This is a genomic window from Dorea sp. AM10-31 (genome assembly GCF_003435815.1).
In the GTDB taxonomy this organism is placed as follows: Bacteria; Bacillota; Clostridia; order Lachnospirales; family Lachnospiraceae; genus Dorea_D; species Dorea_D hominis.
Genome location: NZ_QTUV01000001.1, coordinates 495,882 through 553,552, shown reverse-complemented (window position 1 = coordinate 553,552; position 57,671 = coordinate 495,882). Strand labels below are relative to the sequence as shown.

The window sequence follows — 57,671 nt, the reverse complement described above, 5'->3', positions numbered from 1 at the left end:
GTAAGATCTTGTCTGTTCATGGTCCCATTTGTCTCCTTTTTTATAAATTCCGTTCCATTATAGCACTTACAGAGAAAAAAGTAAAAGAAAAAAGAAAAGCCAGGCATTAGAGTAATGCCTGGTTCTTCTTAATGGTATCTTCAATAATCTTCTGACAGTTCTGTGAGAGCTGTTTTTTCTGTTCACGGTCCAGATCTTTTGCATAGATCGGCTTGCCATATTCGATGATGACGTGGGTCTTCTTAATGCGCGGGAACTGTTTCTCGAAAATCGAGATTGTGTTATTCATGCTGATCGGTATGATTGGACAACCACTTTTCTCAGCAATTTTAAAAGAGCCGCTGTGGAATGGAAGAACACTTAATTCTTCGCCGGTATTTCTCGTACCTTCTGGGAAAATGCAGATGGAGATTCCGCTTTTTACGTATTCAATTGCTTTGAGGATGGTCTTTAGTCCCTCTTTCGGGTTGTCACGGTCAAGGAAGAGGCAATAAAGGCGCTTCATCCATGTGCGGAGCAGAGGATAGCTCATCATTTCCTTTTTGGCAATGTATCCGGTGCGGCGTTTGCATCGGGAGTAAGTCAGAAGAATGTCAAAATAACTTCTGTGATTGCCAATGAAAAGTACCGGCTCATCCGGGATCCTTTCTTCGCCGATTACAGTGATCTCAGTTCCTGCAATCTTAAGCATAAATCGGAATGCAGCCTGCACCATGCGCAGACATTGATAATCGGCAGCTTCCTGATTAAATTTGCTGATGATCCATTCGATACCCAGTACCGGGATTCCGAGGATCAGATATAAAAATAAAGTAATGACTACCAAAATAAATCTAAACATTTGTATATCCTTTCTTTGCCTGGGGCGCTTAATCAAAGCGTCCATATAATAAGGTAAGTTCACGAAGGGTATCTGCGTATTCCGGTTTCAGATCTTGTGCACGGAAACGCCAGCTCCAGTTGCCGGCGGCTTTTCCCGGCGTATTCATGCGTCCTTCATCTCCGCAGAATAAAAGATCCTGCAGCGGATAGATCGCATAAGTGGCAATGCTGGAAAGCGCTGCCTTTATCAGCCCATAACCGATATTCTTCTCATCGGTTGTTCCGGTGTAAGCACAGACTTTTTTGCGGCAATGTTCCGGTAATGTCTCGTACCAGGAAAGAGTTGTAGCATTGTCGTGTGTTCCGGTGTAGCAGACGCAGACCGGAGATTCAAAACGGTGTGGCAGGTATGCATTTTCATCGGTAGAATCAAAAGCAAACTGCAGAACCTTCATGCCCGGGAATCCGAAATGTTCACGAAGCGCATTTACCTCATCCGTAATGATACCGAGATCTTCTGCAATGATCGGCAGATCGTCGCCGAGTGCCTGGGAGATCGCATCAAAGAGATCCCAGCCCGGCACCTTCGCCCAGTGTCCGTTGACGGCAGTCGGTTCGCCGTAAGGGACAGACCAGCATGCGTCAAAGCCACGGAAATGGTCGATACGCAGGATGTCCAGATTCTTAAGCTGTGTGCGGATACGCGAGATCCACCAGGAGAAATCGCTGTTCTTATGTGCATCCCATGCATAGAGCGGATTGCCCCAGAGCTGCCCGGCTGCAGAAAAATAATCCGGCGGAACTCCCGCAACAGAGAGCGGATACCCTTTCTCGTCCAGGTAGAATAGTTCTTTATTTGCCCAGACATCTGCACTGTCCATGGATACGAAGATCGGGATATCGCCGATGATCTGGATGCCTTTCTCATTTGCATATGCTTTCAGTCTGCCCCATTCTGTGAAGAAGATAAACTGCAGAAATTTGTAATATACGGCTTCTTTCTGCAAAAGCTGTTTTAATTCCTCTTTGTATTCCGGGGATGGGCTGCGGTACATATCCGGCCAGTCCAGCCAGCTTCTTCCGTCATTGGCGTCTTTGCAGGCGAGGAAAAGCGCATAATCCTCCAGCCAGGAAGCTTCCTCCTGACAGAAGCGTGCGAAATCCTGCTTTAACGGATCGCCCTCGTCTCTTTCGTAAAAACGGTTGTATGCAAGGCGGAAAATGCTGTGTTTCCACGGAATGACCGTTCCGTAGTCTACCTGTGCGCTGTCTCCGGCAGGTGCATCTTTCAGTTCATGGTCGAATAAAAGTCCCAGCTCTTTCAAATGATCCGGGCTTATAAGAAGCGGCTGCCCGGCGAAGGCAGAGAAACTCTGATACGGAGAATCTCCGAAACCTGTATGTGTTAGTGGAAGGATTTGCCAGAGTTTCTGTCCGGCGGCTTCCAGAAAATCAACAAAACGGTATGCCGTATGTCCAAGATCTCCGATCCCATATGGAGAAGGAAGTGATGTCGGATGCAGAAGAACACCCGCCTGTCGTCTGTATTGTTTCATAATTAAGTACTCCTTAGTCTGTTTCAATAAAATTCAACTGTTTGTGTGAATGTACAAAAGCACATTTTTATGGCAACACTTTTATAAGTATACACTAAAATTGGTATTTTTCATAGGTTCACTGTGTATGATATTAAAGAGAAATTGCAGGGTGAGTGTATGCGGAAGTGGTTGTTGTGTGCAGGACTTGTTCTCTGTTTGTGGATATTGTGTGGCTGTTCGATCCGGAAAGTGGATGACACGCAGAAAAGAAAAGCCGTATATGAAAATGTCCGGAGAGAGGAAATACCGGAAGAATGTAAGAAATGGATTGAGGAAAAGAAACAGGAACCATTTACCCTGACATACGAAGATCAGGGCAGTCTGTATCTGTTCTGCGGGTATGGAAGAAAAAAGCAGGACGGTTACCGGGTGAAGGTTGTAAAGATAGAAGAAACTTCCAATACAATTTTCTTTCAGACAGAACTTGTCGGTCCGAAAAGAGGAACCGTAAGAAAAAAGAAGGAGACCTATCCGTACTGTGTGGTGAAAATGAAAGCAGGCGGGAAGATGGTGGTATTTGAATGATACCAGGGGTTCAGGTCTGCAGCCATATGCGCAGTACGGAACAATCCGTGGGTATCATAAATATATGATGGATATTTTTATGGTGCAACAGCAAATAACAGGAAAGTGAGGTTGTCAAAATGGAGCAAAAAGATTATGAAACTCTGACATGCGAGACGCAGGAATTTAGGGGATACAGCCAGGGAAAAACGATTGTAGATCAGTTTTATGTGGATCAGGACTATAACGTGCCGGATGCCAAAAGTGATGTGCAGCGTGTGATCCTGAATGAAGGTACATTGCGCATCGAAGAGCAGAAAATTGTGGACAATTACATACGGATCAGCGGAAAGATACAGTTTCGCATGCTTTATGTGACGGATGACTCTGAGAAACGGCTGTCATCTCTGGAAGGAAGATTTCCATTTGAGGAGCTGATTTATGCAGAGAAAGTGCCGGAGGGCAGTTTGTTTATCAAGAGTTCACAGACGGAACTTACCGTAACGGTGATCCATTCAAGAAAGCTCGGAATCAAAGCACTCGTAGAATTACAGGTTTGTTCGGAACAGCAGAAAGAAGAACATCTGACAAGCGATATTTACAGAGAAGGAAGACGGGGGGAAGAAGGCAGCGAATACGCAGATGGACTGTGCAGAAAGAAGAGACAGGAGACACTTCTGAAAATGCATACGATGAAGCGTGATACATACCGGATCAAAGAAGAAGTACAGATTGGCGGGACAAAAGAAAATATCGGCACATTACTGTGGACCGAAGTCACTCCGGGAAAACTGGACACAAGGATTGGGGAGGAAGTACTTCTACTGCAGGGTGAAATGCTTGTGTTCTGTTTTTATGAATCGCCGGATGGAAGGCTGGACTGGATAGAGCAGACGGTGGCATATGAAGGAAAGATTCCGTGTTATGGAGCAAAAGATTCCATGTATCACCAATTGTATCCGGTATTTACAGATGTGGCAGTGGAATCGCGCATGGACGAGGAAGGAGAAGTAAGAATTCTTGGCGTGGAAGCAACGCTGGATATGCGGCTGATCGTCTATGAAGAAGTAGAAATGGATGTGCTGGAGGATGCCTATGCGTTGGATGGTGAGTGTGAGATCAAATATAAGGACTGTCCGTGCGAAAAATTACTGATGCAGAATCATACCAAATGTAAAGTGACAGAGAAGCTGACACTTCCGGAGATTAAAGAAGATATTTTACAGATTTGCCACAGCACAGGAAGAGTGGAAGTGGAGAGTACACAGATTACAGAGAAAGGAATCGAAGTGGAAGGTGTATTGCATATCCAGTTTCTTTATATCAAATCAGACGATGAAATCCCGTTTGATGTATGGCAGGGAATGGTTCCGTTTACTGCATTTCTGGAAAGTAATGAGACGAATGATCGGATGCAGGTGGATCTGACGTGGTGCATCGAACAGTTAAATGTCGGACTGCTTGGAAATGCAGAAGTAGAAGTAAAAGCAGTACTTGCATTTCACGGATTCCTGAAAGAAGAAGTGAAAATACGCTGCCCGCAGGAAATGATCTGCCTCCCGTTTGATGCAGAAAAACTGGAAAAACAGCCGGGAATCGTAGGCTACATCGTAAAAGAAGGAGATACGCTCTGGGATCTCGCAAAGCGTTACGGCACAACCGGAGAGAGGATTCTCGAGATGAATGACTGTGAAAAGAATGGACTGAAATCTGGGGATAAAATATTGATTTTTAAGGAAAGTTTAAGTATACTGTAGGTAAATTGTATACAAGATACAAGGTATAGGGTAAAAAGTACAAGGAGAACAAAAGATGGACAGATTAGAACTGAAAGCACTTGGAAAAATTAATCTTGGTCTGGATGTGCTGGGAAGACGGGAGAATGGCTACCATGACGTGCGTATGGTTATGCAGACCGTTTATCTCTATGACCGTATTATTATGAAGAAGAGTAAGACACCGGGGATCAGACTTGAGACGAATCTCTATTATCTTCCGGTAAATGAGAATAATCTGGCTTATCAGGCTGCACAGATGCTGATGGACGAATTTCATATAGAAGAAGGTGTTTCCATACAATTGGATAAACACATTCCGGTGGCAGCAGGCATGGCAGGCGGAAGCTCAAATGCGGCAGCAGTTCTTTTTGGAATGAACCGGATGTTTTCACTTGGCCTGAGTCAGAAAGAACTGATGGAACGAGGTGTTAAGCTCGGTGCAGATGTTCCGTACTGTATTATGCGCGGAACCGTGCTGGCAGAAGGAATCGGAGAGATTCTGACGCCATTATCCCCGATGCCGAAATGCTATGTTCTTATTGCAAAACCGGCAATAAGTGTATCGACGAAGATGGTCTATGAGAAACTGGATTCTCACGAAATCGAAGATCATCCGGATATCGACGGTATTTTAGCAGGATTAAAAGCCGGAGATCTGAAGAAAGTTGCAGGCAGCATGGGCAATGTACTGGAGCGTGTAACTGTGGATGCTTATCCGGTGATCGACCAGATTAAGAAAATGATGATAAAAGAGGGCGCGCTGAACGCTATGATGAGCGGAAGCGGACCGACTGTATTTGGAATCTTTGAAGAGAAAGCAACGGCAAGAAAAGCTGCCGATGCGATCCGGGATGCGAGACTGACAAAACAGGTTTATGTGACGAATATACACAATGCAAGGAGAAAAAGATGAAAGAACCGAAATTTAATGTGACAATGAATGAATATCTGCCTCTGCGTGATGTTGTATTTAATACATTAAGACAGGCAATTCTGCGCGGAGAGCTGAAACCGGGCGAGCGTCTGATGGAGATCCAGCTCGCAAATAAGCTTGGCGTCAGCCGTACACCGATCCGTGAGGCGCTTAGAAAGCTGGAGCTGGAAGGTCTGGTAAATATGGTGCCGCGAAAAGGTGCCGAAGTTGCAGACATTACAGAGAAGAGTCTGCGCGATGTACTGGAAGTAAGAAAAGCGCTGGAAGAATTATCCGTACAGCTTGCGTGTGAGAAGATCACAGAGGAAGAGATCGAGGAACTGAAACGGGTAGCAGAGCGATTTAAAGATACACTGAATGATCAGGATGTAACAAAGATCGCGGAAGCGGATGTGGCATTTCACGATGTTATTTATACGGCAACAGATAATCAGAAGCTGATTCTGCTGCTTAACAATCTGCGTGAGCAGATGTATCGTTACCGGGTGGAATATCTGAAAAAAGAAGAAGCATATCCGCAGCTTATCGCAGAGCATGAAGAACTGATCGATAATATTTCAAAGAGAAATAAAGAAGAAGCAACCCGCATCATGTGCGAACATATCGACAATCAGGTTGCAACCGTGATCAATGTTATTCACACAAAAAAAGTTTAAAAGGATTTGAAAATATTTGTATAAATTCCTGTGAAATGTGAAGACTCCCAATAAAAGAAAGGAGTACATAGAACAGGTGAGATATATAAATATAAAAACTTATAGAATTCAGAAGGCAGTCTGTGTTATACTGAGCGTCTGCGCCGCATGTCTTTTATTTTATGTGTTGTGTGACTGTGAAGAAATCAGGGCGCAGAGAGCAATTGATAAGACGCAGGAAAAACTTGCAAAAGAAGTATTGAGATTTCATGTTCTGGCGAACAGCGACAGCAATGAGGACCAAAAAGTGAAAAGGCAGGTCCGGGATGCCGTGCTTGTATACGGAAGCCGGTTACTGAAAAGCGATAGAAATAAAGATACATCTGCAGATGCTGACAGCATGGAACAGGAAGTATCAAGAGCAGAGACAGAGCGACTTGTGAGGGAGTATTTGCCGGAATTTGAGCAGGAAGTAAACCGGGTGCTTAAAAAAGCGGGTGTAAATTACCGTGCGAAGGCAGTGCTGGCAGATGTCTATTTCCCGGAGAAATACTATGGAAATATCTGCTTCCCGAAGGGATGGTACCGGGCATTAGAGATAAGACTTGGGAAAGCCACAGGGCATAACTGGTGGTGTGTGTTGTATCCAAGCATGTGTTTTACAGAGGCGGTCTGTGTGACACCGGATGAAAAAGGCAGAGAGAACTTAAGAGAAATGCTGGATGCAGATGCGTATGAACTGGTGACGAAGCCGGAAAAGTTTCGGTTAAAAAGCTATTTTTTCGGTGAGAAGCTGAACCGGTGGCTGGCAGACAGATAGAGGAGGAAATGTCATGACAGAGTTTCTGATTAGACATTTTGTAGAAAATTATGAAGATGTGGAAAAGGTGTCTGTGCGGACAGCATATGGAGTGCTGGCGAGTGTCACGGGCATCTTTTGCAATCTTTTTTTATTCGGACTGAAATGGTGTATTGGATTTTTCCTGCACAGTATTTCCATTATGGCAGATGCATTTAATAACCTGTCGGATGCAGGTTCATCCATCATCAGTCTGGTTGGAGTGAAGATTGCAGAGAGACCGGCAGATGAAGAGCATCCGTTCGGACATGGAAGAGTGGAATATATTGCGGCGCTGGTCGTCGCATTTCTTGTGCTGGAAGTCGGATTTACATTTTTTAAAGATGCCATTTCTAAAATAAGACATCCACAGGAAATGCGATTCCAGTTATTTTCGGTAGTCGTATTGATCTTGTCCGTTGCGGTCAAGTTGTGGATGAGCTATTTTAATAAGAAATTGGGAAAAAGGATAGATTCCAAAGTGATGATGGCGGTGTCGGCAGATGCGATCGGCGATGTCATTACGACATCGGCAACGATATTTTCAGTTGTATTTTTAAAGCTGACCGGGTATAATATCGACGGATTTATAGGTCTGGGTGTATCCCTTGTCGTTATGTGGGCAGGTGTCGGTATCGCAAAAGATACGCTGGAGCCATTGATCGGTCAGGCAGTAGATCCGAAAGTCTATTTACAGATTACGAATTTTGTGGAAAAATATGACGGTGTAGTTGGCAGCCACGATTTGATCGTACATAATTACGGACCGGCAAAGAGTATGGCATCAATCCATGCGGAAGTGCCGAATAATGTGGATATTGAAGAATCCCATGCCGTCATTGACCGGATTGAGCGAGAAGCCATGGAGAAGATGGGACTTTTCCTTGTGATCCATATGGATCCGGTTGAGACAGAAGATAAAAAAGTGCTGGCGATCAAAAAAGATGCCGAAGAGATTATAAAAGAGATGGACAAGCGTGTCAGCATCCATGATTTCAGGGTAGTAGGAGGTAGGGATCATAAGAACCTGATCTTTGATATGGTGATTCCTTACGAATATGATAAAGAGAAACAAAATGACTTAAGAGAAGAGTTTGCTCGCAGACTCCGGGAAAAAAATGACCGGTATCATGCGGTGATCACAATGGAAAGGAGCTATGTGGCAAGTGCAGCAGAATAATCATTATACATTTGACAGCAAGGTGCGGTTTAGCGAAGTCGATCATACCGGCCGTATTACCTTACCGGGGATTATCAACTATTTCCAGGACTGCAGTACATTCCAGTCGGAAAGTATCGGACTTGGCGTGGACTATTTTGCGGAACATAACAGAGCCTGGGTACTAACTTACTGGCAGGTCGTGATCGAAGAATATCCGCGGCTTGCACAGGAGATTAATATAGCGACATGGGCGACAGAATTTAAAAGCATGTTGGGAAAGCGTAATTTCTGCATGACAGATGCAGAAGGAAAGAAACTTGCATATGCCAATTCTGTCTGGGCATATATGAATATGAAAAAAGGACGCCCGGTGCGGCCGTCCGCAGAAGAAGTAGAGCCGTACGGAAGCGGAGAGCCACTGGAGATGGATTATCAGCCAAGGAAGATAAAACTTCCGGAGAGTGCGGTGAAAAAAGAGCCGTTTGCAGTGCGAAAATATCATATCGATACGAACGAACATGTGAATAACTGTCAGTATGTACAGATGGCAATGGAATATATCGAACATACCGGGGATATCAGGCAGGTTCGTGTAGAATATAAAAATTCGGCAGTGTATGGAGATATTATTGTGCCGAAAGTGGCAGCAGAGGAAACAAGAACGGTAGTGGAGCTTTGTGATGAGTCGGATCGGATCTTTGCGACCGTTGAATTCAGCTAATAGGAGAAAAAGATGAATTTACAGAATGAATTAGGAAAAAGAAGAAGTTTAATGGTAGTAAAAATCGTAGATTTCGGTGTATATCTCGGAACAAAAGATGAGAAGGTTCTGCTTCCGAAGAAAGAAGTGCCTGCTGGTATTGAAGTCGGAGATCCGATCGAAGTATTCTTATACAAAGATTCATCCGACCGTATCATTGCAACCACCCGCATACCAAAGCTGATGATGGGAGAAGTGAAGGTACTGGAAGTCGCTGACACAGCGAGAATCGGTGCATTTCTGGACTGGGGTCTGGAAAAAGACCTCCTGCTTCCGTTCCGCGAGCAGACAGCAAAAGTCTCCAAGAAAGACAAAGTATTAGTCGCTCTGTATGTGGACAAGAGCGGAAGACTGTGCGCAACGATGAAAGTGTATGATAAGCTCCGCACAGATGCGCCATACGAGAAAGACGCAGAAGTGAAAGGACGCATTTACGAGATCAGTGATAACTTTGGCGCGTTTGTCGCAGTAGATGATAAATATTCTGCGCTGATCCCGAAGAGAGAAGCGTACGGCAATCTGAAAGTCGGCATGGAAGTCGAGTGTCGCGTAACAAAAGTGCACGAAGACGGAAAACTAGATCTAAGTGTCAGAAAGAAAGCGTTTGAGCAGATGGATGATGATGCAGTCATGATTCTGGACTATGTAGAAAAAAATGGTGGAAGTATTCCATTTACTGACAAATCTGATCCTGAAAAAATCAAGGAAACTTTTGGAATTAGTAAAAATGCATTCAAAAGAGCAGTTGGCAGATTATTTAAAGAGCATAAGATACAAATTAAGGAGAATGGAATTGAACTTTCGAAAAAATAGGTTCTTGAAATCCTAAAAAAATAAGGTATAATTAGTAGCGTGAGAAAAAGAAAAGAGCTTATCAAGCGTGAATAATGGAAGGAGAGCAATAGAATGAAAGTACAGAATATCAAAGACATCGACGCATTTTTTAAGACAGTTGACGATTGTTCAGGAAGAGTTGAATTAGTAACAGGAGAAGGAGACAGACTGAACCTGAAATCTAAATTATCTCAGTATGTTTCTATGGCAAACATCTTCTCCGGCGGAGAGATCCCGGAGCTTGAGATCATCGCTTATGAGCCGGAAGATACAGACAGACTGATCAAATTCATGATGAACAACTAATTAGAATCAGGTCGCAAAGAGATATGAGAAGGCAGATGGCAGGATATGCTATCTGCCTTCTTGCGTGTATAGGCTTCAGAGAAAGCTGACGTTACAACGTGCACTAATGTTATGCAGATTATGATTATGAAAAATTTAGTTCGGGATAACAAAAAACGCTATCATGGGTGGAAATGTGGTATAATATTCGAGATACCAGGGGCAAAAGCCTGAAACCACGATGTGCAGGCACATGAGTGGTTTTATGAAACAATTCGTATGGTATCTTAACAAAATGAAGAAATATAAGAATACATAAATTATAAAATAAAAAGGAGTCGGAATAGATTATGAGTTTTGCGCATCTGCATGTCCATACGGAGTTCAGTCTGCTGGATGGTTCCAATAAAATCAAAGAATGTGTTTCCAGAGTGAAGGAACTGGGAATGAACAGTGTGGCGATCACGGATCATGGAGTTATGTTCGGCGTGATCGATTTTTATCGTGCGGCAAAGGCAGCAGGGGTCAAGCCAATCCTTGGATGTGAAGTGTATGTTGCGCCCGGCTCCCGTTTTGATAAAGAGGCAGTTGGCAATAATGATGACAGATATTATCATCTCGTACTTCTGGCAGAAAATGAGACCGGTTATTACAACTTAATGAAGATCGTATCCAGAGGATTTACAGAAGGCTACTATTATAAACCGCGTGTCGATATGGAACTATTGGAGCAATACCATGAAGGAATCATTGCCTTGAGTGCTTGCCTTGCAGGGGAAGTGCAGAAGAATATTCTCCGGGGAATGTATGGTGAGGCAAAGGCTGCAGCGTGCCGGTACAAAGATATTTTCGGAGAAGGAAATTTCTTTCTGGAACTGCAGGATCATGGAATGGAGGAGCAGAAACTGGTAAACCAGTCGCTGCTTCGTATGTCGCAGGAGACAGGAATTGAACTGGTGGCAACGAATGATATCCACTATACTTACGCAGACGATGTGAAGCCACATGACATCCTGCTCTGTATCCAGACTGGCAAGAAGTTGGCAGATGAAGACCGTATGCGTTATGAAGGCGGGCAGTATTACATCAAGTCCGAAGAAGAGATGCGAAAATTATTTCCATATGCACAGGAAGCAATTGATAATACACAGAAGATTGCGGACCGTTGCAATGTGGAGATTGTATTTGGTGAGAAGAAGCTGCCGAAATATGATGTGCCGGATGGTTTTACTTCCTGGGAGTATTTGAATAAATTATGTTATGAAGGACTGGAAAGACGGTATCCGGGAGACGATCCGAAGATCCGTGAACGTCTGGAATACGAGCTTAGCGTTATTAAACGTATGGGGTATGTAGATTATTTCTTGATTGTATGGGATTTTATCAAATATGCAAGAGACCACGGCATCAGTGTAGGACCGGGACGAGGTTCGGCAGCCGGAAGTATTGTATCCTACTGTCTAGGTATTACAAGTATTGATCCGCTCCGGTATCAGCTCCTGTTTGAGCGTTTTCTGAATCCGGAACGTGTATCTATGCCGGATATTGACGTGGACTTTTGCTTTGAACGAAGACAGGAAGTCATTGATTATGTTGTGCGGAAATATGGAACTGACCGGGTGGTGCAGATCGTAACGTTCGGTACAATGGCGGCGCGCGGCGTTATCCGCGATGTAGGGCGTGTTATGGACCTTCCGTATGCATTTGTAGATGGAATCGCCAAAATGATCCCGAAAGAACTGAATATTACACTGGGGAAAGCATTACAGTCCAGTCCGGATTTCAAAAAAGCTTACGATAACGATCCGCAGGTAAAAGAGCTGATCGATATGTCCATGCGTCTGGAAGGACTTCCGAGACATACATCCATGCATGCAGCCGGTGTCGTGATCAGTCAGAAAGCAGTAGAAGAATACGTTCCGCTTTCGGTAGGTTCGGATGGTTCGGTTGTCACACAGTTTACAATGACAACGCTGGAAGAGCTGGGACTTCTGAAAATGGATTTCCTCGGTCTCCGGACGCTGACTGTTATTCAGGATGCAGTGCGCCTGGCAGAAAAGAGTTCCGGTAAAGAGATTGACATCAATGCGATTGATTATAACGATAAAAAAGTACTGGATTACGTCGGAAGCGGCGAGACAGATGGTATATTCCAGTTGGAAAGTGGCGGTATGAAAGGGTTCATGAAGGAACTGAAACCACAGAATCTGGAAGACATTATCGCCGGTATCTCGCTGTACCGTCCGGGACCGATGGACTTCATTCCACAGTATATTAAGGGAAAGAACCATCCAGAGTCGATCACTTACGACTGCCCGCAGCTGGAGCCGATCCTTGCGCCGACTTACGGTTGTATCGTATATCAGGAACAGGTTATGCAGATCGTACGTGATCTTGCCGGATTTACACTGGGACGAAGCGATCTTCTGCGCCGTGCCATGTCCAAGAAAAAGGGGGACGTGATGCAGAAAGAACGGCAGGCATTTGTCTACGGAGACGAAGAAGGCGGTGTGCCGGGCTGTATCGCAAATGGAATTGACGAGAAGACGGCAAATAAGATCTATGATGAGATGATTGATTTCGCCAAATATGCATTTAACAAGTCACATGCGGCGGCTTACGCAGTTGTATCTTATCAGACAGCCTGGTTAAAATATTATTATCCGGTAGAGTTTATGGCGGCGCTTATGACGTCTATGATCGATAATCCGCCGAAGGTTGCAGAATATATTTATAGCTGTCGTCAAATGGGAATCGAGATCCTGCCACCGGATATCAATGAAGGTGTCGGTAACTTTTCGGTACAGGACGGAAAAATCCGTTATGGCCTTGCGGCGATTAAGAGTATCGGTCGTCCGGTCATTGAATCAATCGTAAGAGAGCGGAATGAACGCGGAAAATTTAAGACACTGAAAGATTTTATCGAGCGCCTTTCCGGAAAAGAAGTGAATAAACGTACGATCGAAAGTTTTATCAAATCCGGTGCATTTGACGGGCTTGGAGGCACGAGAAAACAGTTCATGATCATTTATGTGCAGATTGTGGATCAGGTGAACCAGGAGCGCAAATATTCCATGGCAGGACAGCTTTCGCTGTTTGATATGGTGGACGATGACCAGAAAGCAGAATTTGATATTCCATTGCCGAAGGTCGGAGAATATGAAAAAGAGACAAGGCTTGCATTTGAAAAAGAAGTGCTGGGCGTCTATCTGACTGGACATCCGATGGAAGAATACGAAGAAAAATGGAGAAAGAGTATTTCCAAAACGACGTTGGACTTCCAGCTTGATAAAGAAACCGGTGCAGCGAAAGTGCATGATGGCGCAAAAGAGATCATCGGAGGAATTATCGCGACGCTTGCCATTAAGTATACGAAGACCAATAAAACGATGGCGATCCTGACACTGGAAGATCTGCTCGGAACAGTGGAAGTAGTCGTATTTCCGAGAGATTATGAAAAATACAAAGAATATCTGCAGGAAGAAAATAAAGTATTTATCCGCGGACGCGTATCGGAAGAAGATGACGCACCGAGCAAACTGATCTGCGAATCGGTAGTTCCATTTTCCCAGACACGCAAAGAACTGTGGCTCCAATATGCAGACAAAGATACATTTCTTGCACAGGAACAGATGCTCTATGACCTGATTGGAAACTCTGACGGAAGAGACGAAGTTGTCATTTACTGCAAGAAAGAACGTGTTGTAAAACGGCTTGGAAGGAACCGGAATGTACAGGTTGAAACTGGCTTATTAAGCAGGCTTATGAACTATCTTGGCGACTCTTGCGTGAAAGTAATCGAAAAAAACATTGAAAACATTTGATAATTCATGTAAAATGGTGCACGGATGGATAAATTATATTAAAATAAGTAAGGATAAATGATGGAGGGATGATCATGGCAGACAAAACAATACGTACGATTGGTGTTCTTACCAGTGGTGGAGATGCACCGGGAATGAATGCGGCAATCCGTGCAGTAGTAAGAACAGCATTGGGTAAAGGCCTGAAAGTCAGAGGAATCAGAAAAGGTTACCAGGGTCTTATGAACGAGGAAATTATTGACCTGTCAGCCAGAGACGTATCAGACATTATCGAGCGTGGAGGAACAATTCTCCAGACAGCACGCTGTAAAGAGATGCGTACAGAAGAAGGACAGCAGAAAGCAGCAGCTATCTGCAAAAAATATGGAATTGACGGACTGGTTGTAATCGGTGGAGACGGTTCCTTTGCAGGAGCACAGAAGCTTGCAAACTTAGGAATCAATACGATCGGACTCCCAGGAACAATCGACCTGGATATCGCATGTACCGAGTATACGATCGGATTTGATACAGCAGTTAATACTGCAATGGAAGCAATTGATAAAGTACGTGATACTTCTACTTCCCATGAGAGATGTTCTATTATCGAGGTTATGGGAAGAGATGCCGGATATCTGGCACTCTGGTGCGGTATTGCCAACGGAGCTGAGAAGATCCTGATGCCGGAAGAGCATGACTTTGATGAAGCAGCAATCATCAAAGATATTCAGGAGAGCAGAAAACGTGGTAAGAAGAATTATATCATCATCAATGCAGAAGGTATCGGAGATTCTATCAATATGGCGAAGAGAATCGAAGAAGCAACCGGTATGGAAACAAGAGCAACTGTTCTGGGACACATGCAGCGTGGTGGAAGCCCGACATGTAAAGACAGAGTGTATGCTTCTATTATGGGTTCAAAAGCAGTAGACCTTTTGCTGGAAGGAAAGTCAAACCGTGTCGTTGGTTACAAACATGGTGAGTACATTGATTTCGATATTGATGAAGCACTTGGAATGCATAAGAGTATCCCGCAGTATCAGTATGACATTGCAAAACAGCTTGCGCTGTAAGAGAATGAGATAAGAATGATGACGAAGGATGTATTATTAACAATTTCCGGTCTTCATTATGATGAATTTTCCGGTCGGGAGGATGACAACGAGCCAATCGAAGTCATCACCCCGGCTGCTTATTATCTCAAGAATAATAAGCATTACATTATATATGAAGAAGTTGTGGAAGGTATGCCGGGAAGTATTAAGAACAAGATACGGATATCCGGGGAAGATCAGCTTGAGATATTAAAGAGCGGTCTTTCAGGCACGCATATGGTATTTGAAAAAGACAAGATCCATATGACGCCGTATGAGACGCCGTATGGTGAGCTTCTCCTTGGCATATATACAAAGGATCTGAAAGTAGAAGAATCCGACGACCGGATCAATATCCGGATAAATTATGAGCTGGATATTAATGGCGATAAAGTTGCCGACAGTGAGATTAAGATGTGTGTAAAAGCAAAATAAAAAGGACAGGTCGGTAAAAGCCTGTCCTTTTTATAAAATCATTTTCATTTTACTTGTTTCTCAGTCTTGCGAAGAATCCCTTTTTCTTTTCCGGTGTTTCAAGCGGACCACGAAGTCCTTTGACACCTGTAATGTAAATACCACTGACTGTGGCTTTTACTTCTTTCTTAACAGGGATTGTAGGATAAACCTGAGCATCGCACATCAGAGTCATTACCTTCGGTCCAACCTTTGCTTTAACAACCGGTACTTTGGAACGGCGAAGATACTTCGGCGTGTTCTCCAGTACGATCGGCGGGAAACCTGCATCTTTGAGACGAATACGACCTTTATCAATAACCAGCATGGATACGGTCTGCTTAACAGCATCTAACTGTTCCTGCTGTTCGGCCTGCTTCTTCTCAGCTCTTTTCCCGAGGAAATATAATGCAATGCATGCAATGATTAAAACGACTAAGATCACTAATAAGACAATCGTTAATTTACTCACAGCGAACCTCCTAAAATCTGTTTTTCACGAAGTACATTGTATCATTCTTTTGACGCAAGTGCAAGAGATTTGAGATTTTAGCAGGGAACTTACATAACAGGGGAGGTGTTTAGAATGTTTATTGCGGCAGGTCATATGATCAGTGAAGCATATTTATGGCTGATGGATCATTTATTTATCATCAATCTCGTATTTTCAATTCTGATTATTTTCTTTCAAAGACGGGATCCGACGACCGTATGGGCATGGCTTCTGCTGCTTTATTTTCTGCCGGGACTTGGATTTATTCTCTACCTTGTATTAGGGCAGAATTTCCATAAAGACCGGATGTTCAAGATGAAAGAAATTGAGGGCGAGATCAAACATGCGGTGCGAAGGCAGGAAGAATCGATCTATCGGCGGAAGTTGAAACTCCGTGATCCGGAACTGGAGCGTTTTAAGAGCCTGATTCTCTATAATCTGAATGAAGGGGAGGCGGTGCTTACCGATAATAACGATATCCGTGTGTATACAGACGGAAGGGAGAAATTTGATGCACTGTTATCCGAGATGGATCATGCGAGAAATTATATTCATTTGCAGTATTATATCATCAGGAATGATGAACTCTGGCAGGAAATTGAGGAAGTACTTTTAAGAAAAGCCAGACAGGGTGTGGAGATCCGAGTCCTTTTTGACAGTATGGGATGTCGTGGAATGAAGAACAGCGATTGGGATCGTCTGGAAAAAGCCGGCATTCAGGTGGCAGAATTTTTTCCGGCAGTATTAGGAAAACTGCAGCTTCGTGTGAATTACCGAAACCACCGGAAGATTGCAGTGATCGATGGAAGAATCGGCTTTGTCGGCGGATTTAATATTGGAAGAGAGTATCTGGGAAAAGATGAGAAATTCGGATACTGGAGAGATACCCACATTTGTATCGAAGGAGCGGCGGTCACTTCGCTTGCAGTCCGTTTTGCACTGGACTGGAATTATGCAGCGAGAGATAATATTTTTCTGGAGGATCATTTGTTTGAACTGCCGACTTATATCCGGAACGGGCGTGATCCGGTGCAGATCATTTCCAGCGGACCGGACTCACATAGTCAGGAAATCCGTAACAATTATCTGCGCCTGATCCATATGGCAAGAAAAAATATTTTTATACAGACGCCGTATTTCATACCAGATGATGATATCCGGGACGCGCTTATTATCGCAGCAAAATCCGGAATTGACGTGCGCGTGATGATCCCGTGTAAGCCGGATCACCCATTTGTATACTGGGCGACTTATTCTTACATCGGTGAGATGGTGGAGGCGGGCGTGCGATGTTTTACTTATGATAATGGATTCCTGCACAGCAAATGCCTGTGTATCGACGGCCTTGTCACCTGCATGGGAACTGCCAATATGGATATCCGTAGCTTTGCACTGAATTTTGAAGTAAATGCAGTAATCTATAGTGCAAGGACAACAAAACAGTTGGAAGACGCATTTGAAAATGATATGACAAAAAGCTCTCTTGTGACAAAGAAATCTTACGAGCAGAGAACGCTTTTGATCCGCTTCAAAGAGCAGTTCTGCAGGCTGTTGTCTCCGGTGCTTTAATTCGACAGGATAATGCCCGCCAACATAGCGTGTTCTGTGAAATAAATGTGAAAAGGGTAGGCATAAGGGGGAGAATGTGGTATAACATAATAAGGCTATGGGTTCGCATGTGCGAATGCGTAAATATATTTTCGAGGTGAACTATGAAAAAGAAAGCAGCAGTATTATTAACAGGAATTATGACGGCATCTCTTCTGTTGTCAGGATGTCAGAGCAGTAAAGGAATCGAGAATGACAACTTGAAGATTTCACAATACAAGGGTGTGGAAATTGATGAGGTAGACAAAGCTGACGATGTAACGGATAAGGACGTGACAAGTTTCATTGATTCTGTTCGGGAGTCTAATGCGAAGACAAAGACGATCAAGAATCGTGCAGTTAAGAAAGGTGACACCGTTACAATCGACTTCGTTGGTAAGATGAATGGCAAGAAATTCGACAACGGATCTGCAAATAACCAGAAGTTAAAGATCGGATCGAACACATTTATCGAGGGATTTGAAGACAGTATCATCGGACACAAAGTTGGGGACAAGTTCGTATGGAATGGAAAATTCCCAAAGAACTATTCTGAAGAGCTTGCAGGTAAGAAAGTAAGTTTTACAATTAAGGTAAAAGCAATCATAGAGTCCAAGACACCGGAACTGAACGATGCATTTGTTAAGAAAGTTTCAAGTAAATCCAAGACAGTTGCAGAGTATAAGAAAGAAGTAAAGAAAAAACTGGAGCAGGAAGCACAGGATACATATACAGAATCTGTTGAGAGTGGCGCATGGGAGAAAGTTCTGTCTAATACAAAAGTGAAGAAGTATGACGAGAAAGAACAGAAGAAGATGGAAAACGCATGGATCAGCCAGTACAAACAGTATGCAAAAGCTTACAACATGGATTATAGCAAGTTCCTTGAGCAGCAGATGGGTATGACAGAAGAAGAATTCAACAAACAGGTAAAAGCTGCTGTTAAAGATACGATGAAGCAGAACATGGTAACAGAAGCGATCGCAGACAAAGAGAACATCAAGATGAGCAAGAAAGACTACAATAAAGAGCTGAAAGCAATTGCCAAGAGTTATGGATACAGCTCTAATGTAGATGCGCTCAAGAAAGCATTTGAAGAGCAGGATCTGAAAGATGCGGCACTGAAGAATATGGTAAAAGAATGGCTTGGAAAGAACTGCGTTCAGGTTGCTAAGAAGTCCAGCGATTCAAAGAGCTCCAGTGATTCAAGCAGCTCAAGCAACTAATCGGACAGCTGCATAGAGCAAAATATGAGATTTAATTTCAATAATAAAAACAGCGTCACAGGAATGATTTTTAAATCGTTTCTGTGACGCTATTTTTATATGATAGAAAATTGCATTTCTTATTATGTAAAAGCCTCCGGCGGGATGAGTGATTTACTGATCTCTTAAATACTATAATTTTAACCGGTAAACTTTAACCGGACGCCCCTTAGAAGTAGTTGACCTTGTGTGGGCAATAGTAGCGGCACCGCCATTTTCCAGATTGCGGAGAATGCGGTTTGCATTCCGGACAGTAACGCCCATATGGTCTGCCAGCTCATTTGTTGTAAGTTCGTATGAACCGGTCATTTTGATGATGGAGGTCAGTTTCTGGATCGTTAAGGTAGAGAGTTTGCAATTCTCTGCAATTTTAAAGATGTTATCCGGAAGATTTTGCGGAAAACTCGGAAGCTGTGAAGAACCGAGCGGTCCGATGAGCTGATTGGTCTCGTTCATCACAAAACTTCCATCTGTATTCCAGGATTCCCGCAGGGCATTTTCCGCATGCTTTTTCGCATCTGTAATATTTTTCCCGATTCCATAACCAACTGCGGCAGAGATGTCGTAATTTTTTTTCAACATTGCGATAATATGTCCAACCTCGAAGTTTTTGGTAATCATGGCAACTACACGGTGAGTGGTATAAATGTAGTAAACGTTGGATTCTTTCTGCAAAATGGCGTCGATCAGAAACTCTTTCTTGATATTCTGAATAGCGTCTTCCAGTATTTGGTCAGTTTTATCAGAAACAGACGGTTCATGCGCAGCAATTGCGATTGCTGCAGGCAGATTCTCGCGGTATTTTTCCAGCCGGATCTGGGACAATAATTCCTTGATCTGGGATTCTAACTGGTCTTTTACAGGATAAAGAAAATAATAAGGAACTCCGTGTTCTTCTAATAAGGGGATTGTACTGCTGTAAGAGCAGAATACCATATCGATTTTATCCTGTTTCCAAAGATCGATAATTTTCAATGCAATATTCATTTCAATCATGGAAAAATCGCCGGTTGTACTTTTATTTGCCCATTGATCCATCGTAAGTGCCAGATTATTTAAATCCAGTTCATGGATGAGATAATCAACAGAAGCATGTTCATAATTGCCCGGTGATTGAATAATCGGAAGCATAAAGTCAAAAATACAGCGCTTTGGATCCAAATCACGTCGCTCAAGAAAAAATTTTACAAGAGCGTGGTAAAAGGAAATCATATCTGCGTGAAAAGATACAACTGGCTTTTTAAATTCTCCTACATGATGTTCGATTGCAGACAGGGCTGTTGTACCACTGACCATAAAACCGTCAGCAATGGTTTCGTATTTTTTATAGATATCTGCGATGTGTTCAAAATTTGTATAATCTGCGATTGTGACATCACATTCTTCTTTAAATTCTTCAAAAGCTTTTTCAACAAAAGGATGAAGATATGTACTCGTTATAATTACAATCTTTGTTTTCATGAAATTCTCCTTTCCTTTGTATATTTTACTGAAAAAATGCACATAATTCAAGGCGAAAAATTGTAAATTATAGCAAAAATCAAAAGGAGCTATAGAAAAGTGTTGACTGATATATTGAATACGGCTATGATTATTCCATAAATATTCTATAAATATTCCGCAAATATTCCGGAAATATTCTAAATATATTCTACAATTTAAAAATTAGAGTAAAGTATGAAAGAAAGATGCTATTAAGAAGGAGGAGACGATATGAACTATTATGAGAGAGCGAAGGAACTGAGCGAAGAGACCGTTGCTAACCGCCGCTATCTTCATACGAATGCAGAAGTTGGCTTAAATATGCCAAAAGCGCAGGCATTTGTTATGGGAAAATTAAAAGAATATGGCTTAGAGCCAAAAGAATGTGGTCATGGTGTGACGGCAACACTGGGAAAGGGTGGAAAGGTTCTGATGCTTCGGGCAGATATGGATGCACTTCCGATGCCGGAAGAGAGTGGGGAACCGTTTGCATGTCCGTCCGGTCAGGAAGCACATGCGTGCGGACACGATTTCCATGCAGCAATGCTTTTAACAGCGGCAAAGATGCTGAAGGAAAATGAATCTGAATTACAGGGAACAATTAAGTTTATGTTCCAGCCGGCAGAAGAGACTTTTGAAGGAAGCAAAGATATGATTGAGAACGGAATACTAGAGAATCCAAAAGTTGATGCCGCACTTGCCTATCATGTGGCAGCAGGACAGATGCCGGTAGGAATTTTTATGTATAACGATAACGGAACAATGATGTATTCCGTGGACGGATTCAGGATTGATATTAAAGGAAAAGGTTCACACGGTGCATATCCACAGAATGCCATTGATCCGATCAATATCGGAGTTCACATTTACACAGCTCTGGAAGCAATCATGGCAAGAGAGGTTGATCCGACAAAAGCATGTGTTATGACAGTCGGTAAATTTGAAGGCGGAACAGCTGCAAATATCATCCCGGATACGGCAGTAATCGAAGGAACAATCCGCAGCAATGATAAGCAGGCGAGAGAACTTATGGTACGAAGAATGAAAGAAGCAGCAGTAAAGACAGCAGAAAGTTACGGCGGAACGGCAGAGATTACCATGCTTTCAGAAGTACCACCTCTGATCTGTGATCCGAAACTGACCGATGAGATTGTAGGATATATGAAAGAAATGGATATTCCTGGTTTAACTCCATATCCGGGAATTTCAGCAAGCGCATCGGAAGATTTTGCAACAATTGTGGAGAAGATTCCATCTACATTTATCTATCTGTCAGCAGGATATACAGATGAGAGAGGACAGTATGGTGCACACAATCCGAAAGTACAGTTCAACGAAGACGTGTGTCCGATCGGTTCAGGATGCCTCGCACATTGTGCGACACAGTGGTTAAAAAATAACAATTAAATATAGAACGACAGCAAAAAAGGAAGAAAAGGCCAATGAGCCATTAATTCCTTTGAAATTATTTAAAAATACTCAGTATACAGTGCTTCTGATTATTGGGTTTATCTGTTAGTTTTATCAAACAGCTATGAATGTGTATGCACCGATCGGAGCAATGAAAGTTATGGGCACATCTATCATCATTTACTTTGTAGCATTGACAATTACCGGTATTGCAGAAAGTTACCGATCTGTATCCATTACACCAAGCGCACAGGCAACATTGTAGCCGGAAGATATGGGAGTAGGAAAATCGAATCAGACATACATTAAAAAACCCCTGCATAGATTGTAAAAAACAAACTATGCAGGGGTTTTTATATGAAAGATTACATCGAAGAGCGGGCGGTAGAGATTGCATATTATATCATTGAACATGAAGCAACGGTGCGACAGACAGCAAAACAATTTGGGGTGAGCAAGAGCACGATACATAAAGATGTGACAGACCGTCTCCTGGCGATCAACCCGGCGCTTGCAAAGGAGGCAAGAAAAGTCCTGGACAGAAATAAATCTGAACGGCATATCAGAGGCGGACTGGCTACAAGAGAGAAATATCTACACCGGCATCTTGAAGAAAAATAATGACTTTTAAATGTCGTGAATCAAGTACTATAATAAAGGTCTGAAAATGTGGTAGTAGAGACAGGCGGGAGAATGTGTTCAGGCATTTTCTTCTGCCTGTCTCTGTGATGAAAAAAGATAATAACAGACAAAACAGATTGGCATATATTAAGTCAATAGAAAAATATAAATGACACTTTCAGAGTAAACGGGAATGTGGTACGATAGGTGATGAATTAGAGAAAGTTACAGTAGAATCGAGAGGAAAATATGATTACAAGAAATTTTCGGAGAGAACAGAAGAGAAAGCGCGTAATGGCATATTTTATCAATGCAACGATAGAATTGATGGAAGAGATCGGGATTGAGAATCTGACGATCCGAAAAGTTGCAGAACGTGCCAAATATAACAGCGCAACTTTATACAATTATTTTGACAGCCTGGATGAGCTGGAAATGTTTGCAAGTGTGAAATGTCTAAATGAGTATGTAAAAACATCGCAGATCAAATATTCAGAAGGCAAGAGTATGAGAGAATGGTATCTTGGAGAATGGAGATGTTTTTGCGAGCAGGCATTTCGTCATCCACGCATTTACAACTTCTTATTTTTTAGCCCGCTTGGAGAGACAAATATGACGGAGATATTTCGTCGGTATTATGAAATTTTTCCACAGGAAAAAGTAGAAGAAATAGAAGAATACGAAGAATTTATGGCAAATGGAGATTTTTATAAAAGAAATCAAATGCTTCTGACAAAAGTATTGCAGGAAAAAGAATATAATCTGACAGATAAAGAAATCAGTGAGTTAAATGAGATGAGTATCCTGATTTTCAGAGGAATGCTGGAGACCATGCGCATTGATAAAAACAAACCTACACTTGCGCAGGCTGTTCATCGCACAGTGCAGTATCTGGAGAATACACTGCGGGTATATCATTTGGTTTAAAAAGGTTGCAGTTTGTTAAACTTTGTGATAATATACATAAGAATTATTAGAGAGTTATATATAAATGGTTAGAGTTATAAAAATTGGTTAGAAGTTATGAGTAAGATAGATTTTCATTCCCACATTCTGCCGGGAATAGATGATGGAGCCAGGAATTTGGAGACATCGTATAATATGCATCAGATGGCCAGACAACAAGAAGTAGATCTCATGCTGGCGACACCCCATTTTTATGCGTCACAAGACAGAATTGATAACTTTTTAAAGAGGCGTGAAGAAGCTTGGGTTCGGTTCCACGACACTGTCGAAGCGTCGGAAGAGACAGAACCCCGGATTATACTCGGTGCCGAGGTGGCTTTTTTTGACGGAATCAGCCGTGCACGGGATATTGAAAAACTGGCCATTCAAGGAACAAATTTAATGTTGCTTGAAATGCCTTTTGAAGTATGGAATAGCCAGCAGATAAAGGAAGTAGAGTATCTGATAAAGGAGCGAAAGTTTCAGATAATAATCGCACATTTAGATCGCTTCCTGTTGATCCCCGGTAATAAAAAGTGGATAAAAGAACTACTGGAACTTCCAGTTTCCATTCAGATCAATGCAGATGCATTTGACAGCTGGATGCACACCAGAAATCTTGTAAAGTTATTTAAAGAAGGAAAAGCACATGTTCTGGGAAGTGATTGCCATGGCGCACATCACAGAGTGCCGAATTTGCAAGATGGTCGTGATATTTTAGAGAAAAAAGCCGGAAAAGAAGTACTGGAACAGATTGACAGACAGGGGGAAAAGCTACTGTCTGCGATTTTGAAATAAAGTCAGTATATTACAGAGAGGAGTATATGTGATATGACAAAGAAGAAAGTGATTGTATGCAGTGTGATATTAGGAGTTATATTAATCGGACTTCTGGCATGTGAAGTCATGTACCCGACAGGCGGGCAGGCAATGATCAAAAATCTGATGGGTTAAGATAAAACGTATAACATTAAATAAGAAGCAAAAGGATAATTACATACAGACATATGAAAGAAGGCTCTTATGAAGAAGCAATACGAAGAACAGGCAGAAAAAAAACGACTGAAAAAGAAAAGTATTATTGCGATTGTGCTTATTATTTTTATGATAGGAGTGATCGCTGGGATTTCCAAAATAGCCGATTCGCGGACGGTGGGTGTACAGAGTACAGATACGGAAAAAGATGAGTCCATTGTTTACAAAGGAGAGACGTACGTTCCGAAGAAAAATATTTCTACATATTTAATAGCGGGAATTGATTCTTCAGACAAGATTAAGAAGCTCAAAGAGTATGATGGAACCGGACAATGCGATACACTTGCTTTGGTTGTACAGGATCGGAGTACAGACACTTGTAAGACGTTAACAATTGACCGTAACACGATGACAAATGTAAAAAGCCTGAGTGATAAGGGAGAATATCTCGCTACTACGAAGATTCAACTGTCACTGGCACATGCGATGAGTCTGGATCATAAAAAACGGGCAGAAAATACAGTAGATGCGGTATCAAATCTGTTTGATGGACAGAAGATTGACGGATATGCCATGGTTAATATGGGAGCGATTGTTCCGGTGAATGATATGGTTGGCGGCGTAATTGTGAAAATTACAGACGAATTTCCAGGAAGCAAAACACTTATAAAAGGAAAGACGGTCACTTTAAAAGGAAACGATGCAGAAACATTTGTCCGCGAGCGTAAAGACGTTGGAGACGGACTGAACGACAACCGTATGAAACGGCAGCAGGTATATGAAGTTGCATTTAAACAGGCGTTTTATAAGAAATGCAATGAAAATAAAAAGTTTCCACTGGAAGTTTACAATACATTGCAGGATTATATGACGACGAATATTACAGCGCAGCAGTTTTCCAAGCTTGCAGTATTGATGGCGTCTGCCAAAGCTGATACAAAACTGACGGTGAAAGGAAAAGAAGGTTTTGACGATGACGGATGGCAGACATTTACACCAGATAAGGACAGCTTAAAACAGGTTGAACTGGAGCTGTTTTATAAGAAACAAAAATAACGACAGAGTACTGTCGTTGATAAAGGTATGAAAGGTATAATAAGGAGAAGCAACATGAACCAAAAACAATCAAATGATGAATTGGAAATTGATTTGCTGGAAGTGGCAGGGATGCTTTTAGAAAAATGGCATTATTTACTGGTCTGCTTTTTAGCAGGAGCTGTGTTATTTAATGCATTTGCATTTTTCGGCATTAAGCCAACTTATGAATCAACAGCCAAACTTTATATTGTAACAACATCTGAAAACTCCGTGGTGAATTTAAATGATCTGAACCTCGGAACTTCACTGACATCCGACTATGAACAGTTAATGCTCAGCTATCCGGTATTAGATAAGGTAATCAAAAAACTGGATTTGAATACAACATCAGAGAATCTGAAAAAGGCATATACTTTAACTAATCCGGATGATACACGAATCCTGGAGATTAAAGCGACAAGTACAGATCCGGAGAAAGCAAAAGAGTTAGCTGATACGATGGCGGAAGTGGCAATGGATTATCTGCCGGACACAATGAGTGCGATGACACCCAACTTTGCACAGCATGCGAAAGTTGCAGATCATAAGGCGAATCCAAGCTATGGCAAGTATACAATCATGGGCGCATTGTTAGGACTGATAGCCTGTGCAGGTGTACTAATCGCAGGATATCTGATGGATGATACGATCCACTCATCCGAGGATATGGAGAAATATTTTGATCTTGTTCCATTGACTTCTATTCCAGATAGTGATCTGTTTATTGAGAGCGAATCAGATATGAAAAAAACAAGAAAAAGGAGGGGAAGAAGATAATGAAAGAATTAGCAATTAATCTTCCGGAACTTCCATATGCAGTAGAGGAAGCAATGAACCGTCTGCGTATTAATATTAAGTTTTGCGGAAATGATACAAAGAAGATCCTGATGACAAGCTGTCTTCCGAATGAAGGAAAGAGTACAGTAGCAATCTTCTTATGGAAAATGCTTGCAGAAGCCGGATTTCCGACAGCCTTCGTAGATGTAGATCTTCGTAATTCCGTTGTAAGAAAAAGATACGATGTAGATTATAATGAAGAGACAAGTGGTCTGAATCATTATTTGTCTGGAATGGCAGAGTATGAGGATGTAGTATATAAGACTAACATTCCAGATGCATACATGGTACCATGTACACAGCTTTTGGAGAATCCGTCCCCGCTTTTGGAAGATGCACGATTCAAGCAGTTATTAGATAAGCTGGCAGAGGAATATCGTTTCGTAATTATCGATGCACCGCCGCTCGGCAGTGTTGCAGATAGCACATTGATTGCATCTATGTGCGATGGAGCAGTATTGGTTGTCCGTGCAGGAGAAACATCTAAAACATGGATCCGTCAGTCTTTATATGAGATTGAACAGTCCGGTTGTACACTCCTTGGAACAGTACTGAACCGAGTAGATGTAAAAGCAAAAAAATATGGTAAATATGGCAAGTACGGTAAATATGGCTATGGATACGGTTATGGATATGTACAGCAGTCAGAAGATAAATCATCCAAATGATAAGGGGGATAAACAAGTCCACGTGGTTAGGACTGTTTATTATAGAACAATTGAAGTAACAAAGTAAAAAAGGAGTTGAGTCCAATGAAGACATTAAAGAAAACATTGTTTCTCATCTTTACATTGACAATGTTGATGGGAATGACAGCTATGGCTGCTAATTCACCTTCTAAATCAACATTCAAACCAACACTGAAGAAAACATCTACAGTGTACAATGGTAAAACTCAGAAAGCTACTATTGTAGTAAAAGATGGCAAGAAAACATTAAAAGAAGGCGTTGATTACAAAGTATACAATACTTCACACAAAGCTGCCGGAAAACATGTTGTAAAAGTAAAAGGCCTTGGTAAGTATGCTGGACAGACTTGGAAAGCTACTTATACAATTAAACAGGCAAAACAGACTGTAAAAGTTTCTAGGAGCTCTTACACAGTAAAAGCTTCTAAAGTTAAAAGAGCAACTCAGTCTACAAGACTGAAAGTAACTAAGAAAGCTGGTAAGACAACCTATAAGAGCAACTATTCTAAGATTAAAGTTAAAAACGGAAAGATCTATGTAAAGAAAGGTGCTAAGAAAGGTACTTACAAGATTACAGTTACTGTAAAAGATACTAACTACAAAACTGTAAAAAAGACAATTAAAGTTAGAGTTAAATAATTTTGTTAGATTAGCGAAAAATTCCCTGACCACGCAGGGAATTTTTTTATTACCTTTCTTATCTCTTGCCAAGGCAACATTTGTAACGTATAATAGAAATTGTCTTTAAATGTATCCTGTGAGGAAAAGAAATATCCTGCAAAGGAGAAAAGAAGATAGAAATGCTATCTAGGAGGAATTCTTGTGAAGAGAGAATTAGTGATTGTAATTGACTTTGGCGGTCAATATAACCAGCTGGTTGCAAGACGTGTCAGAGAATGTAATGTTTACTGCGAGATTTATTCGTACAAGACAGATCTTGAGAAAATCAAAGCAATGAATCCTATGGGAATTATTCTGACTGGTGGACCAAACAGCTGCTATGAAGTCGATTCACCAACATATAAAAAAGAATTATTCGAATTAGGAATCCCGGTTCTTGGACTTTGCTATGGTGCTCAGCTTATGATGCATGTTCTTGGCGGAAAAGTAGAACTTTCCGATGTAAAAGAATATGGAAAGACAGAAGTATTGGTAGATAAGAAAGATTCCAAGATTTTTGAAAATGTATCAGAGAAGACAATCTGCTGGATGAGTCATACAGATTATATTTCAAAACTTGCGCCTGGATTTGAAGTGACAGCGCATACGGCGAATTGTCCGGTGGCAGCAGCAGAAGATGTAGAACATGGTTTATATGCGATTCAGTATCATCCGGAAGTACTTCATTCTGTAGAAGGAACAAAGATGCTATCCAATTTTGTGCTTGGAGTTTGCGGATGTGCAGGTGACTGGAGGATGGATTCATTTGTGGAAGAATCGATCAAACAGATCCGTGAAAAGGTCGGAAACGGCAAAGTGTTATGCGCTTTATCCGGAGGTGTTGATTCTTCAGTAGCAGCTGTATTGCTTTCCAAAGCAGTAGGGGATCAGCTGACATGTGTATTTGTAGATCACGGTCTTTTGAGGAAGAATGAAGGGGATGAAGTTGAAGCTGTATTCGGACCGGAAGGTTCTTATGATCTGAACTTTATTCGTGTGAATGCACAGCAGAGATTTTATGATAAACTTGCCGGAGTAACAGAACCAGAGAAGAAGAGAAAGATCATCGGAGAAGAATTTATCCGTGTATTTGAAGAAGAAGCAAAGAAAATCGGGGCAGTAGATTTCCTTGTGCAGGGAACGATTTATCCGGACGTTGTAGAAAGTGGTCTGGGTGGAGAATCTGCAGTGATTAAGTCTCACCATAATGTTGGTGGACTTCCGGATTATGTAGATTTCAAAGAAATCATCGAGCCACTTCGTGATCTGTTCAAGGATGAAGTACGTAAAGCAGGACTGGAGCTTGGTATTCCGGAGAGATTGGTATTCCGTCAGCCATTCCCGGGACCGGGACTTGGAATCCGTATCATCGGCGAAGTAACGGAAAAGAAAGTTAAGATTGTTCAGGATGCAGATGCTATTTACCGTGAGGAGATGGACAAAGCCGGAATGAACAAGACAGTCGGACAGTATTTTGCAGCACTTACAAATATGCGAAGTGTAGGAGTTATGGGCGATTTTAGAACATATGATTATGCAGTTGCACTTCGTGCGGTTAATACGATCGACTTTATGACAGCAGAAGCAGCCGAAGTTCCTTATGAAGTATTGAATAAGGTAATGAACCGAATTATTAATGAGGTAACAGGTGTCAACAGAGTAATGTATGATCTGACGAGTAAGCCGCCTGGAACGATTGAGTTTGAATAGTTGACGCTGGGCTACAAAGCCCGTAACCACGGGGCTTTGCGGCTTTGGGTGTTTGAAATTGCATTATCATTGCATTTTTATATTTCTTTGTGATACATTGCAGTATGCTGATTACTGGTATAATTAGCAATACTTTGAGAAGCTGACTGGTAGCTGAGAACCCCGGTCAGCTTCTTTGCAATCTCAATATTGGTGTTTGGATACAGATGACCATAAGTTCCTAGTGTCGTCTGTATTTTTTCATGTCCAAGACGCTCTTTAATCAGCAGTGGATTTTCGCCCATGCTGATAAGCAGGGAAGCATGCGAATGTCTCAGGGCATGAATTTTGATTCTGTGGACACCAGCTAAATTTGCCAATTTCTCTAATGCTCTTGGAAGCGTTGTTTTGCTGGTGGGTGTACTGTTATAACTCAGGACGAATCCACAATTTGGTAAAACCTTTGCCTGGACCGCCTTCCATTCTTGTAATTCCTTGATGGTATCAGCATCAATATAAATGGTACGGTTGCTTGCCTGCGTCTTAGGTTCAACGAATTTGTAGTCATTCATTGTTTTATAGTACAGTGTTTTACTAATAATCAGCATACCTGTTTCAAAATCAATATCATCCCACTGTAAGGCGGCAGCCTCTCCAATACGCATTCCAGTCATAAATAAAAGCCAGAACGAGATGAAGAGATAGTGCTCGTAGTAGTCACCTTTGTACAGCAGGGATATTACCTTCTGAAACTCCTCCAAAGTCCAGAAGTCGATCTTTACTTTTTTAGATTTGATATTGCCGATCATGCGGGCAGGATTCTTCTTTGCAAGTCCGAGGATAATCGCCCGGTCAAAAGCTAAACATAACATTCCCTGAACAATGCGTACATAGTTTGGACTGAATTGTTTTGCCAACTTGAGCTGCCAGGTCTGTACATTTATCGCTTCTATTTCGGACACTTTCTTCTTGTAGAAATAGGCAAAGTGTTTTTGAATGGTCGAGTAACGATTCTTGTAGGTACTTTCTTTCACCTGAGTTTTGTACCACGGAAGATAGATTTCTTCAATAAACTTTTTGAAGGTAATGTCTTCCTTCTTATCAGCTAATTCTTCCGTTGATGCAAGAATCAATTTGGAATACTCGGCACGGGCTTCTTTTTTTGTTGAGAATCCGCTGCGGTATTTTTGAATCTGTTTTCCGGTTACAGGATGATATCCGAGGTTGGCTCGAAAATAATAAGTGCCGTTTTCTGCTTTTTTAATTGGATCTTTTGCCATGATTTCACTCCTTACTAAAATGCAAAAAGCACGATCATTCTTGCTTATCGGGCAAAGTAATCCCTAATAATTCTTCAACGGCTTCTTTTGGAACCCTGTCTAATTTTCTGGATTGATAATAGGTATGCCCCTTTTCTACCATAAGTTCCTTTGCTTTTTTAATAATATCAGCAGCAAAGGAAGGACCATAGCCTAATTCAATCAAATCCCTTTTTGTTACAGTTATCATGAATCTCCTTTCCACAGACAGGGAATCAACTTGATACCTGTCTATTATTATATCAAATTTTGAGTAAAAGCTCTCTAATAAAAGCGCTATAAGCTAAAATCCCAAAAGTCTATGTTATTCTTTCAGAAGCCAGTTCCTATGCCCGCTCCGGCCACGTAAAACGGTGTTACTTTGTAACTATTAAGCTGCAGGCGTGCGAAGATGCAAACTATCTGCAGTCACCTATATCAATCTCCCGAAAGATTTCTTTTGTTTTCAAGGTACAGCGAATGGATATATTACCCATTCAATTGAGTAATAGGGACTTTTCCTTTAAGATTGAAAAATTTTAAGAAAAAATGATAAAAATAAAAGCTGCCTTGATTTGGCAGCCACGGAAATCTATTTGCGTTTTAGAGCCAGACGATTCAGCATGGAAATGAGCGCAAGCATATCCTCGTCATCGAGTTGTTTCATCAGATCAGTTGCTTTGTCAATCAGAGGAAGATTGTGCAGCTCTGAATCGAAGAACTGTTGAGGAGTGACTTCCAGATAGTCACAGATATCCAGAAAGCTCTGCATGGTAGGCAGAGAACGTCCGGAAGTGAGGGACTGGATGTAGCTTTTATTTTTGCCAAGATCCAGACTCATCTGATATTCAGATACATTTTTCTTTAAACGCAGTTCGCTGATGCGTTCTCCAATAAAGTTTTTATCCATACATTTACACCTCTCTTCCACATTTTAAACTATTTACTTACAACAAATTACGGAATAGAATAGAGATATATTTGAAATATATAGTGATTGTTCCGTAATATAACCGTAATTTACTAAAATAATACAAAAAAAGAAATTATGGATGATAGAAAATGGATTTTGGGGTATGATGATAGCAAAGGAAGTGGATGTCTGTGCGGATTATAGGAAATGAGCAGGAAATTGAATGGGCAAAGGAAGCACTGCGGAATCAATGTAACGATTGTCCCTACTTGGAGTCCTGTAATGAAAAGGCGAAAGAGGAGTCAAAGCAGTGTGGAGCGGTTCGGTTTGGCTGCCGGGAGTATCTGAAAGAGAAGATTGAATTCGTAGTAGAAAAATAGATGTAGTATTTTGAACAAATATAAACACCATATATAGTATAAGCCTGAATTGACATGAGGAATATCTTGTGCTAGTATACTGATATAGTTTATTTTATGCACACCCTTTTTGGGGAGTTTCGGGATTCATAAGAATCTCCAAACTTACAGGAAACAGCAGGAGCTGATTCCTGGCATAAGTTGTTTATGTTTGTAGTGAGTGTCACGGTATGCCTTTTTTGGCTGCGTGGCACTTTTGTTTTTTCAGGAAGAAACCAGACTTTTAAGAATGAACAGAGAAAAGACTCTCTTTTCATTCTTTTTTTGTGCTTACATTTAGGTTTCGGCATAGTTGCATGCCACAACCAGCTTCGGCTGTTGATGGATAAATATTATTTTAAGAAAGGTGGATAAGAACATGAATGAAGCAAGAGTGTATGCAGATGGATTTGAGAGATCCTTTGCAGAAGTAAAAGATCTGCTGGAGTTTCTGGCAGAGAGAGGGAGAAATGCCAAATGGATCAGAAAGCCAACGAATACGTTACGGCTGGCACCACTGGAAAAGGAGGCTCAAAATCTGGATGCGGCAGATGCATCCATGGAAGAAATTTTGGAGGATACAGAGAAGAATACGCAGCTTGTACTGAAAATGAGAGGAGAATCCTATCCGGTACGTGACTGTGCCATCCGCACCATTTTAAGCCGCGCAGGTGTCAATGGAGACGGGCTTCGCAAGCTGGATAAGGCAACATATGCGAAGGTAGTCAATTACTGCCTGCGGGTTGCAAAAGGGGATGCCCTGATTAAGATTGCGGACGGAAAGGTTTCCGCAGTACATGGCGGGGATAAACATGATTATTGCATCCTTGATATGAAAGCCATGTTTGAGACAACTTGCGAATATCTGAATCTGAATTTCAAAGGCAGTGTTTACATGGAGGGCTCTGGTATCTATGACCATTCCATTGTATCTGCCATGTGGAAGCTCGGAGGAAGTCAGGAACTTCTGGATACTTACCGAAAAGCACTGGATGCACACGGAATGGATGAGAAGATCCTGTCACCGGCACTTCGTTTTACCACATCTGACGTGGCAGCGAGCGGTGCAAATCTGTATCCGATGCTTTTGACAGACGGACCAAACGGCGTTATCAGTCTGGGAAGTCCAATCAAGCTGGCTCACGATAAAGGGGCAACGATTCTGGACTTCCGGAAAAATCTGGAGCAGGTATGCGCCCGCTATGTGGATGCGATGAAGAATCTTACTCAGCTTATGGACATTGAGATCCGTAATCCGGTGAACTGCCTGAAGCTGCTGATGAAGGAACTTGGCATTAAACAGAAGATCCGGAATGAGGTGGTGGAGCTATTTGTATCCCAGAACGGGGAAGGTGCCTGTACGGCACATGATCTTTATTATGCCATGAATGAAGCCTCCTTTTTTGCAGCCTGTGAAGGAATGTCCGGACAGGGCATTCTGAAGCTGGAGGAGGATATTACGAAGGCGCTTATAAAAGACTGGAAAAAATATGACGTTTATGGAGCAGTCAAATGTTAGGAGGAATTGGAATGAATAACAAAGCAGAGTATACACCGGAAAAGGTTGTGGATATCAGTAACCTGTCAAGAGAAGACTGGTTGGAATACCGCAAAAAAGGAATCGGCGGCAGTGATGTAGCGGCAATCATGGGGATCTCTCCATTTGCCACTATCCGGGATCTGTTTTACAACAAAACAGGTGTGCAGCCGGTCATTCAGGAGGAAGAGGAAAGCAACTGGGTTGCCAAGGAAGTCGGACACCGGCTGGAAGATCTGGTGGCAGAAATCTTTTCCAAAAAGACCGGACTGGAAGTATTTCCGGTACGTGTCATGTTCCGGCATCCATTATATCCGTTCATGCTTGCAGATGTGGATTTTTTTGTTCGTATGCCGGATGGGAAATTTGCGATTCTGGAATGTAAAACCTGCAATTATAATGCGAAAGATAAGTGGGCTGATGAGGGGATTCCAGCTCATTATGTGCTGCAGGTAAGGCATTATCTGTCTGTGATGAATATGCAGAAAGCCTTTATCGCATGCCTGTATGGAAATAACGAGAATGAGTTTGTGTATCGCACCATTAAGCGTGATCTGATTGAGGAAGAAGACATCATTGATCAGGAAACGTATTTCTGGCAGGAACATGTATTGAAAAATGTAGTACCGCCGCATAACGGGAATTCCGATCTGGTTCTGGCAAATATCCGTAATTATGGTGGTTTTGCAGACAAATCTATTCCGGAAATTGTGCTTTCCGGTCTGGAATCAAAAAATCTTGAGAAGTATCTTACCCTTTCGGAGGAAAAGTCACAGTTGGAAAAACGGAAAAAGGAAATCGAAGCAGAACAGCGGGCAATCAGTGTTCCTTTTGTGGAACAGCTGGGGCAGGGCTGCAAGGCAGTGCTGGAGGACGGTACGAACCGTTACCGTATTACCTATAATCCGACCAGACGTACTTCGGTTGGGAAAGACCAGATGGAGAAGCTGAAAAACCAGCATCCGGATATCTATGAGGAATATACAAAAACAACGGAGAGCCGTACTTTCCGAATTAAGAAGGAGGCGGCGTAATGAGAAAACCAAATGAACGGATGCGGATAAAAAGCTGGAGGGATATAAACAATGAGGTGCAGATTTAAACATAAGATTTTCCAGAATGAGGAGAATGGGTATACGATTGCCATATTCACCACACAGGATACGTCTGTCCCCCTGTCAGCCAGAGACAAATATCTGGCATCCCGGAATATCATCGGCTTCTCAGCGATTGGATTCGGTCTTCCGCTTACAGACGAGATTGAGCTTGAGATGGAAGGCAGATGGGAGAGCGGAGAGCATGGAACTCAGTATCAGGTGGAAAATTTCATGGAGGTTGTACCACGGACAAAGGAGGGTATCTTAGGATACCTTTCTTCCGGTGCAGTCAAAGGTATCGGTCCCAAGATGGCAGATACTATTTTCCGGAAGTTTGGGCTTCAGACACTGGAAATCATGGAAAACAACCCGCAGGAACTCTTGAAGATCCGTGGAATTTCCGAGAAGAAGCTGGCTGCTATTGTGGAGTCCTATGGAAAAAACCAGGTGTTCCGGGAACTGATGACGTTTCTGGCGCCTTTTAAGGTAACACCCAAAAAAGTGAATATGATTCTGAAGAAATTCGGAAATGAATCGGTGGATATTATCCGGCACCGCCCTTACATGCTGAGTGCAGTCAAAGGCTTCGGGTTTCTGACTGTGGATGCGATCGGAAGACAGTGCTGCTGTGCACTCAATGATCCCATGCGGATATCTGGGTGCATCGGACATATCATGAATCAGGCAATGAAAGAAGGACATCTGTTTAAGCAGCGTCAGGAGGTTATGAAGGAAGCACTGGAAATGCTGAACCGGGATCTGCAGGTCATGGCAGTATCGGAGCAGGATGTCAGTCAGGTGCTTTACCGGCTGGTGCTGCAAAAAAGCATTGTTGTGGAGGAAGAACGGATCTATTCTATCCGGCAGTATGAAGAAGAAACACAGACCGCTTCCATGATAGCCAGACGGCTTTTGGAGAAGCCGGTTTTGCTGTCCATTGAACCGGAGCTGGAAAAGGCACAGAAGACACTGGGGATCACGCTGTCAGAAACACAGAAACAGGCAGTGCGAATGGTGTTTGCACATCCCATCAGTATTATTACCGGAGGTCCCGGAACCGGAAAGACAACGGTTCTCAAGGTGATTCTCTATATCCATCAGGCGTTATGCAGGTCAGAGGTACAGCTTATGGCTCCGACCGGACGTGCGGCAAGACGTATGGTGGAGAGTACCGGCTGTGAAAATGCATCCACGATGCATCTGGCCCTGGGGCTTTTGGGAGATGATACGGATTTTGAACCGGATTTTGAGTACCTGTCTGCCGGATTTCTAAATGTAGATGAGGTGTCCATGGTGGACATGCATCTTGCCTATGAATTTTTCCGGCGGGTTAGCAGACATGCCAGAGTCCTTTTAGTCGGGGATAAGAACCAGCTCCCATCCGTAGGAGCCGGGGATGTGTTCCGGCAACTGATTGCCTGCGGGCTGATTCCGGTCACGGTACTGGATCTGGTTTACCGGCAGGGCGCTTTGAGCAGCATACCTTATAATGCAAAACTGATGCAGGAGAACAAGACTAATCTGAGCTTTGGGGAGGATTTTCAGTTCATTGCCTGTAAAGGAGCAGATGAAGCGGCAGAGATTGTCCGGAGGATTTATCTGGACGAGATTGCAAAAAACGGCATGGATCAGGTACAGATCCTGACTCCGTATCGGAAACGCAGTGCTGCCGGAGTGGATGAATTGAACAAATCTCTGGAAGATTTTGTAAATCCGCCGATCGCAGGGAAGAAGGAACTGCATATCGGCAGTCAGGTGTTCCGGGTTGGCGATAAGATTTTACAGAATAAAAATACCGAGATGGCGAGTAACGGCGATCTGGGCAGGATACTGGACTGTATCACGGATGAGGATGGAAATGCCAGGGCAGTGATCGGATTCCCGGACGGGCGGCAGGTGCAATATGAAGCTGACCAGATGGAAATGATCGAACATGCAAACGCAACAACCATCCATAAGGCACAGGGTTCCGAATGTCCGGTTGTCATCATCCCTTGGGTGAAAGCCTTTTACATGATGCTGAAGCGCAATATTCTCTATACCGGAGTGACCAGAGCGAAAAGCAAGGTTTATCTGGTAGGGGAATGGGCTGCAGTCTGTCAGGCAATCCATACGGATGACAGTGGGACAAGGAACACCATTCTGAGTGAGCGGATCGTACAGTATTACGATCAGTATCAGAGTGAACAGAAACCGGAAATGGAGCAGTTAAAACTTGTTGTTTAAAAATATTTTTCAACTTTTGAAATAAGCGGACTATTACTCTTATATAGGGGAACGTCTGCTTTTCTAAATGAAAGGAGCAGAGAATGAAAGAATTATTGTATAAGAAATCAGAGGCAGTTGCCGCTTTAAACCGTGTGGATGGCTTCCATCCGATGGAACTGGCAAGAAAGATTGGAGAAGAAGGGCAGGAGGAGCAGCTTTATCTGGATGTGAAATACCGGAAGCTCTGGTTTCGTCTGGTCAATCCGGCAGGAAAGATCATTAGCCGGATTATCACTTTCACAGAGAATATGGCAGTTGTGGAAGCACGTATCTATCTGGATAAATGTGATCAGGAAGACAATTATGTAGCCAATTCCTTTTCACAGAAATTCCGGAGCGATGATCCGAAGTTTGGAGACAAATTTTTGGAAATGGCGGAAACAGCAGCCGTAGGAAGGGCATTATCGGATGCCGGATATGGTGTGCAGTTTGCGGATGTGGGAGAGGAAAATGATCCTGCACAGGTAGATGCCGGAATTCCATATCAGAATCCACAGATGCCGGATTCAGGTGCCATGGAAAATGCAGCCATGCCGGATTCGGGTGTCATGCCAAATGCCCCTATGCCAACTTATGGAGAGATGTCAGGTCAGCCGGAATATGCAGGCCAGCAGATGATGAATCAGTTCTATCAGCAGGCACAGGCGGCGGGAAGCACCATTTACCATGGCAGTGGACAAATGCCTGGCTACGGTTCCGCTCCGGCTGCCTCTACGCCGCCAAAGACCGGACAGATGCTGCAGGGAGCATTACAGAATCTGGATGTGTCCCTTCCGGTAGAAGAACTGATGAAACGCATGAACTATGAAATGGCAGTCGAGACTGTGATTCCGGGAAAGGGAAAATACGGCGGAAAGACCATGGGACAGGTGGCAGTTGAAAGCCCGTCAACGATCCAGTGGTTTGCCGAGCAATATTCCGGACCGAACAATCTGGTTCCGGTGGCAGCAAAGGTAATTTTACAAAAAGCAATGCCGATGGCTGGTTAAGGAAGAACCCCGCAGAGAGCTTTTTTCTGCGGGGGAAAGGAGGAATATACCGGGATGTATTATGATATGTCTGGGTTTGATTATGGAATACTGGATGTGGTGCAGGTGCTGCATCTCAGAAAGCGGCGGGGAAACTATTATGACTGCCCGTTTTGTGGAGAGACGCATGGAAAACTCAATATCAATGTGGAAAAGAATGTATTCCGGTGCAACCGCTGTGATGCGTCCGGGGGGATGCTGAAGCTTTATGCGGATTTGCACAATGTTACACTCTCCGAAGCAAATCAGCAGATCCGGGAAGCATTAGGAAAAGGAGAATACCGGACGGATTATATCAAAGCAACGCCGGTACAGGAAGAAAAGGCAACGGCAGAGCTTGCACCCATAGAGGAAATCCATCGGACGTATCAGAGAATGCTGTCCATGCTCACGCTTAACAGGAAGCATCAGGAGGATCTGCAAAGACGGGGATTAAAACCGGAACAGATCGAAGCACAGCGTTACCGGAGTGTCCCGCTGTTTGGAATGAAGAAGCTGGTCAAAAGGCTGGCAGAAGAAGGATATATGGTGAAAGGCGTGCCGGGATTCTACCGGGATACAGACGGAAACTGGACGATTAACTTCAAAGCAGAAAACTCAGGAATCCTGATTCCCATAGTTTCTTTGGACGGGTTCATCCAGGGTTTTCAGATCCGGGTAGATCATGTGACTGACACGAAAAAATATATCTGGCTGTCCAGTGTCAATTATGACCAGGGAGTTTCCTCCGGAAGTCCGGTACATGTGATCGGTGATCTTGCTGCAGAACGTGTCTATCTGACCGAAGGAGCCTTAAAAGGGACCATAGCCCATTATCTGTCCGGCGCTACCTTTGTGTGCGTTGCCGGAGTGAACCAGTACCGGAATCTGAAACCGGTGCTGGAGCGGATGAAAGGATATGGGATGAAACAGCTTTTGGAGGCGTATGACATGGATAAGAAGATGAAAGTAACCTGTAATCACCATGACAGTAAGTGTGCGGTCTGTTTTGAGCGTTCTCCTGTTATCTGCCGGCATAAGGCGGAGAAGCGGAGGATTATCCAGAACGGCTGCAATAAGGTCTATGAAATCTGCCGGGAGCTTTCCCTGCCGATGAACCGGATGGTCTGGGATATGGACGAGAACGGGGAGTGGAACGGGAAACTCAAGGGGATTGATGACTATTTAGCTGCCATCAAACAGAAGGAAGGAGCCGGAGCACAGACTTCGGCTCTTCCGAAAGGAGAACAATCATGAGAAAAAAAGGAAATACGGTGCTTGCAGGACTCATTATCTGCCTGTTGTTTGTTTTTCTCGCAGCGGCAGGAAAACTCTTTGGTGCTTATCTGAAGTATCAGAAAGGGGACGTAAGTTACGAGAAACTGCAGGAATATGTTCAGAAACCAGAGGAAGAAGAATCACCGGAGCCTGAGAAAGAGAAGGAGGAACCTCAGAGCAGGTATCTGGAAATTGACTTTGCAGGTTTAAAAGCGGTTAATCCGGATGTTATAGCGTGGATTCAGATTCTGGCACTGGACATTAGTTATCCGGTGGTACAGGGGAAAGATAATGCATATTATCTTCATCACCTTTTTTCAGGAGAATCCAATATCAATGGGAGCATCTTTGTGGATTGCCATAATCAGCCGGACTTTACGGATCAGAATACGATCGTGTACGGGCATAATATGAAAAACGGGAGCATGTTCGGAACTCTGGATAAGTACCAAGACCAAACGTTATTTGAACAGCATCCGGAGTTTTATATTTACCTGCCGGGAAAGATTCTCAAGTATCGTATCTTTTCCTGCTATGCGGGAAGAACCGGAAGTGAGGGATATAGGTATCATTTCCCGGAAGCGGAAGATTTTCAGATATTTCTGGATACGGTGTCTTCTTATGGGGATTATGATACCGGCACCGAGCTGTCGGTAACGGATCGGATAGTTACGCTGTCTACCTGTGTCAATTCCAGACGGAATTACCGCTATCTGGTACATGGAAAATTAAGCAGTGAGATCATCACTGAGGAATAAAAGAATCATGCTGGTGTGAGAAGAAATTTCTTATGCCAGCTTTTATTATGGGAGGAAATGTAATGGGAACAGAATTGGTTATGGAACATGCAAACGCCTGGCACAGATGATAGTCAGTGAAAAGGACAAGTTATTTGATGAAAGAGTGGAGGCTCTTGTAAAACTTTATAGAAGGGCGGAATTTTATCTGAAGCAGGGATTTCTGGAGAGCATCGTCTGCGAGTTCCATCAGAAGAAAGTGGAAATGATTATGCAGGCGGAAACAAAAGGAGAAATAACGGAAATACTGAAATTATCAAAACCGCATTTTGATGGGAACAAGTTTGTCTAGCAAAAGATATTTATTCTGGTGTTGCAAGTGCTGTTGGCAGACCTGAGAGAGTATCGGAGAGACTTGTATATCGTGAGATGGATTTGTCAGCACATAGATTGGAAAATATGCCAAAATGCAGAGTTATTTTTGAAAAATATACTGAATCATATCCTGAGAATTACGCAAGGAAGATCATATGGGCATATAAAAAATTACAGGTGGAGAGAGATAAGCCCTTTTATTGGTCAGATATTAGAGCGTTATCTGGCGTAAAAAAGCATAATTTTCAACTAGCTCGTCCATATTGCCGAAAAAACAATATCATTTTTATGTATAGCAATATTATCCATGAATTCTTTAGGATTATCATAAACATACAATTGGTTACAAGATTTTTTTAAACTTTCAACTATTGTATCAAAATACAGTTTTGTAGAAAATTCGAGGTTATTCGAATACAATGTGACTGTTTCATCTGCCTCTCTCGTATCACATAGTAATACAATGTTTTCATTGATTTTTTCCATAAATCTCCCTCCCTATTGATAGAAAACTCTAGATTATCTGCCATGTTTAAATGATTTTGGATTTGAAGGGTTAACATATAGAAAGATTTCATAGGAAGACTGTGAATACTCTAGTAACTATAGTCGATTTATAGTATTGTTTCCTGCAATGAGTAGAAGAAATCTGGGAATGTCAAAAGCGTATATAGAATTTAACAGTCAGGGAGTAGAGTAACTATGTCGAATAATTGTTCTTAATTATTATTATTATCCGTTATGGGAGATTAGGAAGATGTGCCTCAAGAATGGCTTTTGCTATCTAAATTGATCATTTTGAATTGAGAAATGATAGAAATACCAACGATGATAGAGATGGGGGATGGAATATTAAAATAAAAGGATTAGCTTTTCGCGTCACTTTTTGTTGATTAATGTGTCTATATATATAAAAGGGTTATAGTATTAGCCACTTAAAAATACATGCACTCTATGAATGGAAAGAAGAGTGCATGTATAAATAAAAAATTCATGTCCTAAAAACATATCAGTTATGTCCAAAAAGATGTAAAAAATAATATGCATGTTATAATTAAGAAAGACGCGAGGCAAGAAATTCTAATACATCCAGAATCTCTGCTTGCTTTTCAGGAGAGAACTTTTGGATGTTGATTTCTATTTTCTTGGAAATTAGAATGCTGTCATCTTTAGTATAGGTAAATACATCGCGGAGAACTTCTTGGCGTGTAACCTGAAGTGCATCTGCAATCTCACAAACGAAGTCCAAAGTGAGACTAGATGATCCATTTTCGATACGGCTCATGAAACTAGAAGAAATATGAAGTGTTTCAGCAAGTTTGGCTTGTGTAATGCCTTGAGATTTTCGTATTGTTTTGATTCGTTCTCCTGTTTTCATGATGAATCGTTCTCCTTTCGATAAATATATTGTACCAATAGTGATAGAAAAAATGAATTTACATATATGCAACATATTTACATATAGTAAAAACAACTATACTATAGAAGAAAAAGGGGTACAGTTGAATGTATAATGAAGTTGAAGTAAAAGCGATTTTAATTGCAGTACATAATATTGAGAATGTTGGGTTAAATAGTAAGAAAGTGCTGCTAAATAGTATCGAGTGGCTTAGATGCCAGTATGAGATTACGCAGGATGAATCTTTTTTAATAAAAGCTGTTTGGCATATCTACGCTTATTTGGAATTGGGATATCCATACATAAGCGGTGAACTTGAATTTAACAGAATTTTAAATTGTTTGCAGTTAGATATAAATACTGTATTTCCTAAAAAAGGATGGGCATATAAAAAAGTGGCATTGAAGAAATCAAATATAAATCAAATATTGGGAAGATGGCATCCACATTTTCAATCTATGAAGATTGAAGCAGCAATTCTTGATATTATAGATAAGGTGGAAAACAAAAAAATAGGGAGTTTTATATACCATTGTGGAAAAATGCTGGAGCAGAAGGATAATAAAGCATTATGGGAGAAAACGTTTGTCTTACGTGTTACAGAGGATGAGGCTGTCCTTCAAGATGTGAATAAGAGCAAATATTATATATTTGATGAGGTGTGCAGATGATTAAAATAGCAACAATTGAGGATGAAGAAAATATAAGACAAGAAATAGTTCGGTATATAAAAAAAGGGATCGGTAGTATCGAAGGAGTTGAAGTTGATGTATACGAATCAGCAGAGCGCTATTTGCTTGTTGGAGGAAGATATGACTTGGTTATTTCCGATATAGAACTTCCGGGGATCAGTGGTCTGGAATTAGGGAAAAGAATAAAAGAGAACAATCCGGATGTGTACCTCGTTTTTCTAACATCACACTCTGAGTTTGCGTCAGAGAGTTATATCATAGAAGCATATCAGTATATTTTGAAAAAGGATATAGAAGAGAGACTTTCACCATTGATTGAAAGAGTAGTTCATGAAATAAAAAAAGACTATGAAGAATATCGGTGGGTTGGCACTAACCAGAGAAAAATTAAAATATACCATAAAGATATTGTATGTATTCAAAAGATTAAAGGCTCAAAGTATGCAGAGTATATTACGGAAAATGGGAAGTATATGGAACGATTGTCTATGAATCAGATTCTTGAACAAATACACAGTAATGCTTTTATATTAGTGGATCGAGGACATGCAGTGAACGTAAATCATATTGTCAGAGTACGGGGGAATGTGATTCAGATGGATAACGGTGAAGAAATTACAGTTAGCCGGGTACAGAGTTCACAGGTGAAAGAAAAAATAACAGCGTATTGGAGAGCATTAAGATGAATCAGATCATTCTTTCAGGAATACAGATTACAATATCTATATGGGAAATGTGGATGTGTTATGAAATTTTATACATGACGGTATTAGATAAAAAATACGCTGACAAAAAGGAGACCATTATCCGATGGGCGAACATATTTGTTGTAGGAAGCTTGTTGGGAATTAATAGATTAATTGCTTTTTTTTCCAGAACAATGCTGGGGCTTGTAGTTATTTTAACTATCATGTGTATGTATGGGATAAAGAGAAAAAAAGTAGTGTTAAGTGCAGGAATAGTATTCGTTTATTTTGAATTTATTGCAATTCTGGATTTTATTTTAGCATTTATAAGTATGGAGTTTATAAAAGAGCAATTTGAGCATGTGATATATATATATGCTTTGACGTGGCAGAAAGTGCTTATATATTTTTTTACAAGAGGAATTATTCTATTAGGTATTGTGAATATAAAAAAAAGAGAAGAGAGCATACGCAGTATGATAGAACAATGCTGTGGAATTATAGTTATAACAGGGGCGTTACTATGTGCGGTACTTTTCAAATATCAGTTATGGTTAGATGAAATGGCAAATGGGAGTAAACCTATTCGGGGAATCAATGCAAGTATGAATCTATCAGCTATAAGTTTACTTATTGTTCTAAGCGGTATGTTTATAATCAAATATCAGGTGGTGAAACAAGAAAAAACGACACTTATATTGAGAGATCAGTTATTGGAAGAAAGATATGCAGAGATGCTGAAAAGCCGACAAATGATTCATGACATGAAAAATCATTTACTAGTGCTTCGAAATATGGAGAGAGCAAATCAGTGGGATAAATTACACGATTATCTGGAAGAAATAAGCAAAGATATCCTTGATGATTCAACAAAGATTTGGACAGGAAATAATATAGTGGATTTGATTTTAAATTCTAAGAAAAAGCAAGCAGATTCCGAAGGAATTGCTTTCAGTATTGGTAGCAACATGATTGGGGATGTTCCGTTTAAGGATGGGGAGACGATTTCACTGTTGGGTAATCTGCTGGATAATGCAATAGAAGCCTGTGAGAGAATAAAATCTACAGAAAAATGGGTGACTATAAGAATTAATAGAAGGTATTGTTTATTATATATAGAGATAGAAAATAGTATTGAAGAGCACCCAAAAGAAAAAAATCATCGGCTTATCTCATGTAAGTCAGAAAAGGAGGTACATGGATATGGGTTAAAAAACGTGCGGCAGATTGTAGACAGATATGATGGTACATATTCTTATCAGATTAAAGAAAACAGCTTTTTGACGTGTGTTTCTTTTTTTAGTAATGAGGATGTTTCATAAAAAAGAAAGGGGGGAATACCATGGAACACAGAGAAGAAATGAATTGTGGCGGAGATTTGTGCAAAGAAATGTTGGATGTTGGAGATGGACAAATTGCTGCGAGAAAGCAGTAGCCAAGAGATGATGGGTGGTACACATACGATTGGATGTACACATTTTCTGACACTTTATTGTTGTTAACATGTAAAAAAACAGATGTGATAGTTTAGATTAGCACATCTGTTTTTTTATATCAACATTTCCAAAGGAGAGTAAATATTATGTATGCTAATCGGAATATATAATCTTGTTTTAATGCTGCACTATTTTGTTAAAAAATGTCTATTTGGTAAAGATCTGAAAATTTATTTATAAAACAGTGAATTAGGACTGCTGTTTACTAAATCTGAAAAAGTTATGGTCAAAAAACACACTGTTATGGCCTAACAATTGAAAAGTACAAAATAAAACGATATGATGAAAAAATACAAAAAATGTTAGAAAAGACATTGCGAGGAGGGGAAATAGCCTTTATAAAGCAAACAGAATGGATACGTCAGCTGTAGCTGTTTGTAAGATTTAAGATAAGTGTTGTGAATGAAAAAATTAGTAATTATTAATTGAGAAATATAGTGAAGTGTTTCCCAAAAAGGAGAGTTGTAATATGGGAAAAAGAATTATTTGTGGATGTGTTGTGCTAGGGATAGTTGCGTGCTTGATAGGCTGTCAAAAAAGCGATAATTATGAGTTGATGAAAGAATCCAAACAGCAGGTGTTACCAATTTATGAAAAAAAAGATGCTGAAGTGCAAGGCGAAAAGTGTGCACTGGAAACTTTGCAAGATGTTTATAAATCTGATTATATATTAGAAGAATGGAAAATAGAGAAAATTGGAGAGCCGGGAGGTATTTTCTGTAATGATGAAGCAGTGCTTATTTCGGATAAAAAAACAGATTGCATTTTTGAAGTAGACTATGCGGGTAATATACTTAAAGAAGTTGGTGGAACTGGAAGTGGTGAAGGTGAATTTATATCTCCAAGTGCAATCACTATGTGCAACGAAAAAATTTATGTGCTGGATCAAGGAAATAATCGAATACAAGTATTGGATAAAGAACTTGATTATATTGAAGAAATAAAATTAAAAAATACACAATCAACAGATCCTAATTATATACCAGAAGTGCTTTCTGTAAATCAAGAGAGTATATATGTTACCGGTGTTTCTTTAGAAAATCCAGTAGTTGACAAGTATACAGATGGAAAGTTGAAAGAGATAGGAAGCAATTTTATAGGTTCTATTTATTCATGTAATAATCAGATTTATTTAATCAATTCTATGGTTAGATATTATGATGAAGCGAATGATAGTTTTGGAGCTTTAACATCTTGCCCGGAATGGCTTATGACTATTAAAGATAATAAATTAAAAAAATTATGTGAATTACCAGATGGACTTAATATATCTAGTTTTCTCTTAACAGATAGAGGTATTATTTGCGTTTCATGTGCTGGAGCAGCTGTTTATCGTTTGAGTGAGAATGGTAAATATGAGGAAACAATAACATATATTGATGGATTAGAGGATGAAGAAATACCCCAAATATCTATAAATGAAAAGGAAGAATATTTTATTGTAATGCCAAATGCAAGGAAGATTTTCAAATGCTTTAAGGGTGAGAATTGATAATGGATAGAGTCAATTATTTGTTTTATCAACTATTTCTTAAAATTAAATATGAAAAGAGAAGATATTTTTTATATGTTTTGTCTTTTTATGTAGGGCTATTATTGCCTACATGCTGCATTGCAAATACAAGGTCGGTTGAACAAGTTATTTATTATACTACTTTTAAAGGTATGGAAGATTCTTTTCAAGTAGACTGGCTTAGCAGAACCTTTAATACTATTAAATTAGATAAAGAGATTTCTTATTCTATAAGTGCATTTTATGAAGAATCTTTCCCAGAATGGGAGAACCAATATGTTTCAATAAAGGGAATTGATGAATCTTATTTTTATCCACTTCCAAAAATTGAAGGAAGAACATTTAGTAAAAAAGAACTACAAGAAGGGAAAGATGTATGTCTGATGAATAAACAATATGCGCGTATGCATGCGTGTGAAATTGGAGATATGATTCAAATCAGAGATAAAAGATTAAAAGTTATCGGATTAATAGATAATTCGGTTTATTCGGGGATGATTATACCTTATCAGACAATGCTTAATGTATATAAGGAGGAAAAGGATATACAGTTTTCAGGGACATTTTTTTGCGAAAATGAATTGCAAAAACAAAAAAGAATTGACGAGGTTATTGAACAAATAAAAGAAAAAGATAATCATGCAGATATATTAGGAGTTACAGAAGGAGAAGAATTATATAAAAATGCACTGTACACAAAGATTCAGTGGCGAATTGTTAGGGGAATGTGTGCTCTGGTAGCAATATTATTTTTCATGATTAACGAAACCATTGTGCTAATGGCAAAGGCAAAAAAAGAACGGAAAATCATGGGAATCAATTTGGCACTTGGTGCTACAGAAAGAGATATTAAATATTGTTTGTTTTTTGAAACATTGTTGGTGACTTTATTGGCAGTATTTTTAGTTATGATTACACTAAGACCATTAGCTAAATTAGCATCTTTGGAGCATATTATTATTTTGGACAGTATGGTTATAGTGGAAACAGTTATATTAGCAGTTTGGGCTTGTGAAATATTAACATGGATAATAGTTAGCAGAATTAAAAAAGAAAACATTGCAGATATGGTGAGGACAACGAGGGATATATAATGAAATATACTATTGCAAAAATGTTTCAAATATTGCGACATAATAGATGGGTTTCAATTCTTATGATTATTGAAATTGCACTTGGGATGAGTGTGTTTACATATTCTTTAAATATGTTTTTCTCATTGTCGCGTGAAAAAGAAAATCAAAAAAATCAAGAGAGGGATTTAGTTTTGGAAATTTCAGGTGGTGAAGGTATGAATGATATAGAAAAGCAAGCCTTTACACTGAAGGATTATGAAAAAGTGGACGAGATAACAGATGGTCAGACTTTTTTATATGTTGTATTGCCACAGTTCTATTCTTATAAAAATGAAAACTATGAATTCGTTATGATTTTAGTGGATTATAAAAAGCTTGATTTGAAAAATGGCTATACATATTGGGGAAATGGTCTTCAGGATATTATGAATTGTGAAATGAATCCCATCCCGCAGCTTGAAAAAAAGCAGATGCCCACCAAAATAGCAGAATTAAACTGGAAGACGGAAACAGATGAAATTAAGTTAAAAAAGTGTGTGGTAGCACCAATTACATATATGGAGCAGTATAAAGAGGAAATATCATCGGCAGCTATCCATGTGGAATGGAAAAAGAAGTATTTAAAAAATGAGGAAAAAACAATACAGAAAATAGAGACATATTTATATAATTCACATGACCAAAGTTTTCGTTATCGTATCTACTCTCCAGAAATAGAATTAAGGAATAATACAATAAAAGTGATGACATCCTTACAGGCAATAAATAAGGTAGCATTACTTTTTATGGCGGTTTTTTTGACTGGTATGATTGCTATTTATCAACTTCGATTCGAGCATAGAGAAGAATCATATGGAATTAGTCTGGCATATGGTGCACAATACAAGGAACTCTACTGGGAAATATTTTGTGAGATTTTATTATTAAACAGCATAGGAACGATCATAGGAATAGTCATTGGTTATTTGGTTACTTATTATGTGGATTTTGGAATTATGATCAGTGTAGTGAATGTGCAAGGGAGCTGGTACACATTTCTGAGTGCATATGGGCTGTGTGTAGTACTAAGTAGCTTTGTTTCGGTAATTACTTTTAGAAAACTAAAAAAGAAAAAAATTATTGAATTGCTGAATGTCTATTAGGTGGTGAATTACATGATTATGTTAAAGGGAATAGAAAAAACCTATTGTGGAAAAGAAATTAAGACTAAAGTATTAAAGGGGGTTGATTTGTCAATTTCTAAAGGAGAATTTGTTTGTATCTTTGGGGAATCCGGAAGTGGGAAATCTACATTGTTGAATATTTTAGGGTTATTGGACGATGCAACGATAGGAACTTATAAGTTAGACGGAGTAGATATTCGAAAGTTATCAAAAAAGGAAAGTGCATTTATCAGAAATCAAAAAATTGGATTTGTATTTCAGGCATACCATCTTATACCGGAATTAAATGCGTTAGAAAATCTGGTTGTTCCGTTAGGCTATGCCGGAATGCGGAAAAAAGAAAGAGAAAAAATAGCTTATGAGTTGCTTACGGAATTTGGTATAGATGATTTGGAAAAAAAACATGTCTCTCAAATGTCGGGAGGAGAACAGCAGCGTATAGCAATTATGAGAGCAATAATCAATAAACCACAGATATTGCTTGCAGATGAGCCAACAGGAAATCTTGATAAAGAAAATTCTCAAACCATAATGAATCTTTTTGAACGCTTAAATAAGCAAGGAATGACAATTGTTATGGTAACACATGATACTTCATTGGCGAAATATGGTACGAGAGTGGTCCGTGTGGAGGATGGTCGAATCATTGAAAAAGGGAAGGAAATCTTAAAATAAAACGATTATTCTAGTTGCTAATAGAAAGTGTGAAACATACGAATAAAAAAGTCAAAAAAAATACTGTTGAGAAAGAAGTGAATGTAGTATATGTATACTAATACTATTTGAAAAAGGCTGGGCATTCGGTATCTGCAATATGTAGAAGATATGTGCGGATTTTAGAAAAATTGCTGGATCAAGATGACGAATTTAAGCTTAAGTATAACAATATCAGAGATGAAAAAACAAATTTGACGTGTGATATCTGATGTTTAAGAAAGTGATGGCCTAAAATCGCACTGTTATGGCCAATGTATTGAAAAATAAAGCTGAAATAATATAATAATTAGAAAATGCGGAGTAAAACAATTATTACAACAATATTAAGTATGCTGGATATGAACGCAATTTATAAGATTGCCGAGTTTTACGCGGCAATCTTATTGTGTAATATATATTATTAGGTAGGGATTTAATATGTTTTATCACATAATCATGAAGAATTTTAAAAGCAATCTAAAGAATTACATACTTTTTTTCGTGAGCAATATTCTTGCGATTGCAGAGCTTTTTGCATTCTGGGGATTGAATGATGTGGTCAAGAAGGCTGTAAAAGATGGAGTGACTGCAGCAACGCTTAAGTCAGATTTCGTGCTTGCGGCAGGGCTTATTACATTTATTACGGTCTTCTTGATGATTTTTTCTATGAAATACTATATGAAGCTTCGTATTAAAGATTACACAACGTTTATTGTTCTTGGGATGAAAAAGAAAACATCGTATCTGCTCCTGTTAGTAGAGTATACGGTGGGATGTGTATTTTCTCTTGTGTTCGGAATTTTAATGGGAAACGGAATCTTATATGGAGCACAGACCGCACTTCATAAACTGTATCCGGAATTTCTTAAGGTGACAGCACCGGGATGGAAGATTTACCGGAATACCTGCGGGATGAGTGTTGCAAACATGACAGGTGTATTCCTGATCTTATTGGTCTGGATGGATGGAAGGAATCTAAGTACACTCATTTCAAAGAGTGAGTATAACGAGAAGCGTCCGGTCGGAAAGAAATGGATACTAATGGTATTGATCGGGATTGGCGTTCTGGTGTTAGGAGAAAACCAGTATCAGGGAAGTGACCTGTCATATATGTATTCCCACGTTATCTTTATTGTAGGGCTTTTTCTGGTGGCTGCATTTGGCGTGGCATTGATTCTGGAAGGGCTGAAGCATCGAAAACAGTTTTATCATCGGCATATTTTACAGATGAATCAATTGTACAGTAAATACATGAATAATCTGTTGATTCTGCTGATTCTGCTGGTCATTCATTTCTTTGCGCTTACATATCTGACGGTTGAAATTGCAGAGGTTCTTCCATTGGATAAGTATCGGGAAAACTATCCCTATGACATGGTGTGGATGGCAAAGGAGGAAGATGAAGCATTTGCGGAAAAACTGGTCAGAAAGTATGATGGAAATATGACAGAGCTTCCGATGATCCGGGTGACGACATATTATGGAGCACAGCATATAGGAGTTTCAGCTTCAGAATATGAGAAGCTGACCGGGAAAGATGTGAATCTGTCGGAGCGTGAAATTCTGGTGGGCATTGAGGATTCTGAGTATCAGAAAGAAAAAAAGATTACAGATGAGGATTATTTGAATACGTATAGTTTCTTATTCACAGGAAAGTATCAAGAAGATATGGCGGAGATTTCACACACAGATCCGCAGTACCTGTACGATATCAAGGACATATTTACCCAGAATGTGATCGGACAGTATTCTACAGATCAGTGGCATGAGAACATTATCGTGTTTTCGGATACATATTTTCAGAAGCAGTGGGAAGCGATGCGTGGAGATGATCAGGAGGCAACGGTATTAAGATTATTTACATTTTCGGGAAAACGTAAGGAAAATGCATGGAAGGAACTGTCGGAGTATCAGAAAGAATGTGGCGTAAAGAATGACAGCGATACGAGGATGGAGAGTTATCTCTACGGGACGGAGGAGTATCTGATCGGGCAGAAAATGCGTGTGTTGTTCAGCTTATCCAGTAAATTATTCCTGATGATGGCGCTATTTATCAGTGCATTCTTTGTGAATGGGATTAAGATATTGTCGGAACTTTCGGGATATGAGAGACGCTATGAGTTCCTGCGATGTATGGGCATGAAGCAGAAGCAGCGCAGGAAAACCATTCGCTTTGAAACCCAGATGTTGTCGGATATTGCTTTGTTTGCCACGGTAATGATGGGTATTGTATATGTGCTCTCTTATGAATGGCGGTGTGCATCAAAAGATGCCGGAAGTCTGGACGTAACATTTTGGATGTACTGGATTCTGATTGTTGGAATATATCTGTTGGCAGACCGGCTAGTACAATGGCTGTTTGCACAATATGTTATAAAGAGAGTAGAGAAGGGGAATGATTAGAATGAAAGTATTGGAAGTGGAAAATCTGATCCGGAATTACCGGAGGTCATCGCTCAAGAAGAGTGAAGAAGACGTGAAAGTGTTAAAAGGATTAAACTTTGCAGTAGAAGAGGGCGAATTTGTCGGAATCATGGGAAAATCTGGCTGCGGAAAGACAACACTGCTAAAGGTCCTCGGAATGATCGACAAGCAGACCGGCGGGACGGTACGGTTTATGGAAGAAGATGTCAGCGAAATCTACGGAGACCGGCTGGCGGATGTACGAAGAAAGCAGATCGGCTTTATATTTCAGGATTTTTATCTGATGGACAGTTTGTCCGTTGAGGAAAATATTATGCTTCCGATGATCCTTGGCAGGGAGAAGGAAAGTGTCATGACAAAGGCGGCACAGGAGTACGCAGAAAAATTTCTGATTTCCCATTTGGTGAAAAAGAATCCTTATGAATTATCCGGCGGTGAGAAACAGCGTGTGGCAATCTGCAGGGCGCTCATTAACGATCCGGATCTGGTGCTTGCGGATGAGCCGACGGGTAATCTGGATTCCAAGTCGGGTAAGATCGTGATTGATGCGCTGACACAGATTAACCGTGAATTTAAGAAAACCATTGTTATGGTTACCCACGATCCGCAGATGGCAAGCTACTGCAGCAGAATCATCTTGCTAAAAGACGGGCTGATTCTGGATACTTTGAAGCGTGGAGAAAGCCAGGAAGCATTTTATCAGGAGATTATTGGACGGATGGCGGAATTATAGATGAATAGTAAATATTATAAGAATGTTTTGAAAAAAAGGATTGGATATTTAGTGCTATTAGTTTGTGTTATAGCTATAGGGGCAATTTCCTGTAATTCAAATTCTTATTTGATAATATGTTCATTATACTGTGTTTTACCAATGATATCAACGATATGGAAGTATACAGGAAGAAAAATTATGGAAATAGTCCTTAAAAAGTTGCACTTTAAGTATCTCCTACGTACAGAATAAGTATCAAGTACAAAGGAGTGAATGTAGCATGATAAAAAAAATAAGAGTAGCCGTGGATCACGGAAACCGGAACATGAAAACCTGTAATTTTGTATTTACCACTGGACTGACAGAACAGGACAAAAAGCCTGCCAGGGGTGAGAAGTATCTGAAATATCAGGGCAAGTATTATACCCTCAGTGAGAAACGGATTCCTTACCAGAGGGATAAGACGCAGGACAGCCGGAACCGGTTCTGGATTCTGACGTTATTTGCCATTGCGATGGAGCTGGAACAGAAAGCGCAGATCCAGCCGGAGGATGTCATTCAGGTGGAACTTCCGATTGGGCTTCCGCCGAAGCATTTTGCAGAGCTTTGTGAGAGATATGAACGCTATTTCAAAGGGGACGGGAAGGTGCAAGAACTATGCTTCAACGATAAAGGCTATCACCTCTGTATTCAGAATGTAATGGCGTTTCCGCAGGATTATGCAGCCATGATGACGAGGATGACGGAAATCCGTGAGATTCCGAAAGTCGTAGGGATTGATATTGGCGGATTTACTTCTGATTATCTTCTGATGAGAAGTGGCAGACCGGATATGGATTATTGTGATTCTCTGGAAAAAGGTGTGATTACCATGTATAACGATATCATTTCCAGTATTAACAGTGAATATGACATGCTTCTGGAGGAGGCAGATATCGACAGTATCATCAAGGGAAAAACGCAGTATTATGAGGAAGCTGTTGTACAGGCAGTAGAAACCATGGTTCAGAATTTTGTTACCGATCTTCTGAACAGCATCCGAGAGCGGGGCATTGATACAAAATCTACTTATACGGTGTTTATCGGCGGCGGAGCAGTGCTTCTGGAACGATTTCTGGAGCAGGCAGACCGGTTGGGAAAACATACCTTTATCCGGGATATGAAAGCAAATGCCGATGGATATGATCTTTTGTATCGCATGACACAGGCTGGAGTGTGATTTTATGGGAAAGAAAAATCCGTTTGTATTCACTATTGGTTTTGATAAGTCGGACCCAGATCATGTGTATGTGACAGAACTTCTGAATACGACAGAGAAAAAAGCAAAACTGATCGTTGCAGCAATTCTGGCATATACGGGAAGAACGGATGAGACAGGTAATGGCAGTATAAGCATGGAACCGGATATGCTCCGGCCAATGATGCAGCAAATCATCCGGGAAGAAGTAAGAAAGGTATTGGAAGGGCAGGACGTTTCTAAGATAAATAGAGAAATGCCCACAGAAGTTGATTTGATGGAAGAAGAACCGCTGCGGATGGATCAGACTATGAGACAGAATGTAGTGGATGCTATCAGTGCATTTCGCAGGGCATAAAAAAGCAGGAGAGATACACATGCTTATGGCAGTGTACTCTCCTGTTCTTTGTATCAGAATGGGAATAGACAGAAAACTCACAGACTATTCACAGATTACTCACAGATTGTCTTTGTATAATGTGTAGATGATGAAGGATACGGGAGAGCCTTAACTTAGGTTCTTGAATCCATCCAGAAGTCCACGCAGTGTAGAAAGGGCAAGCTGTTTCTGCTCCTCCGGGCAGGAATTTAGTTCTGCCATGATTTGCTGCATGGTAGAATCCGGGTTCGTTTTCTGGTTAGAAAATATAGCATCTATGGAAATATGTAAGTAAGTTGCCAGGGCATAAAGTGTTTCCAACTGTGGATTGCCAATATAGTTTTCAATATCAGAGACAGTCCGTAAAGAAATCTTTGCCTGTTCCGCAAGGCTGTTTTGCGAAAGATTGCGGCGGAGACGTTCTTCCCTGACTGCATCTCCCAATAATTTTTTCACCATCTATATCACCTCACTTAATGCATATATTTTATCGTAGATTAACACTATACGAAATGCGTTAAAGTGCGTTATGATAAGCAGGATAACACATACACAAATAGAGAAACATGGAAGTAAGTACGACAGACATGAATGGACAGCATAAGATAAAAGCCAAAGAGGAACTGAATCTGTTAAAAAAATCTTATCCATAGAATGTTTCGGAGAGAAGTTAAAATATGCAGCATATGAGATACTATCATCGCATATCCTACACAATCACATAGAAAGAGAAGTATCGGCTGGACTACGAATAGAGTGGTCCAGCCTTTCTTTTTTTCGAAAAAATGAAGGCAGTGTCACGTTTTGTTGCCGCTCACCGCCATCCTCGGAATTTTTTGGAACGTGATAAAAAATTTCGGAGGATAAAACAAATGAACAAAAATACATATACAGGATCAAAGATACAAAATCACTTTACAGCATATCTGATACAGTTTGTCCGTGGAAAACGACATGATTATCTGGAGAAGAAAATCCAGATGGCTGATGCAGAAGAACTGCTGGAGGATATTGGACAGATGGAGGCAAGAATTATAATCGAAGAATTGCTGGAGAACCAAACGAGGGAGCAGCTTTTATTGCAGGAGGCACAGGGGAAATATCCGGAATGGAATAAGATGTCAGATGAAAGATTGATGAAAGCCCTTCATACATTGCGGGATGAAGAAAGGAAGCTGATTTACCAGCATGTGTTTGAAGAACGTACTTTTGAGGAAATGAGCGGGCTAAATGGGTTATCAGAGGAACGATGCAAGGGTATTTACTATTATGCAATCCGGAAGATCCGCAAGGTGATGGGAGGTGAAAACTAATGAATTTTGAACGATTACTTTTACAGGCAAAAGAAGGAAATGCAGATGCGGTATTGGAGATTTTAGAGATATATAAGCCGCTTTTAATTAAGAATGCGATTGTGAATGGCAGATTTGATGAAGATCTGTATCAGGAACTGGTAAGTACATTGCTTCAGTGTATCCAGAGATTCCAGATAATTGAGTAAGTTATCTTAAACAAAGGCTTCAATCACTCTCAGGGGAGTAACATCCTCTGGGAGTGATTGTTTTTTGAAGGGTGATATTGCCTCAGTTCGAAGCGGCAGACGGTGTTGATCTATTATGTTGAAGGACATTAGCATGGAGGCTTGTAAGCAGTATTTCAATACCAAGTATGTCCGACTCCCTGATCTGCTTATTGATCTGGAGACAGAATGGACAGATGGTAACTACAAAAAAGTCATGGCGAAGTATGCCAATCCAGTTGTTCTGATCTTGGATGAGAGGCTTCTATTGAAACCAACGAATTCAGAACAAAGGGACATCTTCGAACTGCTTCATAGGAGACGTAAGAAATCTTCAACGATTTTCTGTTCCCAGTATGCATTCGAGGAATGGTATGAGCAGCTCGGCGGTGGTGACAGTCCTCTGGCAGATGCAATCATTGACTGTATTGCCCACGACAGCTATCGAATAAATATCACAAGCATTGATGCTGAACATGATAGATACATGTGGTTGCCAATGATTGGAGTATTGTAGTCGTTGATAAGAGTTCGGTATTCGTGGTGGTAGACACTTGTTTTAAATCAAGATCAAAATCTTCAAAATTACTCATAATAAAACCTCCTTTGATATTCACGTTTACTATATATTAAAAACGCAACAAAATAGCAGAAAAATCAATAGAAAATTTGAAAAAAGATTATATAATTGTTGTGTTAAAGTATAAAAATGTATATAATTAAGAAAAATACTATCTAATATTTGAGAATAGATTTTTCGGCAGAATATATGTATTTGTTTAGTCTGGTATATAGTATATTACAAAAGGAAAGAAGATATGAAAACGATAATTGAGGATTATATAGAAAATATAGTTACAAATCATATGAATATAATAAGGAAAAATCAATGTGCGGACTTGCTATTATTTTGCGTTGATATATTGATTAACAATAGCGAAAATAATAATTACGAAAAAGATTTAAATCATATAATAAGTGAAATTCTTTTATTAATGAAAAATAGTCCGGAAAGGTGTGCATTTCTTCTTAAGGCAGGAATGGATAACAAGAGAACGAAATATGAGACAAACGATTATAAGTCATCGAAATTGTATTTTCAATGACGAGTATACAAATGATTATTCAATCCTATCTGGAGAAAGTGGAACGATATTGACATTGATTAATGGAATATATTTAAGTAAAGAATATCCAAAGTTATTAATGATAGATTAGTATATATGCAACAAAATAGAGGGGGAATATATAATGAAAAAAATATTTTTTGAAACACTAAAGCATAAGCTTGGTCATTATTTACTGGTTATATTATGTGGTATACTAATGGTTTCGACAATATATGTATCATATGCATTTAGTGACAGTATTGAAAGAATTATAAATGGACAAAATTCTGGCATAGTGGAAGAAATGTACACTTTTATTAATTTTCAAGAGACATATATTCTCTTGTTTATATTAATGGTACTGGTTATTATTTCGTACATACAAAAAAAATCCTATGATTATGTTCTGCTTGATACGATGGGATTAAAGAAAAAGCATAGATATATGTTTATTGGATTTGAATATGCAGGGATTATATTTTCCTCGGTAACTGGTGGCTTGATTTTAGGAAAAATATTAGCAGAGTGTGCAAAAACAGTATTACAAAATATCTTTTATAATACAATTACTACAGAGGTTAATTATGGATTTATTGCACTGCGGAATACATTGGTGATTTCATGTGAAGTTTTCGGCATCCTATTCATTGTTTTTGATGAATTGATAGCATGCCTGGGAATGGATGCATTGTTGACTGTTGGAAAAAAGAACGGGAAACCACTGAAGAAGAGACCGAAAATTTTACTGCTTGGGATATTTTTGACCTTGATTGGTCTTATAAGTTTATTGTTTTATTGGGGAAAGATATCCAAAAGTATTCCGACTGTATTTTTGAATGCGGGCATGTGCCTGCTTATGATCAGCTTGGCAGGATACTATTTTGTTCGGTTGAATAAAAAGGAGAAGAAGTATTATAAACGAATTACATGGTTGGAAAACTGGTATCATAGATTCTTTTATAATATAAATATGTCTTTTGTCGTTGCAGCATTTCTTGTAATTATTATGACAGATTTTTCTATAAAATTATTGGATAACCTTCCGATTACCGAGCCGAAGAATTATCCGTATGACTTGGTATGGATGGCAAATAAAGATGATGAAGAGTTTTTGAATCATCTAACAGATGATGAAGGGGTTGAACTGAGAAAAGTACCATGTGCTAGAGTAACAACAACAGATATTGCTGAACATATGGGGATTCCGGCATCAACTTATGAAAAATGGACCGGAAAATCACTGGATTTGAAAGGAAATGAAATATTCGTTGTATATCAAAGGGAGAGGTTTGAACGAAACAAAGTCGGAATTGGTTACAATACAAAAAATCCATTAATTTATATAGGAAAAGCAAGAGCTGATTTATGGTTGTATATAAAAGAGGTAGCAGTACCTAAAGTACAGTATTTTACGGAAAAATTCAAGGTT

At 40.5% G+C, this 57,671-nt stretch carries 58 protein-coding genes and 1 pseudogene (2 of these 59 cut by a window edge); 48 read left to right on the top strand and 11 right to left on the bottom strand.

Annotation, left to right across the window (positions count from 1 at the left end):
- The 3 genes from DW125_RS02800 to malQ form a co-directional block, all read right to left on the bottom strand.
- A protein-coding gene (locus DW125_RS02800; protein ID WP_021859671.1) for a nicotinate phosphoribosyltransferase crosses the window boundary here: on the bottom strand, window positions 1–20 show its 5' end (the start). Its footprint begins 1,435 nt before the window's first position; 20 of the gene's 1,455 nt are visible here — the first part of the coding sequence; its start codon is at window positions 18–20; the stop codon falls past the left edge of the window.
- A gap of 86 nt (window positions 21–106) precedes the next feature.
- On the bottom strand, window positions 107–841 hold the full coding sequence (locus tag DW125_RS02795) for a lysophospholipid acyltransferase family protein (protein ID WP_117537042.1): 735 nt from the start codon (window positions 839–841) through the stop codon (window positions 107–109).
- 28 nt (window positions 842–869) lie between these two features.
- The gene (malQ, locus tag DW125_RS02790; protein ID WP_278336567.1) at window positions 870–2,405 is read right to left on the bottom strand and encodes a 4-alpha-glucanotransferase; all 1,536 of its coding nucleotides are present in this window, start codon (window positions 2,403–2,405) and stop codon (window positions 870–872) included.
- A 132-nt stretch (window positions 2,406–2,537) separates the two neighbouring features.
- Here malQ and DW125_RS02785 point away from each other — a divergent pair, with 132 nt between their 5' ends.
- The 12 genes from DW125_RS02785 (at window position 2,538) to DW125_RS02730 (ending at window position 15,482) form a co-directional block, all read left to right on the top strand.
- Window positions 2,538–2,945 carry a protease complex subunit PrcB family protein gene (locus tag DW125_RS02785; RefSeq protein WP_117537040.1) on the top strand — a complete coding sequence of 136 codons (408 nt, stop codon included), beginning with the start codon at window positions 2,538–2,540 and terminating at the stop codon, window positions 2,943–2,945.
- Between the two features lie 119 nt (window positions 2,946–3,064).
- Window positions 3,065–4,681 carry a DUF3794 and LysM peptidoglycan-binding domain-containing protein gene (locus DW125_RS02780; RefSeq protein ID WP_199537813.1) on the top strand — a complete coding sequence of 539 codons (1,617 nt, stop codon included), beginning with the start codon at window positions 3,065–3,067 and terminating at the stop codon, window positions 4,679–4,681.
- 55 nt (window positions 4,682–4,736) lie between these two features.
- Window positions 4,737–5,615, top strand: coding sequence for a 4-(cytidine 5'-diphospho)-2-C-methyl-D-erythritol kinase (gene ispE / locus DW125_RS02775; protein WP_117537039.1), 879 nt, complete (start codon window positions 4,737–4,739; stop codon window positions 5,613–5,615).
- Complete coding sequence (locus DW125_RS02770) at window positions 5,612–6,292, top strand: GntR family transcriptional regulator (RefSeq protein ID WP_117537038.1); 681 nt, start codon at window positions 5,612–5,614, stop codon at window positions 6,290–6,292. Before ispE ends, DW125_RS02770 begins: the two co-directional genes overlap by 4 nt.
- Window positions 6,293–6,368: 76 nt before the next feature.
- On the top strand, window positions 6,369–7,091 hold the full coding sequence (locus tag DW125_RS02765; RefSeq protein ID WP_242992889.1) for a stage II sporulation protein R: 723 nt from the start codon (window positions 6,369–6,371) through the stop codon (window positions 7,089–7,091).
- Between the two features lie 13 nt (window positions 7,092–7,104).
- Window positions 7,105–8,289, top strand: a complete 1,185-nt coding sequence (locus DW125_RS02760) for a cation diffusion facilitator family transporter (protein WP_117537037.1) — start codon at window positions 7,105–7,107, stop codon at window positions 8,287–8,289.
- The gene (locus tag DW125_RS02755) at window positions 8,276–8,992 is read left to right on the top strand and encodes an acyl-[acyl-carrier-protein] thioesterase (RefSeq protein WP_117537036.1); all 717 of its coding nucleotides are present in this window, start codon (window positions 8,276–8,278) and stop codon (window positions 8,990–8,992) included. The genes DW125_RS02760 and DW125_RS02755 overlap by 14 nt, the downstream gene beginning before the upstream one ends.
- 12 nt (window positions 8,993–9,004) lie before the next feature.
- Window positions 9,005–9,844: a CvfB family protein gene (locus DW125_RS02750; RefSeq protein WP_021859681.1), complete on the top strand. Its 840-nt coding sequence runs from the start codon at window positions 9,005–9,007 to the stop codon at window positions 9,842–9,844.
- Between the two features lie 93 nt (window positions 9,845–9,937).
- Complete coding sequence (locus tag DW125_RS02745; protein ID WP_021859682.1) at window positions 9,938–10,171, top strand: hypothetical protein; 234 nt, start codon at window positions 9,938–9,940, stop codon at window positions 10,169–10,171.
- 329 nt (window positions 10,172–10,500) lie between these two features.
- Entirely contained in the window at window positions 10,501–13,974 is a 3,474-nt protein-coding gene (locus DW125_RS02740) for a DNA polymerase III subunit alpha (protein ID WP_117537035.1), read from the top strand.
- A 74-nt stretch (window positions 13,975–14,048) separates the two neighbouring features.
- Entirely contained in the window at window positions 14,049–15,026 is a 978-nt protein-coding gene (pfkA, locus tag DW125_RS02735) for a 6-phosphofructokinase (protein WP_021859684.1), read from the top strand.
- Between the two features lie 18 nt (window positions 15,027–15,044).
- Window positions 15,045–15,482: a DUF1934 domain-containing protein gene (locus DW125_RS02730; protein WP_021859685.1), complete on the top strand. Its 438-nt coding sequence runs from the start codon at window positions 15,045–15,047 to the stop codon at window positions 15,480–15,482.
- 49 nt (window positions 15,483–15,531) lie between these two features.
- Here the strand turns inward: DW125_RS02730 and DW125_RS02725 are convergent, their stop codons facing one another.
- The gene (locus DW125_RS02725) at window positions 15,532–15,972 is read right to left on the bottom strand and encodes a hypothetical protein (RefSeq protein WP_021859686.1); all 441 of its coding nucleotides are present in this window, start codon (window positions 15,970–15,972) and stop codon (window positions 15,532–15,534) included.
- Between the two features lie 162 nt (window positions 15,973–16,134).
- Here DW125_RS02725 and cls point away from each other — a divergent pair, with 162 nt between their 5' ends.
- Window positions 16,135–17,562, top strand: a complete 1,428-nt coding sequence (gene cls, locus DW125_RS02720; RefSeq protein WP_442873164.1) for a cardiolipin synthase — start codon at window positions 16,135–16,137, stop codon at window positions 17,560–17,562.
- 143 nt (window positions 17,563–17,705) lie between these two features.
- Window positions 17,706–18,806 (top strand): trigger factor, encoded by a 1,101-nt coding sequence (gene tig / locus DW125_RS02715; protein WP_021859688.1) that lies wholly within the window; start codon window positions 17,706–17,708, stop codon window positions 18,804–18,806.
- A 171-nt stretch (window positions 18,807–18,977) separates the two neighbouring features.
- On the opposite strand, the gene DW125_RS02710 is transcribed toward tig, so the two are convergent.
- Complete coding sequence (locus tag DW125_RS02710; RefSeq protein WP_021859689.1) at window positions 18,978–20,306, bottom strand: hypothetical protein; 1,329 nt, start codon at window positions 20,304–20,306, stop codon at window positions 18,978–18,980.
- A 252-nt stretch (window positions 20,307–20,558) separates the two neighbouring features.
- Between DW125_RS02710 and DW125_RS02705 the strand changes: the two genes are divergently transcribed.
- The 11 genes from DW125_RS02705 to guaA all read left to right on the top strand — a co-directional run bounded on the left by DW125_RS02705 (window position 20,559) and on the right by guaA (window position 29,251).
- Window positions 20,559–21,734 (top strand): M20 family metallopeptidase, encoded by a 1,176-nt coding sequence (locus tag DW125_RS02705; protein ID WP_117537034.1) that lies wholly within the window; start codon window positions 20,559–20,561, stop codon window positions 21,732–21,734.
- A 127-nt stretch (window positions 21,735–21,861) separates the two neighbouring features.
- Entirely contained in the window at window positions 21,862–22,002 is a 141-nt protein-coding gene (locus DW125_RS14560; RefSeq protein WP_330411775.1) for a hypothetical protein, read from the top strand.
- A 92-nt stretch (window positions 22,003–22,094) separates the two neighbouring features.
- Window positions 22,095–22,358: a sporulation transcriptional regulator SpoIIID gene (spoIIID, locus tag DW125_RS02695; protein ID WP_117537033.1), complete on the top strand. Its 264-nt coding sequence runs from the start codon at window positions 22,095–22,097 to the stop codon at window positions 22,356–22,358.
- A 249-nt stretch (window positions 22,359–22,607) separates the two neighbouring features.
- Window positions 22,608–23,285 carry a TetR/AcrR family transcriptional regulator gene (locus DW125_RS02690; protein WP_021859692.1) on the top strand — a complete coding sequence of 226 codons (678 nt, stop codon included), beginning with the start codon at window positions 22,608–22,610 and terminating at the stop codon, window positions 23,283–23,285.
- A 96-nt stretch (window positions 23,286–23,381) separates the two neighbouring features.
- Entirely contained in the window at window positions 23,382–24,101 is a 720-nt protein-coding gene (locus DW125_RS02685; protein ID WP_117537032.1) for a CpsB/CapC family capsule biosynthesis tyrosine phosphatase, read from the top strand.
- Window positions 24,102–24,134: 33 nt separating this feature from the next.
- Window positions 24,135–24,257, top strand: coding sequence for a hypothetical protein (locus DW125_RS14340; protein WP_021859694.1), 123 nt, complete (start codon window positions 24,135–24,137; stop codon window positions 24,255–24,257).
- A gap of 69 nt (window positions 24,258–24,326) precedes the next feature.
- Window positions 24,327–25,334, top strand: a complete 1,008-nt coding sequence (locus tag DW125_RS02680) for an LCP family protein (protein WP_117537031.1) — start codon at window positions 24,327–24,329, stop codon at window positions 25,332–25,334.
- Between the two features lie 54 nt (window positions 25,335–25,388).
- Window positions 25,389–26,132 carry a YveK family protein gene (locus DW125_RS02675; RefSeq protein WP_021859696.1) on the top strand — a complete coding sequence of 248 codons (744 nt, stop codon included), beginning with the start codon at window positions 25,389–25,391 and terminating at the stop codon, window positions 26,130–26,132.
- The gene (locus tag DW125_RS02670) at window positions 26,132–26,860 is read left to right on the top strand and encodes a CpsD/CapB family tyrosine-protein kinase (RefSeq protein WP_021859697.1); all 729 of its coding nucleotides are present in this window, start codon (window positions 26,132–26,134) and stop codon (window positions 26,858–26,860) included. The genes DW125_RS02675 and DW125_RS02670 overlap by 1 nt, the downstream gene beginning before the upstream one ends.
- A gap of 84 nt (window positions 26,861–26,944) precedes the next feature.
- Window positions 26,945–27,520 (top strand): hypothetical protein, encoded by a 576-nt coding sequence (locus DW125_RS02665; protein ID WP_117537030.1) that lies wholly within the window; start codon window positions 26,945–26,947, stop codon window positions 27,518–27,520.
- Between the two features lie 183 nt (window positions 27,521–27,703).
- On the top strand, window positions 27,704–29,251 hold the full coding sequence (guaA, locus tag DW125_RS02660; protein ID WP_117537029.1) for a glutamine-hydrolyzing GMP synthase: 1,548 nt from the start codon (window positions 27,704–27,706) through the stop codon (window positions 29,249–29,251).
- A 77-nt stretch (window positions 29,252–29,328) separates the two neighbouring features.
- Here guaA and DW125_RS02655 read toward each other — a convergent pair whose 3' ends face one another.
- The 3 genes from DW125_RS02655 to DW125_RS02645 all read right to left on the bottom strand — a co-directional run bounded on the left by DW125_RS02655 (window position 29,329) and on the right by DW125_RS02645 (window position 31,438).
- On the bottom strand, window positions 29,329–30,510 hold the full coding sequence (locus DW125_RS02655; RefSeq protein ID WP_005333347.1) for a site-specific integrase: 1,182 nt from the start codon (window positions 30,508–30,510) through the stop codon (window positions 29,329–29,331).
- Between the two features lie 34 nt (window positions 30,511–30,544).
- Window positions 30,545–30,739 carry a DUF3173 domain-containing protein gene (locus DW125_RS02650; RefSeq protein WP_005333349.1) on the bottom strand — a complete coding sequence of 65 codons (195 nt, stop codon included), beginning with the start codon at window positions 30,737–30,739 and terminating at the stop codon, window positions 30,545–30,547.
- A 381-nt stretch (window positions 30,740–31,120) separates the two neighbouring features.
- The gene (locus tag DW125_RS02645; protein ID WP_005333350.1) at window positions 31,121–31,438 is read right to left on the bottom strand and encodes a helix-turn-helix domain-containing protein; all 318 of its coding nucleotides are present in this window, start codon (window positions 31,436–31,438) and stop codon (window positions 31,121–31,123) included.
- Window positions 31,439–31,632: 194 nt separating this feature from the next.
- Here DW125_RS02645 and DW125_RS02640 point away from each other — a divergent pair, with 194 nt between their 5' ends.
- The 7 genes from DW125_RS02640 to srtB all read left to right on the top strand — a co-directional run bounded on the left by DW125_RS02640 (window position 31,633) and on the right by srtB (window position 39,784).
- A complete protein-coding gene (locus DW125_RS02640) occupies window positions 31,633–31,821 on the top strand; it encodes a 2-ketoisovalerate ferredoxin oxidoreductase (RefSeq protein WP_442872494.1) in 189 nt (62 codons plus the stop codon).
- Between the two features lie 397 nt (window positions 31,822–32,218).
- A complete protein-coding gene (locus DW125_RS02630) occupies window positions 32,219–33,358 on the top strand; it encodes a hypothetical protein (RefSeq protein WP_005333353.1) in 1,140 nt (379 codons plus the stop codon).
- Window positions 33,352–34,410: a YqaJ viral recombinase family nuclease gene (locus tag DW125_RS02625; RefSeq protein WP_117537028.1), complete on the top strand. Its 1,059-nt coding sequence runs from the start codon at window positions 33,352–33,354 to the stop codon at window positions 34,408–34,410. Before DW125_RS02630 ends, DW125_RS02625 begins: the two co-directional genes overlap by 7 nt.
- Before the next feature lie 51 nt (window positions 34,411–34,461).
- Window positions 34,462–36,699 (top strand): SF1B family DNA helicase RecD2, encoded by a 2,238-nt coding sequence (recD2, locus tag DW125_RS02620; protein ID WP_117537027.1) that lies wholly within the window; start codon window positions 34,462–34,464, stop codon window positions 36,697–36,699.
- Window positions 36,700–36,782: 83 nt separating this feature from the next.
- Complete coding sequence (locus DW125_RS02615; RefSeq protein WP_117537026.1) at window positions 36,783–37,730, top strand: hypothetical protein; 948 nt, start codon at window positions 36,783–36,785, stop codon at window positions 37,728–37,730.
- Between the two features lie 54 nt (window positions 37,731–37,784).
- Window positions 37,785–39,005, top strand: coding sequence for a CHC2 zinc finger domain-containing protein (locus DW125_RS02610; RefSeq protein WP_117537025.1), 1,221 nt, complete (start codon window positions 37,785–37,787; stop codon window positions 39,003–39,005).
- Entirely contained in the window at window positions 39,002–39,784 is a 783-nt protein-coding gene (gene srtB, locus DW125_RS02605; protein ID WP_117537024.1) for a class B sortase, read from the top strand. Before DW125_RS02610 ends, srtB begins: the two co-directional genes overlap by 4 nt.
- Before the next feature lie 603 nt (window positions 39,785–40,387).
- Here the strand turns inward: srtB and DW125_RS02595 are convergent.
- Window positions 40,388–40,624, bottom strand: coding sequence for a hypothetical protein (locus DW125_RS02595; RefSeq protein WP_117537023.1), 237 nt, complete (start codon window positions 40,622–40,624; stop codon window positions 40,388–40,390).
- Window positions 40,625–41,192: 568 nt separating this feature from the next.
- On the bottom strand, window positions 41,193–41,516 hold the full coding sequence (locus DW125_RS02590; protein ID WP_158549878.1) for a helix-turn-helix domain-containing protein: 324 nt from the start codon (window positions 41,514–41,516) through the stop codon (window positions 41,193–41,195).
- Window positions 41,517–41,644: 128 nt separating this feature from the next.
- Here DW125_RS02590 and DW125_RS02585 point away from each other — a divergent pair, with 128 nt between their 5' ends.
- The 11 genes from DW125_RS02585 to DW125_RS02535 all read left to right on the top strand — a co-directional run bounded on the left by DW125_RS02585 (window position 41,645) and on the right by DW125_RS02535 (window position 53,593).
- Window positions 41,645–42,208, top strand: a complete 564-nt coding sequence (locus tag DW125_RS02585; RefSeq protein WP_117537021.1) for a hypothetical protein — start codon at window positions 41,645–41,647, stop codon at window positions 42,206–42,208.
- The gene (locus tag DW125_RS02580) at window positions 42,205–42,915 is read left to right on the top strand and encodes a LytR/AlgR family response regulator transcription factor (RefSeq protein WP_117537020.1); all 711 of its coding nucleotides are present in this window, start codon (window positions 42,205–42,207) and stop codon (window positions 42,913–42,915) included. Before DW125_RS02585 ends, DW125_RS02580 begins: the two co-directional genes overlap by 4 nt.
- Window positions 42,912–44,237 carry a sensor histidine kinase gene (locus DW125_RS02575; RefSeq protein WP_117537019.1) on the top strand — a complete coding sequence of 442 codons (1,326 nt, stop codon included), beginning with the start codon at window positions 42,912–42,914 and terminating at the stop codon, window positions 44,235–44,237. Before DW125_RS02580 ends, DW125_RS02575 begins: the two co-directional genes overlap by 4 nt.
- Window positions 44,238–44,880: 643 nt before the next feature.
- On the top strand, window positions 44,881–45,903 hold the full coding sequence (locus DW125_RS02570; RefSeq protein ID WP_117537018.1) for a 6-bladed beta-propeller: 1,023 nt from the start codon (window positions 44,881–44,883) through the stop codon (window positions 45,901–45,903).
- Window positions 45,904–45,905: 2 nt separating this feature from the next.
- On the top strand, window positions 45,906–47,018 hold the full coding sequence (locus DW125_RS02565) for an ABC transporter permease (RefSeq protein WP_117537017.1): 1,113 nt from the start codon (window positions 45,906–45,908) through the stop codon (window positions 47,016–47,018).
- On the top strand, window positions 47,018–48,142 hold the full coding sequence (locus tag DW125_RS02560) for an FtsX-like permease family protein (protein WP_055181727.1): 1,125 nt from the start codon (window positions 47,018–47,020) through the stop codon (window positions 48,140–48,142). The genes DW125_RS02565 and DW125_RS02560 overlap by 1 nt, the downstream gene beginning before the upstream one ends.
- Window positions 48,143–48,154: 12 nt before the next feature.
- Window positions 48,155–48,838, top strand: a complete 684-nt coding sequence (locus DW125_RS02555; RefSeq protein ID WP_055181728.1) for an ABC transporter ATP-binding protein — start codon at window positions 48,155–48,157, stop codon at window positions 48,836–48,838.
- Window positions 48,839–49,297: 459 nt separating this feature from the next.
- The gene (locus DW125_RS02550; protein WP_055181729.1) at window positions 49,298–51,262 is read left to right on the top strand and encodes an ABC transporter permease; all 1,965 of its coding nucleotides are present in this window, start codon (window positions 49,298–49,300) and stop codon (window positions 51,260–51,262) included.
- Window positions 51,255–52,016 carry an ABC transporter ATP-binding protein gene (locus DW125_RS02545; RefSeq protein ID WP_117537016.1) on the top strand — a complete coding sequence of 254 codons (762 nt, stop codon included), beginning with the start codon at window positions 51,255–51,257 and terminating at the stop codon, window positions 52,014–52,016. Before DW125_RS02550 ends, DW125_RS02545 begins: the two co-directional genes overlap by 8 nt.
- Before the next feature lie 262 nt (window positions 52,017–52,278).
- The gene (locus tag DW125_RS02540) at window positions 52,279–53,217 is read left to right on the top strand and encodes a ParM/StbA family protein (protein WP_173477503.1); all 939 of its coding nucleotides are present in this window, start codon (window positions 52,279–52,281) and stop codon (window positions 53,215–53,217) included.
- Window positions 53,218–53,221: 4 nt separating this feature from the next.
- Window positions 53,222–53,593 carry a hypothetical protein gene (locus tag DW125_RS02535; RefSeq protein ID WP_005333400.1) on the top strand — a complete coding sequence of 124 codons (372 nt, stop codon included), beginning with the start codon at window positions 53,222–53,224 and terminating at the stop codon, window positions 53,591–53,593.
- Between the two features lie 150 nt (window positions 53,594–53,743).
- On the opposite strand, the gene DW125_RS02530 is transcribed toward DW125_RS02535, so the two are convergent.
- Window positions 53,744–54,073 carry a helix-turn-helix transcriptional regulator gene (locus DW125_RS02530; RefSeq protein ID WP_005333402.1) on the bottom strand — a complete coding sequence of 110 codons (330 nt, stop codon included), beginning with the start codon at window positions 54,071–54,073 and terminating at the stop codon, window positions 53,744–53,746.
- Window positions 54,074–54,486: 413 nt separating this feature from the next.
- On the opposite strand from DW125_RS02530, the gene DW125_RS02525 reads away from it, so the two are divergent.
- From DW125_RS02525 to DW125_RS02505, 5 genes and pseudogenes are all read left to right on the top strand, one after another.
- Window positions 54,487–54,927 (top strand): sigma factor-like helix-turn-helix DNA-binding protein, encoded by a 441-nt coding sequence (locus DW125_RS02525; protein ID WP_330411772.1) that lies wholly within the window; start codon window positions 54,487–54,489, stop codon window positions 54,925–54,927.
- Window positions 54,927–55,115: a helix-turn-helix domain-containing protein gene (locus DW125_RS02520; RefSeq protein WP_055181733.1), complete on the top strand. Its 189-nt coding sequence runs from the start codon at window positions 54,927–54,929 to the stop codon at window positions 55,113–55,115. Before DW125_RS02525 ends, DW125_RS02520 begins: the two co-directional genes overlap by 1 nt.
- 133 nt (window positions 55,116–55,248) lie before the next feature.
- A pseudogene (locus DW125_RS02515) lies at window positions 55,249–55,650 on the top strand (ATP-binding protein); the annotation flags it as partial.
- A gap of 301 nt (window positions 55,651–55,951) precedes the next feature.
- Window positions 55,952–56,239, top strand: coding sequence for a hypothetical protein (locus tag DW125_RS02510; RefSeq protein WP_117537014.1), 288 nt, complete (start codon window positions 55,952–55,954; stop codon window positions 56,237–56,239).
- 145 nt (window positions 56,240–56,384) lie between these two features.
- Window positions 56,385–57,671, top strand: partial view of an FtsX-like permease family protein gene (locus DW125_RS02505; RefSeq protein ID WP_117537013.1) — the 5' portion only. Its footprint extends 678 nt past the window's final position; only the first 1,287 of its 1,965 coding nucleotides appear in the window; the start codon lies at window positions 56,385–56,387; the stop codon falls past the right edge of the window.

What these genes read in the sequence shown, in the direction of transcription:
- DW125_RS02525 (WP_330411772.1), top strand. Translation starts at nt 54,487, where the DNA reads ATGAACAAAAATACATATACAGGATCAAAGATACAAAATCACTTTACA.
- DW125_RS02645 (WP_005333350.1), bottom strand. Translation starts at nt 31,438, where the DNA reads ATGGATAAAAACTTTATTGGAGAACGCATCAGCGAACTGCGTTTAAAG.
- DW125_RS02690 (WP_021859692.1), top strand. Translation starts at nt 22,608, where the DNA reads ATGATTACAAGAAATTTTCGGAGAGAACAGAAGAGAAAGCGCGTAATG.
- DW125_RS02780 (WP_199537813.1), top strand. Translation starts at nt 3,065, where the DNA reads ATGGAGCAAAAAGATTATGAAACTCTGACATGCGAGACGCAGGAATTT.
- DW125_RS02510 (WP_117537014.1), top strand. Translation starts at nt 55,952, where the DNA reads ATGAAAACGATAATTGAGGATTATATAGAAAATATAGTTACAAATCAT.
- DW125_RS02575 (WP_117537019.1), top strand. Translation starts at nt 42,912, where the DNA reads ATGAATCAGATCATTCTTTCAGGAATACAGATTACAATATCTATATGG.
- DW125_RS02630 (WP_005333353.1), top strand. Translation starts at nt 32,219, where the DNA reads ATGAATGAAGCAAGAGTGTATGCAGATGGATTTGAGAGATCCTTTGCA.
- ispE (WP_117537039.1), top strand. Translation starts at nt 4,737, where the DNA reads ATGGACAGATTAGAACTGAAAGCACTTGGAAAAATTAATCTTGGTCTG.
- DW125_RS02680 (WP_117537031.1), top strand. Translation starts at nt 24,327, where the DNA reads ATGAAGAAGCAATACGAAGAACAGGCAGAAAAAAAACGACTGAAAAAG.
- DW125_RS02520 (WP_055181733.1), top strand. Translation starts at nt 54,927, where the DNA reads ATGAATTTTGAACGATTACTTTTACAGGCAAAAGAAGGAAATGCAGAT.
- DW125_RS02530 (WP_005333402.1), bottom strand. Translation starts at nt 54,073, where the DNA reads ATGGTGAAAAAATTATTGGGAGATGCAGTCAGGGAAGAACGTCTCCGC.
- DW125_RS02675 (WP_021859696.1), top strand. Translation starts at nt 25,389, where the DNA reads ATGAACCAAAAACAATCAAATGATGAATTGGAAATTGATTTGCTGGAA.
- DW125_RS02770 (WP_117537038.1), top strand. Translation starts at nt 5,612, where the DNA reads ATGAAAGAACCGAAATTTAATGTGACAATGAATGAATATCTGCCTCTG.
- DW125_RS02610 (WP_117537025.1), top strand. Translation starts at nt 37,785, where the DNA reads ATGTATTATGATATGTCTGGGTTTGATTATGGAATACTGGATGTGGTG.
- DW125_RS02615 (WP_117537026.1), top strand. Translation starts at nt 36,783, where the DNA reads ATGAAAGAATTATTGTATAAGAAATCAGAGGCAGTTGCCGCTTTAAAC.
- DW125_RS02580 (WP_117537020.1), top strand. Translation starts at nt 42,205, where the DNA reads ATGATTAAAATAGCAACAATTGAGGATGAAGAAAATATAAGACAAGAA.
- DW125_RS02740 (WP_117537035.1), top strand. Translation starts at nt 10,501, where the DNA reads ATGAGTTTTGCGCATCTGCATGTCCATACGGAGTTCAGTCTGCTGGAT.
- DW125_RS02585 (WP_117537021.1), top strand. Translation starts at nt 41,645, where the DNA reads ATGTATAATGAAGTTGAAGTAAAAGCGATTTTAATTGCAGTACATAAT.
- DW125_RS02570 (WP_117537018.1), top strand. Translation starts at nt 44,881, where the DNA reads ATGGGAAAAAGAATTATTTGTGGATGTGTTGTGCTAGGGATAGTTGCG.
- DW125_RS02795 (WP_117537042.1), bottom strand. Translation starts at nt 841, where the DNA reads ATGTTTAGATTTATTTTGGTAGTCATTACTTTATTTTTATATCTGATC.
- srtB (WP_117537024.1), top strand. Translation starts at nt 39,002, where the DNA reads ATGAGAAAAAAAGGAAATACGGTGCTTGCAGGACTCATTATCTGCCTG.
- DW125_RS02705 (WP_117537034.1), top strand. Translation starts at nt 20,559, where the DNA reads ATGAACTATTATGAGAGAGCGAAGGAACTGAGCGAAGAGACCGTTGCT.
- spoIIID (WP_117537033.1), top strand. Translation starts at nt 22,095, where the DNA reads ATGAAAGATTACATCGAAGAGCGGGCGGTAGAGATTGCATATTATATC.
- DW125_RS02550 (WP_055181729.1), top strand. Translation starts at nt 49,298, where the DNA reads ATGTTTTATCACATAATCATGAAGAATTTTAAAAGCAATCTAAAGAAT.
- DW125_RS02745 (WP_021859682.1), top strand. Translation starts at nt 9,938, where the DNA reads ATGAAAGTACAGAATATCAAAGACATCGACGCATTTTTTAAGACAGTT.
- DW125_RS02710 (WP_021859689.1), bottom strand. Translation starts at nt 20,306, where the DNA reads ATGAAAACAAAGATTGTAATTATAACGAGTACATATCTTCATCCTTTT.
- DW125_RS02670 (WP_021859697.1), top strand. Translation starts at nt 26,132, where the DNA reads ATGAAAGAATTAGCAATTAATCTTCCGGAACTTCCATATGCAGTAGAG.
- DW125_RS02535 (WP_005333400.1), top strand. Translation starts at nt 53,222, where the DNA reads ATGGGAAAGAAAAATCCGTTTGTATTCACTATTGGTTTTGATAAGTCG.
- DW125_RS02545 (WP_117537016.1), top strand. Translation starts at nt 51,255, where the DNA reads ATGATTAGAATGAAAGTATTGGAAGTGGAAAATCTGATCCGGAATTAC.
- DW125_RS02655 (WP_005333347.1), bottom strand. Translation starts at nt 30,510, where the DNA reads ATGGCAAAAGATCCAATTAAAAAAGCAGAAAACGGCACTTATTATTTT.
- DW125_RS02590 (WP_158549878.1), bottom strand. Translation starts at nt 41,516, where the DNA reads ATGAAAACAGGAGAACGAATCAAAACAATACGAAAATCTCAAGGCATT.
- DW125_RS02785 (WP_117537040.1), top strand. Translation starts at nt 2,538, where the DNA reads ATGCGGAAGTGGTTGTTGTGTGCAGGACTTGTTCTCTGTTTGTGGATA.
- DW125_RS14340 (WP_021859694.1), top strand. Translation starts at nt 24,135, where the DNA reads ATGACAAAGAAGAAAGTGATTGTATGCAGTGTGATATTAGGAGTTATA.
- DW125_RS02730 (WP_021859685.1), top strand. Translation starts at nt 15,045, where the DNA reads ATGACGAAGGATGTATTATTAACAATTTCCGGTCTTCATTATGATGAA.
- DW125_RS02650 (WP_005333349.1), bottom strand. Translation starts at nt 30,739, where the DNA reads ATGATAACTGTAACAAAAAGGGATTTGATTGAATTAGGCTATGGTCCT.
- cls (WP_442873164.1), top strand. Translation starts at nt 16,135, where the DNA reads ATGGATCATTTATTTATCATCAATCTCGTATTTTCAATTCTGATTATT.
- DW125_RS02565 (WP_117537017.1), top strand. Translation starts at nt 45,906, where the DNA reads ATGGATAGAGTCAATTATTTGTTTTATCAACTATTTCTTAAAATTAAA.
- DW125_RS02540 (WP_173477503.1), top strand. Translation starts at nt 52,279, where the DNA reads ATGATAAAAAAAATAAGAGTAGCCGTGGATCACGGAAACCGGAACATG.
- tig (WP_021859688.1), top strand. Translation starts at nt 17,706, where the DNA reads ATGAAAAAGAAAGCAGCAGTATTATTAACAGGAATTATGACGGCATCT.
- DW125_RS02665 (WP_117537030.1), top strand. Translation starts at nt 26,945, where the DNA reads ATGAAGACATTAAAGAAAACATTGTTTCTCATCTTTACATTGACAATG.
- pfkA (WP_021859684.1), top strand. Translation starts at nt 14,049, where the DNA reads ATGGCAGACAAAACAATACGTACGATTGGTGTTCTTACCAGTGGTGGA.
- DW125_RS02760 (WP_117537037.1), top strand. Translation starts at nt 7,105, where the DNA reads ATGACAGAGTTTCTGATTAGACATTTTGTAGAAAATTATGAAGATGTG.
- DW125_RS02625 (WP_117537028.1), top strand. Translation starts at nt 33,352, where the DNA reads ATGTTAGGAGGAATTGGAATGAATAACAAAGCAGAGTATACACCGGAA.
- recD2 (WP_117537027.1), top strand. Translation starts at nt 34,462, where the DNA reads ATGAGGTGCAGATTTAAACATAAGATTTTCCAGAATGAGGAGAATGGG.
- DW125_RS02560 (WP_055181727.1), top strand. Translation starts at nt 47,018, where the DNA reads ATGAAATATACTATTGCAAAAATGTTTCAAATATTGCGACATAATAGA.
- DW125_RS14560 (WP_330411775.1), top strand. Translation starts at nt 21,862, where the DNA reads ATGAATGTGTATGCACCGATCGGAGCAATGAAAGTTATGGGCACATCT.
- DW125_RS02595 (WP_117537023.1), bottom strand. Translation starts at nt 40,624, where the DNA reads ATGGAAAAAATCAATGAAAACATTGTATTACTATGTGATACGAGAGAG.
- DW125_RS02555 (WP_055181728.1), top strand. Translation starts at nt 48,155, where the DNA reads ATGATTATGTTAAAGGGAATAGAAAAAACCTATTGTGGAAAAGAAATT.
- DW125_RS02685 (WP_117537032.1), top strand. Translation starts at nt 23,382, where the DNA reads ATGAGTAAGATAGATTTTCATTCCCACATTCTGCCGGGAATAGATGAT.
- DW125_RS02750 (WP_021859681.1), top strand. Translation starts at nt 9,005, where the DNA reads ATGAATTTACAGAATGAATTAGGAAAAAGAAGAAGTTTAATGGTAGTA.